At 50.2% G+C, this 57,671-nt stretch carries 57 protein-coding genes (1 of these 57 running past the window's edge); 24 read left to right on the forward strand and 33 right to left on the reverse strand.

Annotation, left to right across the window (positions count from 1 at the left end; all coding sequences use genetic code 11):
- The 3 genes from F7231_RS24790 to F7231_RS24800 form a co-directional block, all read right to left on the reverse strand.
- The coding region (locus F7231_RS24790; RefSeq protein WP_208295689.1) for a YWFCY domain-containing protein at positions 1 to 711 on the reverse strand (711 nt) is incomplete at its 3' end.
- 155 nt (positions 712 to 866) lie between these two features.
- A complete protein-coding gene (locus tag F7231_RS24795; protein ID WP_166693932.1) occupies positions 867 to 2,195 on the reverse strand; it encodes a relaxase/mobilization nuclease domain-containing protein in 1,329 nt (442 codons plus the stop codon).
- Entirely contained in the window at positions 2,177 to 2,581 is a 405-nt protein-coding gene (locus tag F7231_RS24800; protein ID WP_208295690.1) for a hypothetical protein, read from the reverse strand. Before F7231_RS24800 ends, F7231_RS24795 begins: the two co-directional genes overlap by 19 nt.
- Before the next feature lie 697 nt (positions 2,582 to 3,278).
- Here F7231_RS24800 and F7231_RS24805 point away from each other — a divergent pair.
- The 13 genes from F7231_RS24805 (at position 3,279) to traN (ending at position 14,989) form a co-directional block, all read left to right on the forward strand.
- Positions 3,279 to 3,989, forward strand: coding sequence for a ParA family protein (locus F7231_RS24805; protein ID WP_166693933.1), 711 nt, complete (start codon positions 3,279 to 3,281; stop codon positions 3,987 to 3,989).
- Positions 3,990 to 3,992: 3 nt separating this feature from the next.
- A complete protein-coding gene (locus tag F7231_RS24810; protein WP_166693934.1) occupies positions 3,993 to 4,544 on the forward strand; it encodes a DUF3408 domain-containing protein in 552 nt (183 codons plus the stop codon).
- Complete coding sequence (locus F7231_RS24815) at positions 4,541 to 5,218, forward strand: hypothetical protein (protein ID WP_166693935.1); 678 nt, start codon at positions 4,541 to 4,543, stop codon at positions 5,216 to 5,218. The genes F7231_RS24810 and F7231_RS24815 overlap by 4 nt, the downstream gene beginning before the upstream one ends.
- A gap of 66 nt (positions 5,219 to 5,284) precedes the next feature.
- On the forward strand, positions 5,285 to 5,581 hold the full coding sequence (locus F7231_RS24820) for a DUF4134 family protein (protein ID WP_166693936.1): 297 nt from the start codon (positions 5,285 to 5,287) through the stop codon (positions 5,579 to 5,581).
- 19 nt (positions 5,582 to 5,600) lie between these two features.
- Positions 5,601 to 5,936 carry a DUF4134 domain-containing protein gene (locus F7231_RS24825; RefSeq protein WP_166693937.1) on the forward strand — a complete coding sequence of 112 codons (336 nt, stop codon included), beginning with the start codon at positions 5,601 to 5,603 and terminating at the stop codon, positions 5,934 to 5,936.
- 1 nt (position 5,937) lies between these two features.
- On the forward strand, positions 5,938 to 6,264 hold the full coding sequence (locus tag F7231_RS24830) for a DUF4133 domain-containing protein (RefSeq protein WP_166693938.1): 327 nt from the start codon (positions 5,938 to 5,940) through the stop codon (positions 6,262 to 6,264).
- Complete coding sequence (locus tag F7231_RS24835; RefSeq protein ID WP_166693939.1) at positions 6,248 to 8,785, forward strand: TraG family conjugative transposon ATPase; 2,538 nt, start codon at positions 6,248 to 6,250, stop codon at positions 8,783 to 8,785. The genes F7231_RS24830 and F7231_RS24835 overlap by 17 nt, the downstream gene beginning before the upstream one ends.
- Positions 8,786 to 8,811: 26 nt before the next feature.
- Positions 8,812 to 9,687, forward strand: a complete 876-nt coding sequence (locus tag F7231_RS24840; RefSeq protein WP_310589394.1) for a hypothetical protein — start codon at positions 8,812 to 8,814, stop codon at positions 9,685 to 9,687.
- Positions 9,684 to 10,553 (forward strand): hypothetical protein, encoded by an 870-nt coding sequence (locus tag F7231_RS24845; protein ID WP_166693940.1) that lies wholly within the window; start codon positions 9,684 to 9,686, stop codon positions 10,551 to 10,553. The genes F7231_RS24840 and F7231_RS24845 overlap by 4 nt, the downstream gene beginning before the upstream one ends.
- A gap of 11 nt (positions 10,554 to 10,564) precedes the next feature.
- Positions 10,565 to 11,617 carry a TraJ family protein gene (locus F7231_RS24850; RefSeq protein ID WP_166693941.1) on the forward strand — a complete coding sequence of 351 codons (1,053 nt, stop codon included), beginning with the start codon at positions 10,565 to 10,567 and terminating at the stop codon, positions 11,615 to 11,617.
- A 1-nt stretch (position 11,618) separates the two neighbouring features.
- Positions 11,619 to 12,269, forward strand: coding sequence for a conjugative transposon protein TraK (gene traK, locus F7231_RS24855; RefSeq protein ID WP_166693942.1), 651 nt, complete (start codon positions 11,619 to 11,621; stop codon positions 12,267 to 12,269).
- Between the two features lie 252 nt (positions 12,270 to 12,521).
- Positions 12,522 to 13,844 (forward strand): conjugative transposon protein TraM, encoded by a 1,323-nt coding sequence (traM, locus tag F7231_RS24860; protein ID WP_166693943.1) that lies wholly within the window; start codon positions 12,522 to 12,524, stop codon positions 13,842 to 13,844.
- A gap of 26 nt (positions 13,845 to 13,870) precedes the next feature.
- Positions 13,871 to 14,989, forward strand: a complete 1,119-nt coding sequence (gene traN, locus F7231_RS24865; protein ID WP_166693944.1) for a conjugative transposon protein TraN — start codon at positions 13,871 to 13,873, stop codon at positions 14,987 to 14,989.
- Between the two features lie 65 nt (positions 14,990 to 15,054).
- Here traN and F7231_RS24870 read toward each other — a convergent pair whose 3' ends face one another.
- Positions 15,055 to 15,195 carry a hypothetical protein gene (locus F7231_RS24870; protein ID WP_166693945.1) on the reverse strand — a complete coding sequence of 47 codons (141 nt, stop codon included), beginning with the start codon at positions 15,193 to 15,195 and terminating at the stop codon, positions 15,055 to 15,057.
- A gap of 101 nt (positions 15,196 to 15,296) precedes the next feature.
- On the opposite strand from F7231_RS24870, the gene F7231_RS24875 reads away from it, so the two are divergent.
- Entirely contained in the window at positions 15,297 to 15,443 is a 147-nt protein-coding gene (locus F7231_RS24875) for a hypothetical protein (protein WP_166693946.1), read from the forward strand.
- A 90-nt stretch (positions 15,444 to 15,533) separates the two neighbouring features.
- On the opposite strand, the gene F7231_RS24880 is transcribed toward F7231_RS24875, so the two are convergent.
- From F7231_RS24880 to F7231_RS24890, 3 genes are read right to left on the reverse strand one after another with little or no spacing between them, the layout of a single operon-like run.
- Positions 15,534 to 16,808: an outer membrane protein assembly factor BamB family protein gene (locus F7231_RS24880; RefSeq protein WP_166693947.1), complete on the reverse strand. Its 1,275-nt coding sequence runs from the start codon at positions 16,806 to 16,808 to the stop codon at positions 15,534 to 15,536.
- Entirely contained in the window at positions 16,808 to 18,094 is a 1,287-nt protein-coding gene (locus tag F7231_RS24885) for a hypothetical protein (RefSeq protein ID WP_166693948.1), read from the reverse strand. The genes F7231_RS24880 and F7231_RS24885 overlap by 1 nt, the downstream gene beginning before the upstream one ends.
- Positions 18,095 to 18,100: 6 nt before the next feature.
- Entirely contained in the window at positions 18,101 to 18,859 is a 759-nt protein-coding gene (locus tag F7231_RS24890; protein ID WP_166693949.1) for a hypothetical protein, read from the reverse strand.
- Positions 18,860 to 19,212: 353 nt separating this feature from the next.
- On the opposite strand from F7231_RS24890, the gene F7231_RS27870 reads away from it, so the two are divergent.
- Positions 19,213 to 19,467: a helix-turn-helix domain-containing protein gene (locus F7231_RS27870; protein ID WP_166693950.1), complete on the forward strand. Its 255-nt coding sequence runs from the start codon at positions 19,213 to 19,215 to the stop codon at positions 19,465 to 19,467.
- 301 nt (positions 19,468 to 19,768) lie between these two features.
- Here the strand turns inward: F7231_RS27870 and F7231_RS24900 are convergent, their stop codons facing one another.
- The 5 genes from F7231_RS24900 to F7231_RS24920 all read right to left on the reverse strand — a co-directional run bounded on the left by F7231_RS24900 (position 19,769) and on the right by F7231_RS24920 (position 22,521).
- Entirely contained in the window at positions 19,769 to 20,722 is a 954-nt protein-coding gene (locus F7231_RS24900; RefSeq protein ID WP_166693951.1) for an ArdC family protein, read from the reverse strand.
- Between the two features lie 363 nt (positions 20,723 to 21,085).
- Positions 21,086 to 21,499, reverse strand: coding sequence for a KOW domain-containing RNA-binding protein (locus F7231_RS24905; protein WP_166693952.1), 414 nt, complete (start codon positions 21,497 to 21,499; stop codon positions 21,086 to 21,088).
- A gap of 58 nt (positions 21,500 to 21,557) precedes the next feature.
- Positions 21,558 to 21,854, reverse strand: coding sequence for a hypothetical protein (locus F7231_RS24910; protein ID WP_166693953.1), 297 nt, complete (start codon positions 21,852 to 21,854; stop codon positions 21,558 to 21,560).
- 11 nt (positions 21,855 to 21,865) lie between these two features.
- Positions 21,866 to 22,207 carry a hypothetical protein gene (locus F7231_RS24915; RefSeq protein WP_229370336.1) on the reverse strand — a complete coding sequence of 114 codons (342 nt, stop codon included), beginning with the start codon at positions 22,205 to 22,207 and terminating at the stop codon, positions 21,866 to 21,868.
- 35 nt (positions 22,208 to 22,242) lie between these two features.
- Positions 22,243 to 22,521: a hypothetical protein gene (locus F7231_RS24920; protein ID WP_166693955.1), complete on the reverse strand. Its 279-nt coding sequence runs from the start codon at positions 22,519 to 22,521 to the stop codon at positions 22,243 to 22,245.
- 936 nt (positions 22,522 to 23,457) lie between these two features.
- Here F7231_RS24920 and F7231_RS24925 point away from each other — a divergent pair.
- Together F7231_RS24925 and F7231_RS24930 are read left to right on the forward strand one after the other, a co-directional pair.
- Complete coding sequence (locus F7231_RS24925; protein WP_166693956.1) at positions 23,458 to 23,820, forward strand: hypothetical protein; 363 nt, start codon at positions 23,458 to 23,460, stop codon at positions 23,818 to 23,820.
- 243 nt (positions 23,821 to 24,063) lie between these two features.
- Positions 24,064 to 24,399, forward strand: coding sequence for a hypothetical protein (locus F7231_RS24930; RefSeq protein WP_166693957.1), 336 nt, complete (start codon positions 24,064 to 24,066; stop codon positions 24,397 to 24,399).
- An 8-nt stretch (positions 24,400 to 24,407) separates the two neighbouring features.
- Here the strand turns inward: F7231_RS24930 and F7231_RS24935 are convergent, their stop codons facing one another.
- Entirely contained in the window at positions 24,408 to 25,289 is an 882-nt protein-coding gene (locus F7231_RS24935; RefSeq protein ID WP_166693958.1) for a DNA/RNA non-specific endonuclease, read from the reverse strand.
- Positions 25,290 to 25,409: 120 nt separating this feature from the next.
- On the opposite strand from F7231_RS24935, the gene F7231_RS24940 reads away from it, so the two are divergent.
- The 3 genes from F7231_RS24940 to F7231_RS27670 are packed head-to-tail and all read left to right on the forward strand — an operon-like array spanning position 25,410 to position 27,271.
- Positions 25,410 to 25,859 carry a LexA family protein gene (locus F7231_RS24940; protein ID WP_166693959.1) on the forward strand — a complete coding sequence of 150 codons (450 nt, stop codon included), beginning with the start codon at positions 25,410 to 25,412 and terminating at the stop codon, positions 25,857 to 25,859.
- Positions 25,860 to 25,861: 2 nt separating this feature from the next.
- Positions 25,862 to 27,145 (forward strand): Y-family DNA polymerase, encoded by a 1,284-nt coding sequence (locus F7231_RS24945; protein ID WP_166694059.1) that lies wholly within the window; start codon positions 25,862 to 25,864, stop codon positions 27,143 to 27,145.
- Between the two features lie 3 nt (positions 27,146 to 27,148).
- Positions 27,149 to 27,271, forward strand: a complete 123-nt coding sequence (locus tag F7231_RS27670; protein ID WP_262889697.1) for a hypothetical protein — start codon at positions 27,149 to 27,151, stop codon at positions 27,269 to 27,271.
- A gap of 60 nt (positions 27,272 to 27,331) precedes the next feature.
- Here the strand turns inward: F7231_RS27670 and F7231_RS24950 are convergent, their stop codons facing one another.
- The 4 genes from F7231_RS24950 to F7231_RS24960 all read right to left on the reverse strand — a co-directional run bounded on the left by F7231_RS24950 (position 27,332) and on the right by F7231_RS24960 (position 29,871).
- Positions 27,332 to 28,471: an IQM protein middle domain-containing protein gene (locus tag F7231_RS24950; RefSeq protein WP_166693960.1), complete on the reverse strand. Its 1,140-nt coding sequence runs from the start codon at positions 28,469 to 28,471 to the stop codon at positions 27,332 to 27,334.
- A 320-nt stretch (positions 28,472 to 28,791) separates the two neighbouring features.
- A complete protein-coding gene (locus F7231_RS24955) occupies positions 28,792 to 29,181 on the reverse strand; it encodes a hypothetical protein (RefSeq protein ID WP_166693961.1) in 390 nt (129 codons plus the stop codon).
- A 107-nt stretch (positions 29,182 to 29,288) separates the two neighbouring features.
- Positions 29,289 to 29,417: a hypothetical protein gene (locus tag F7231_RS27675; RefSeq protein WP_262889698.1), complete on the reverse strand. Its 129-nt coding sequence runs from the start codon at positions 29,415 to 29,417 to the stop codon at positions 29,289 to 29,291.
- Between the two features lie 28 nt (positions 29,418 to 29,445).
- Positions 29,446 to 29,871, reverse strand: a complete 426-nt coding sequence (locus F7231_RS24960) for a response regulator (RefSeq protein WP_166693962.1) — start codon at positions 29,869 to 29,871, stop codon at positions 29,446 to 29,448.
- 293 nt (positions 29,872 to 30,164) lie between these two features.
- Between F7231_RS24960 and F7231_RS24965 the strand changes: the two genes are divergently transcribed.
- Positions 30,165 to 30,440: a hypothetical protein gene (locus F7231_RS24965; RefSeq protein ID WP_166693963.1), complete on the forward strand. Its 276-nt coding sequence runs from the start codon at positions 30,165 to 30,167 to the stop codon at positions 30,438 to 30,440.
- 154 nt (positions 30,441 to 30,594) lie between these two features.
- On the opposite strand, the gene F7231_RS24970 is transcribed toward F7231_RS24965, so the two are convergent.
- The 3 genes from F7231_RS24970 to F7231_RS24980 all read right to left on the reverse strand — a co-directional run bounded on the left by F7231_RS24970 (position 30,595) and on the right by F7231_RS24980 (position 33,192).
- Positions 30,595 to 31,002 (reverse strand): response regulator, encoded by a 408-nt coding sequence (locus F7231_RS24970; RefSeq protein ID WP_166693964.1) that lies wholly within the window; start codon positions 31,000 to 31,002, stop codon positions 30,595 to 30,597.
- Between the two features lie 80 nt (positions 31,003 to 31,082).
- Positions 31,083 to 31,511 (reverse strand): response regulator, encoded by a 429-nt coding sequence (locus F7231_RS24975; protein ID WP_166693965.1) that lies wholly within the window; start codon positions 31,509 to 31,511, stop codon positions 31,083 to 31,085.
- A 1,147-nt stretch (positions 31,512 to 32,658) separates the two neighbouring features.
- Positions 32,659 to 33,192, reverse strand: a complete 534-nt coding sequence (locus F7231_RS24980; RefSeq protein WP_166693966.1) for a hypothetical protein — start codon at positions 33,190 to 33,192, stop codon at positions 32,659 to 32,661.
- A 468-nt stretch (positions 33,193 to 33,660) separates the two neighbouring features.
- Between F7231_RS24980 and F7231_RS24985 the strand changes: the two genes are divergently transcribed.
- From F7231_RS24985 to F7231_RS24995, 3 genes are all read left to right on the forward strand, one after another.
- A complete protein-coding gene (locus F7231_RS24985; protein WP_166693967.1) occupies positions 33,661 to 34,488 on the forward strand; it encodes a DUF4595 domain-containing protein in 828 nt (275 codons plus the stop codon).
- A 325-nt stretch (positions 34,489 to 34,813) separates the two neighbouring features.
- Positions 34,814 to 35,107 carry a hypothetical protein gene (locus tag F7231_RS24990; protein ID WP_166693968.1) on the forward strand — a complete coding sequence of 98 codons (294 nt, stop codon included), beginning with the start codon at positions 34,814 to 34,816 and terminating at the stop codon, positions 35,105 to 35,107.
- Between the two features lie 182 nt (positions 35,108 to 35,289).
- Complete coding sequence (locus tag F7231_RS24995; RefSeq protein ID WP_166693969.1) at positions 35,290 to 35,991, forward strand: TlpA family protein disulfide reductase; 702 nt, start codon at positions 35,290 to 35,292, stop codon at positions 35,989 to 35,991.
- Positions 35,992 to 36,096: 105 nt separating this feature from the next.
- Here F7231_RS24995 and F7231_RS25000 read toward each other — a convergent pair whose 3' ends face one another.
- The 13 genes from F7231_RS25000 to F7231_RS25060 all read right to left on the reverse strand — a co-directional run.
- On the reverse strand, positions 36,097 to 36,636 hold the full coding sequence (locus F7231_RS25000; RefSeq protein WP_166693970.1) for a hypothetical protein: 540 nt from the start codon (positions 36,634 to 36,636) through the stop codon (positions 36,097 to 36,099).
- 528 nt (positions 36,637 to 37,164) lie between these two features.
- Positions 37,165 to 38,595: a hypothetical protein gene (locus tag F7231_RS25005; RefSeq protein ID WP_166693971.1), complete on the reverse strand. Its 1,431-nt coding sequence runs from the start codon at positions 38,593 to 38,595 to the stop codon at positions 37,165 to 37,167.
- 861 nt (positions 38,596 to 39,456) lie between these two features.
- Positions 39,457 to 39,906 (reverse strand): recombinase family protein, encoded by a 450-nt coding sequence (locus tag F7231_RS27505; protein WP_229370339.1) that lies wholly within the window; start codon positions 39,904 to 39,906, stop codon positions 39,457 to 39,459.
- A gap of 248 nt (positions 39,907 to 40,154) precedes the next feature.
- A complete protein-coding gene (locus F7231_RS25015) occupies positions 40,155 to 41,279 on the reverse strand; it encodes a BT3233 family polysaccharide utilization protein (RefSeq protein ID WP_166693972.1) in 1,125 nt (374 codons plus the stop codon).
- Positions 41,280 to 41,738: 459 nt separating this feature from the next.
- A complete protein-coding gene (locus tag F7231_RS25020; RefSeq protein WP_166693973.1) occupies positions 41,739 to 42,956 on the reverse strand; it encodes a glycoside hydrolase family 88 protein in 1,218 nt (405 codons plus the stop codon).
- A gap of 164 nt (positions 42,957 to 43,120) precedes the next feature.
- Positions 43,121 to 44,392: a glucuronyl esterase domain-containing protein gene (locus tag F7231_RS25025; protein ID WP_166693974.1), complete on the reverse strand. Its 1,272-nt coding sequence runs from the start codon at positions 44,390 to 44,392 to the stop codon at positions 43,121 to 43,123.
- Between the two features lie 17 nt (positions 44,393 to 44,409).
- Positions 44,410 to 46,341 (reverse strand): glycoside hydrolase family 97 protein, encoded by a 1,932-nt coding sequence (locus F7231_RS25030; protein ID WP_229370344.1) that lies wholly within the window; start codon positions 46,339 to 46,341, stop codon positions 44,410 to 44,412.
- A 1-nt stretch (position 46,342) separates the two neighbouring features.
- Entirely contained in the window at positions 46,343 to 48,715 is a 2,373-nt protein-coding gene (locus F7231_RS25035) for a heparinase II/III domain-containing protein (RefSeq protein WP_166693975.1), read from the reverse strand.
- 26 nt (positions 48,716 to 48,741) lie between these two features.
- Positions 48,742 to 50,394 (reverse strand): hypothetical protein, encoded by a 1,653-nt coding sequence (locus F7231_RS25040; protein WP_166693976.1) that lies wholly within the window; start codon positions 50,392 to 50,394, stop codon positions 48,742 to 48,744.
- Between the two features lie 103 nt (positions 50,395 to 50,497).
- Entirely contained in the window at positions 50,498 to 51,907 is a 1,410-nt protein-coding gene (locus F7231_RS25045) for a glycosyl hydrolase family 28 protein (protein WP_208295691.1), read from the reverse strand.
- A gap of 11 nt (positions 51,908 to 51,918) precedes the next feature.
- Positions 51,919 to 53,766: a glycoside hydrolase family 97 protein gene (locus tag F7231_RS25050; RefSeq protein WP_166693977.1), complete on the reverse strand. Its 1,848-nt coding sequence runs from the start codon at positions 53,764 to 53,766 to the stop codon at positions 51,919 to 51,921.
- 30 nt (positions 53,767 to 53,796) lie between these two features.
- A complete protein-coding gene (locus tag F7231_RS25055; RefSeq protein ID WP_166693978.1) occupies positions 53,797 to 55,767 on the reverse strand; it encodes a glycoside hydrolase family 127 protein in 1,971 nt (656 codons plus the stop codon).
- Between the two features lie 177 nt (positions 55,768 to 55,944).
- A protein-coding gene (locus tag F7231_RS25060) for a cellulose binding domain-containing protein (protein WP_166693979.1) crosses the window boundary here: on the reverse strand, positions 55,945 to 57,671 show its final stretch. 3,103 nt of this gene lie beyond the right edge of the window; only the last 1,727 of its 4,830 coding nucleotides appear in the window; the start codon falls outside the window, past its right edge; it ends in the stop codon at positions 55,945 to 55,947.

The following is a 57,671-nucleotide window of genomic DNA, read 5'->3' on the forward strand; positions in this document are numbered from 1 at the left end:
TTTGTAATCGTAGATGTACATGGTAAACCCTTTTTCAAGATGCTGCCGTATGAAGTTATTCACCACGGCAAACGATTTTCCTGACCCAGGCGTACCCATGACCAACGTTGCCCGAAACGGATTAACCACGTTTACCCATCCCTTCCGAAGCTTCTTCTTCACATGGTATTCTGTTGGAATATTGACCGAGTATTCGTTCTGTTTCAACTCTGCCTCCTGCTCGAATGACTCGTTTTCGTCATTGAACGCATCTTCTCCAATCTGCACACCCAGAATCTGATTTGCGTAACTGCCCGCCTTGATCAGCAGCAAATAGCCGATCAGCGTTGTTACTAAGTAGGCTCCGTTACGGGTTTCAGCCGACAGCCACGCCACCCGAAGAAGTTTTCCATTTAACAATAATAATGCCCCGCCAATAACACCGGCCCAGGCAACATGTGTCCAGCTTACGTTTAGCTGCTTACGCGTTTTGTTACCAAACGTCCATATCCCAAGTAGCAACAAGGCGGCTAGCTTGGAATAGATGGGATGAGAAAAAAGGTGAGTTGCCCGGTCTATACTTAGGATGAACCGGTCTAGCAGGGCAAAGCTGAACCCTATCGATTGTATCGTGTCGTAGCAGAAGAAGTATAGATGAAACCCAATCAGAGCTAGCGACATAAAAAGGAGCATATTCAGTATACCCCTATACTCTTTGTCCTGCGTTCCCATTTGACGTTGACGTAGCGATGACTATTGAACAAACTTGTTTCTATCGCTAATATATGGTATATATTATTTTCGTCAACACTATGTCTCCTAGTGCGCACCCAAGCTCCGAAAGGCAATCGACTAATCCCAACCCATATATATAATATATTATTTGTTTAGTAACGGCGCCACTTTCGCAACTGATTTTTTTTCTGTTTTTTATTCACTCGGCCTGGAACATGCTCCTCTCCTGCTGGTTTTTCTGGTAGCCCTCCAGTCTGATCCGGTACTACTGAGCCTTTCGTTTGCTTCTCGGTTTTCTCATCAACCACCTTGTTATAACTTTGGACGATCGTTGATTCCGTGTACCTTGTCGCTTCTCGTTTATATGCCCCTGTTTCTCTCGTATCAACTAGTTTTTGTTTTTGAACGGCAGCATCATGAGAACTTTGGATTACTGGTTTCGACTTTTCAACAGGTTTCCGTTCCCTCTTTTCTGAGAAGCCTTTCACTAGCACTTCCCTGCTGAAGGGCTTTTCTAATTCAGCTTCGTGTATAACGGCTCTGGTCTGTTTGCTTATGTAGAGGTAAGCTCCATTTGCTTCTCGTGTTTCGATGCCGAGTTGGCGTAACGTCTGTTTAAACTCGGTTTCTGTCAAGCTTCGGTAAAGGGCTAATCGCTTTTCAATCAGGCTTTCTAATGCATTGCACTCTTTTTTGTGTTGATTTTCCCGATTTGAGAATAGCTCTGTTAAATTGGCATGTGTTGGCCGGCTTGGCAGACTACTTGCTTTGATTGGTCGATTATCAGCCCCCCCAGGATTAACATGTTGGTAAGTGATCCCTGTTTGGCTACGCCCAGCTTTCGTATTCATTACAATCCCTTCGCAACTCAAGTATTGCTTGAGGCTGTTCACTGATCCAAATGAGTACGTCTCCAATGTCCTTTTTACCTTATCGTCAACTGTCAGCCTGGTAGACTGCTGTTCAATACCTAACTCCTCCCCTACCCTACCTGGCACTTTCGTCGGTAATGGGCGTTCGGCTTGCACCAAACCGTATTTTGTTTCGAGTCGACGACGTACTCTTTGCAACCGGTTCTTGATGAATTTATCCGTGATTTTACGCCCTTCTGCATCCACCGCAACGCTCACCACGTGAATATGCGGGTGTTTCGTATCATGATGCTGGTACATCAGGTAAGGCTGTTTACCAAAGCCTATTTCCCTCATTACCTCACCCCCTATGGTTTGCAGCTGATCGACTCCTACCACTTCTTTGGGATGAAAAGCAACTGCTAAATGCACCGATGGTTTTTGGATGCCAGGATTGAGACGGGCATACTGTTCGAGTAGTTGAAGCCTGAACCGCGCATATTTTTGGGCTTTCTCATTATCGGGGTAGTTGGCAATTTGGATACGCTCGGCCTCTCCCTGCTCCACTTTCTGCTCATTGTACCGTAAGGCTCCAGCTACATCTTTTCCAGTCAAGATTCGTATAACCATGTTGTGATCTGTTCAATGGTTTTCTGAATCCTAAGGAGCTCTTCGTTTAGCTTATTGACAACAGTTGGCTGAGCTTCCTCCTTCTGCTCTTCTTCGATTATCTCATAGATACGTTGCAATTGGCGTCCCCTTTCCTGCAAATTGATGATGATTGTCAGTAGCAATTCATCTGGTTTCGGCCCCCTGCTTTGCTTGTCTGATAACAATATTTCCTTGAGAAAGTGAGCGAACGCGATCTTACTGCCCGCCTTCCGTTGCACGTATTTTGCCTGTATTACACTATTCTCAACGGGAGTTACCCAGCAATTAAGTTTGATGGTCGATCTTTCTGAATCGATTTTAGGAGGTCTGCCCCCGCTACGTTGGCCTATTTTTCTATTTTCCACCTGTGCGTTGTACGCTGCGTACAGTTGATTTTCAACTTATTTTCCATTCTCTTCTAAGTGAGAATGAAAGCAGGGCAGTTTCGCGGGTAGCAAAACACATCTTGCAAATACGTCCTAGTGAGGTGGTGTGTATTCAGATGGCCAGTACAAATATGCTTATGGTCTATCTCTTATCAAAGTGACCTTGTTGTGCTTAACGGTGCATGTCTTTTAAGATTGAATCGACTTACCTTTTCCTTTCTTATCTTATCCTGTTCCAAGAGACGTAGCACATTTCAAGCAAAATAGAGTCCAACTAGCTAGTAGTCAGAACAATGAACTCAAACTTTATAACAATATGGCATTGTTATAATACTATACATTCAATCCTTTACCTAACTATCTAATGTTATCATAAATTCACAATGTAGCATTATAAGTTTATGATAACATTAGATTATGCATAGAGCACAATGCGGCAGTGTAATAATATGTCTTTATTATTTTATAGTTTTATTATTGTTTTACATTACAATATTATATTTTTACATAAATAAAATAATATCTTAAATAGTATATAAATTAGTCTTTTATTGTCTTAGTATTTTTTGTACTTATTAACTATTAATTGTATTTAATAAAGAACTTAACTAATAAGTACATAGGTATTTATATATTTCTCTTAAAATTGCACTAAATCATACAAAGCGCTTCCAAGATGGCAAAACTGATTTCCGTATGTACCCAGAAGGGGGGTGTCGGTAAAACGACACTGACTATGCTGTTGGCCACCTACTACCATACTACCGTAGGGAAACCGGTAACGGTAATTGATGCTGACTTCCCTCAACACTCTTTTGATGCAACGCGCCGATCTGAATTGGCAAGCATCCAGAACGACGAGGAGATACAAAGTCTATATGTGACACTGTACCCGGAGATGAACCGTGAGTTGTATAAGGTCTACAAGGGTTCACTCGAAGAGTTGGCTATGTTCCTGACCGACCTTAAGGGTAGGGGGGAAGATGAACTGGTCTTCATCGATATGCCTGGTACCATGAACGTCAAAGGCTTTGATCGGGTAGCATCGCAGTTGGATTACGTGATACTACCAATGGAAGCAGACAAAATGAGCTTCACGGCCGGACTGCAGACGTTAGACCTCTTCGACCTTTTTCGGGAAGCTAAGGGAGCCGACTACCAACTGTTTATGCTCTGGAACAAGTACAAGAAATCGGAAAATCCGAGCTTGATGCAGGGAATAGAAAACATTGTGCGGGAACGAGGGAATGTGAAGATACTTGAACACCGGGTAAGTGACTCAGTAACCTGGAAACGGGAACGTTCCACGCTGTTTCCGAGCGACAAGGTTAAAAACCTGGTTGGAGAATTAAATCAGTTACTTAATATCACTCAACCAGTAGGATAAGCCATGGCTAAAAACAAGAAAACCTTAGACGACGCATCCCTTCGGGCGATGGCTAACCTGGCAACGGCTTCATCTGACCTCAGCAAGCTACAGGAGAATTACGGGTGGAATGCGGATGAAACCGCGCCAGTCGAACAGCAACCGAAAGTGACTGCAATGGAGGTGTCAGCACCATCAGAACAACCATTAGCAAATGAACCAGTTGATGAATCACCGGTTGTGCCAACAGTGGAGGAGGCAATCCAATCACAAACTGAGGTTTCAAGCAAAGTATCAAAGGAGCCCGCAACGTCAGGTAAAAAGGTGGATAAATACACAAACACGTACTTACAACCTATTAAAGGGTTTGAAAGGCCCACAAAGGTGGCTTACATATCAAAACGCTCACATTCATATATCGCATTTTTACAGCGATACGCTGACCTGACAGGCAGCAAGGTATCAATGCAGGAAATCATGGAGAATATATTCCGACAGCACTTCAGCGACAATAAGGCTGAAATCGAGATGATGAGGACAACAGTACAACAAAAGGAAGCCGAACTACACGAATGATAACACTATGGATCAGTGCATCCCTGCTAGCTCTGACGGGCTGGCAGGGCTACCGGTTAGGAAAAGAGTATGGATGGTGGGGGAGGAGCACAACCCTATCTAAAAAGGGGGAAGTGGCTGAAATACCTTCATCAGAAAACACCATATCAGCTGAGAATGGCTTGGGCCGTTCAAGAACCAACTTTGGGAAGTTACTGGGTGGATTTACAACAACAAACCAACAAGCCCTTGAAACTGATGATAGCAGCATCGATGAAGAGACGGAGGGACCAATTATTGAGCCAGCCACAACCCTGATGCCGAAAGATGGACCTATGAACGAAACGGAGTTTCCAGCCGAAACGGATCAGATACCCGAAACGTGCAGCTGGATGGATGAGGAATCTATTTCATTGGTCGACTTTGAAAACGATGATGAATCAAAAAGTGAACAGCCACTTGTGCCGCTGAACGAATATGTAAAGCGAGTACGTACAGTTCAACGAAAAATGACGCAACTGAACAAAAGACGCAACGCAGATACAAGCTTTGTAAAACAAGAACTAGGGCTATTGATCAATACGTATCAGCTTGAGAATGACCAGGCATTAGATTGGCTTTTCAAACAGCATGAGCAAACGTCTAAACCTGATTATGGCTCGCTCTTCGATCGGATTGAAAGCTTAACAGCCTAAAAAAATTTTGCCCCAATTAAAATACTATATATATTAGCGCCGTATTTTCAATATGTATAATATATAATGAAGGCAATTTTGTTCAATTTAGGCATTGTAGGGATGCTTCTACTAAGTCAACAGATGCTTGCCCAAGATGAATTAAAACAGGCAGTTGAGGGTGCAACGACGCAAATAACGAACGCTAGAGCGGGAGCGATCCGACTTGGACAAGCAGCTGCAGCGATAGTGGGAATTGTGGGGGCCATTGCGGTATACAGTAAATGGTCAAACGGAGAGAGTGACGTACGGAAGGCCAGTGCTTCATGGTTGGGTGGCTTGCTGTTCATAGCCATCGCCTTTATGATTCTAGAGTCCATTTAACTGTAAAAACAACTCAACAATGCAAAATCGCTTTAACCAATCGAAGGGTACTAGCGCGGCCCAACTTATCGCGTTAATTGTGGCAGGCGTACTGGTGGCACATATTGCCCCGGCGCAAGGATTAAGTACTCAAGGGTTGAGCACGGCGGCAACACAGGTCAGAGGAGCGTTCACGATCGTAACGAATTTGATGTACGCCGTTTGTGCCATCATAGGCATTGTTGGTGCCATTTCAGTCTATAGCAAGTGGTCAAACGGAGATCCTGATACCCGGAAAGCAGCAGCCTCCTGGTTTGGCGCGCTCATTTTTGCGGGATTGGTCGTAGTGACACTGTCGGCCGTATTCGGAGCTTAATATGTTTCGAGTTAATAAAGGAGTGGATAGGCCACCTCAGGTACTCGGCATCAGAGGAATGAATTTCCTGATGGTCTTGGGAGGAGCAGCTGTTGGACTGCTGGTTGTAAGTACGTTCATTATGATCGTAACTGGCTGGTCAGGATTGATCTGTTATGGTACGTACCTGGTTGGGCTGATTGTACTCTACGGACAACTGGTACGGATTTCCCGGGTGCATGGGGAACGGGGAATGGCCCGAACACAGGGACGGGGCAGACAGCCTAAATTGATCATGGTTAGAAGTTCGGGGGTATATAAACAACTGAGGCATGAACCTAAAAAGTAAAGCTATTCATGACGTGTTTCCCCTAAGAGCCATTGAGCAGGATTGCCTCATATCGGTTCACGGGGATTTGACTGTTTGCTTCGCCGTTAGCTTACCAGAAATATTTACCCTGAATGCAAGTTTCGATGGGGTAGGGGAGGGGCGCGTTGAGCAGGGAGATTACATCACCCTGTGCAACGTATGGACAAAAGCGTTAGGTGTACTGCCAAGCTATACGATCCTGCACAAACAGGATTGGTTCGTGGAAGAAAACTATCAAACTTCAGGCGAAGGAGCAGGCACAACGCAACGCACATTCCTTGATCGGGCCAGTGATCGCCATTTCAATGAGCGTCCCTACCTCCACCACGAGTGCTACCTGTATTTAACCAAAACCCATCCAGAACGACGGGACGTGAGTGCGGTCAAAACATCGCTGGCGCGTGGTCGACTGGTACCAAAGGAAGTAGGGAATAAGCACAAAGTTGAGGAGTTCTTTAACAGCGTTGAGCAGTTCACTTCGATTCTGGAAAGTAGCCGGTTAATTGGCCTGCGTCGGCTACGATCAGCCGAATTGGCCGGTACGAGCGAAAAAGCGGGCTTGTTAGAGCGATATATGAGTTTATCGCTCCGCGATGAGGTAGTAACGCTGGCGGATTTAGAGATGGATGAGGAGTTACGGGTTGGGGGGAAGTATGCCAAATTCTACACAATCTCGGATATTGACGATCTGCCCGAGTGGGTACACACCAATAACCGGGTTGAAGCACTCTCCACAGAAAGGTCGAATGTGTCGGTAAGCTATGCGGCTCCGATTTCGCTGATGCTTCCCTGTAATCACATTTACAACCAGTACATCTTTATCGAGGATAAGCAGGCGGCATTCCCCAAATTAGAGCAACGGGCTACACAAATGAGGTCACTGGCCAACTTTGGGAAGGATAACGAAGTGAACGCCATGCTACTGAACCAGTATCTAAGCTATGCAGCTGAGACTGGTTTTACGCCGGTACGTTCTCATTTCAACATTCAGGTCTGGACCGAAGACAGAAGCCGTTTACCAGTACTGCGCAATCTGGTTTCTTCAGCCATCGCCAAGCTAGGCGTTCGGCCGCGTGAAAACACGAAGGACGCGTTGGGTCTATTCTGGGCAGGCATACCCGGTAACGCGGCCGATCTGCCCAGTGAAGACAAATACTGGTCTTTTGTACCACAATCAGTGTGTCTGCTCAACCAGGAAACAAACTACTATGATTCAGTCTCCCACTACGGCGTGAAACTGGTTGAGCGAATGAGCGGAAAGCCGTTAGTGGTCGACTTATCCGATTACCCGATGAATAAAGGGTGGGTAACTAACCGGAACAAGTTCATACTGGGTCCATCTGGCAGCGGCAAATCGTTCTTTACCAACCATGCACTGCGAAGTTTTCACGTTCAGGGTAGCCATGCCGTCATTGTTGATGTTGGCCACTCGTACCGCGGACTGTGCGATATGCTGGGTGGGCTGTATCTTACGTATTCAGAAGAAGAACCGATTAACTTCAATCCGTTCTTTATCGAAAACCGCCTGCTCCCCGACGTCGAGAAGAAAGAAGCCATCAAAGTACTGCTGCAGACGCTCTGGAAACGAAGTGACGAGCGGCAAACGATGTCGGAATACACTGCGCTTTCGGATGCCGTGACGCAGTATTTCGAAAGTTACCTGCCCAACAATCCGGATACCTTCCCCTGTTTCAACTCGTTCTACGAGTTTATGCAGTCAGATTTCCCCCGGTACCTGGACGAACACAAAGTACAAATCGGTTATTTCGATTATGATAACTTCATCTATGTACTACGGCCCTTTTACAGGGGTGGCGAATACGAGGAGTTACTCAATAGCCAGGCTAATCTGGATCTGCTGAACATACCCTTTATCGTATTTGAGCTGGACAACATCAAGGATCACCCTATCCTGTTTCCAGTGGTGACCATTATCATCATGGACACTTTCATTTCAAAAATGAGAAAGCTGAATGGGGTTCGGAAGATAATTCTCATTGAAGAGGCCTGGAAAGCCATCATGAAAGATGGGATGGCTGAATACATCAAATACCTCTACAAAACGGTACGTAAGTTTTTCGGGGAAGCCTGGATTGTCACGCAGGAAGTAGACGACATCATTGGCAACAAGATCGTTAAAGACTCGATCATCAACAATGCCGACACCAAGATCCTGCTCGACCAGCGCAAGTACCGCAACAAGTTTTCCCACGTAAAGGATTTGCTGGCCCTGACAGATAAGGAGAAAGATCTTTGCCTGTCATTGAACAGGGACCTCGACCCAAAGCGAAAATACAAAGAGGTCTTTATCTCCTGGGGAGGACAAGAATCAAAAGTATATGGCGTCGAAGTATCGACCGAAGAGTATCTGGCCTATTCAACTGAGCAAACCGAAAAAATGCGGCTCGAAGAAAAGGTGGCATCCTACGGCGGTAATTACGACTTAGCCCTGCGCGACTACGCCGACGAAGTGAAGACCGGCACTCTCGTTAGTCGCTAAATCTGCGAATCTATTTCTATACCGAAGTGAAGCAGTCTATTAACAAACTGCTCTTGACCAGCCTTTGCCTTTTTGGTTGGATGTACCCCATTCAGGCCGGTGTTAGGAGCGTACCAAATGGCTTACACGTTAAGTTGGCGATGGCTGAAGTGGACACCACAAATCCGGGTCAGCCTCCACAACAAAGGCCACCAGGACAGACGTTGCTTGGTGGTTTAGGCGATGAGTTATCCGGAGAAATCGAGAGTATCATCGGCGAAACAGAGAATTCCATAATGCAGGGTATTCAGGATGAACTTACCGGATTGCTTGGTAACGCCCTGGGCCAACTATTTGACGTCTCGCCTATCTCGGCGGTTAAATCCCTCCAGTCGATGGTGAAGGACGGTTTATCCAAGCAGCAAAAGATCGAGTATCAAAACTATAAGGTAGACTACGCTTGGAAAAAAGCACACATGGAGCTCTCGCCTGCCTTTGCTACATACTATCGGGAGCTAAATCTGAACCAGCTTACCGGTGCCATTGGGGCCAGTAAGAAAGCGGCCGACAAATTTCTGAATACGTCAGCATTTACGGCTAAAGAAGCGGCAGCAATGCGACAGGTTTTACAGGGGGTTGCTGAGACGAGCGATTTGGAAGCTGAGGTTAAAACGATTATTAACCTTGGCGGTAAACCGGTGTGGATGTCAGAAGGAGAACGGTTATCGGCCCTAAACGCCGTGCGAACGGACCTTTACGACCGAATTAAGCGGACCAATCAGACATTAACCCTAATCCGAGCGACCTATCAATTCCGATCTCGGGAAATAGCTAAAAACGCTTATAGGCAGGGATTGTACAAACAAAACTCAACGCTCAACCGGACAGTAAGCACCCGCTCTACTACCTACCAAACCAGATGAAAAAGCGAACACTATACTGGGTCTGGCTCAGCTGCGTAGCTGGTACTGCCAACGCACAGATGCCCTCCGCCAATGCAATACCAACTGGAAACAGGGGTAGCAACGTCATTCAATCCGAGATAGACCAACTATTAAGCGTGTCAGAAAGCGACATAATGGCGGGTTTAAAAGATGCTGGACTCGACTATGGTGAGCTCATAAAAGAAAAGGTCATGGACGAGGTAGTCAAAGGGATTGCTAATGCTACTGTACTGGCTCCTATTGCTACCGAGATCATGGAGCAATACCAGAAACAGAAGAATAAGGACCTCGCCAAAGCCATCGAGAAGTTAAAGAGAACGTGGAAAGATGGCCAGGAACGGATCAACAAAGTTCGTTATCAGGATTTCAAAGTCAAATACACCTATCAGCAGGCAATGAATAAAGCCCCGTTAGACGTGATGCAAGGCACCCGTCGCCAGGCCATTGACGAGTCAGTAAAGGCATTGTGGACAGATGGGCTGCCTGTCGCTATAACAATCACAGATCCCACCAATGCTCGGCTGATGAAAGAGGACATTGATGCGCACTATCCAAACGAGGACATTGGCTGGACAGTGTTAGCCTCAGCTCGCTCGTCGTTGCTAGCCGATGACAAAACATTGAAGGCAAAAATGGCCCTCGTTGAGAAGCAGGGTCAAACGGCGTACCTATCACCAGCGGACCGGCTTCGGCTGCTTCGCGAAATTGATAAGGAAAGCAAGGCCCGTCGCACAACGCTACTGGCGATGGACAAAATCACTTCGCAGGGGCTGGACTACTACAAATACCAACGTAATCGGAAAGCTTACCAAACTAAATACCTACGAACCCAATCGTATCGCTAAACCTCAACTGTATGCAGGCAATTCTGTTGGTTTCGCCCGTCCTGGAAACATCGATCGACGAAGTGTTCACCCAGTTTTCAGATGGATTTGGGGCATTGGTTGCCTTTGGTCAGGCTATTGGCTTCATCGGTGCACTTTGCTATGTGTTTTACCGGATCTGGGGGCACATGTCCCGGGCCGAGCCCATCGACGTGTATCCGCTGCTCCGCCCCTTCGCCCTAGCCCTTTGCCTGCTTAGCTATCCGCTGTTGGTCAAAGGTATGGTGGGCATCGGGCGATTGCTTGATAAAGGAACCGGCTCCATGGTGGCCAGTCAAAAAGCGGAAGTAGAGCGCTTGAACCAGGTCAAAAGAGCAAAAGTCAAAGAGAATTGGGATAAGATTCTCATTCCGCCCGGCGAAGATGGCGAGATCGGCACCTGGGATGTTGTCAAGACTGTATTCGGCCCCACAGGTAGCGGTAACAGTTTGGTGGGAAATGCCGTGAGCGGGGTCATGCAGTATTACTTTGATCAGTTTCTAAGTTGGCTGGGGGAAATCTTCTACGATCTGGCGGCTATTTACATCAAACTGATCAGCACATTCTTTTTGATCGTACTGGCGCTCACCGGCCCAATCACCTTTGGCCTAGCCACCTTCGAATGGTTTTACTCCGGTCTAGCGGCCTGGTTCTCGCGCCTGATCCATATCCTGCTATACATTCCGCTGGTCAATATTCTGGGTTCGATTCTGGAGACAATCCATATCTCCATGCTGAATCAGGATCTGGCCGTTTTTGATGAGCAGCTGCGATCGGGAAATACCGGCATGGGTTCGTCCGATTGGGGGCTAATCATTTTCTATTTCATTGGGGCAGGAGCGTACCTGTCAATACCCAAAGTAGCTTCCTACATCATTGAATCTACCGGGGTGGGCGATGCCATCAGTTCTGCCATGCAACCAACGGCAATGGTAGCCGGGGCCAGCACAGGCCAGGCAGCCGGGGCTGGAGCAGCCTCACTAGGCCGAAGTGTTGCCAGTGCGTTCTCATCGTCAAAATCGCAGCCGACCTCAAACAGCATCTAACATGAACGGACAATTTCGTTACCTGACCAATTTAGAAACATCCTTCAAAATGGTGCGCTGGATGGCCATCATTGCAGTAGTTGGCAGTCTCGCGTTCGCGCTGGGTGTAGCCTACTGGGCGTTCGCCGAGGTATCGGCCAGTCGCCAAAAAGTGTACGTACTCGACAATGGAAAGTCCATTATGGTAGCCCTGGCTCAGGAGCAGAACATCAACCGGCCAGCTGAAGCAAAAGACCACATCAAGACATTTCATCGACTCTTTTTCACGCTTGAGCCCGACGAGAAACAGGTCGAAGGTAATATCCGGGAAGCAACGTACCTGGGCGATCGCTCGGTTGTCAGGTTGTATCAGGATTTGCAGGAAGCGGGATATTATGGACAGTTGATTCAGGGTAACGTACACCAGAAGGTAGAGATTGATAAAGTCGAGGTCAATTTCAGCCAATCACCCTATCGCGTGGTGACCAGCGGACGGCAACTGCTGATCCGGGCCAACAATATCACCATCCGAAAATTAGTGACGGAGTGCTACCTCATTGATGTGGCCAGGACGGACAATAACCCGCATGGCTTCATGATTGAGCGGTTTAAGGTGGTCCAGAATCAGGACATCGAAACGGTTCAGCGGTCCAACCAGACTTCGAATCTATGAACAGGTCACATCATACGTACTGGCGGTTATGGCGCAGACTTGTTGTCCGAAGACTACGAGGGTGGGAAAGTCGGCCTTTATCTCAGCGAAAATGGCACGTGCTGACCGCATTTTTTACCCTGTTGTTACTGGGTGGGTGGTCCGTGAGTATGAATTTGTCGAACCAGCCACCTGTCCTGCCTTACTCTTTTTCCAAGGGTCAACCATTAATCCCGAAGGTATCTACTCATTCAGAAACCCAACGTGTAACTCATGAACCTTACCGATCCGACTCAACCAGAAAATTACACCGATAATCCGTCACCTGCGGATATTCCTGATCCGGCCGTGGCACCAACGGCACGCAAATCGTTTCAGGACGTCTTGAAAGACAAACGGTTTTGGATGACAGCACCCGTGCTATTACTTGCTCTTGGATCAACCGGGTACTTCCTGATTGCGGGGACTGAGAACAAACAAATACCGCTCATCAACAATGTGAACGCAACGATCCCGAACGCACAAACCGACAGCGTGCCCAAGTCTAAGTTGGAGTTACAGGCAGCCGAGCAGCGGCAGGGAGTAAACAGTCAGCCAACCGTCAACGGTATGCAAACAGGTATTGTCCCTGCACTTCCTGAAGCAGAGCCATCCAGGGGTTTGCCGGCTACACTCGCCCCCTACGTATACAAGCAAAAACAGATGCCCGAAGCAATCGATCCGGAATTTGCCGCAATGGACTCGTTGTATAACCCTTCGCCCCCTCCGCGTCAAAACAGGGTAGGAGGGAGGACCCGTTCATCTAATCGGATTCGGGCGGTCTCAACAGGTTATGCCCAAACGGCACTTCCTGATGAATTTGAGGAGGAGGCACTGCCCAGACGGGATGTGCAGAAACAAGTAGACGACAGACAGCGACTACTGGCTTTGTTGACAGAGTACAAGCGGGACAAAGAAGCCAAAGCGGCTATTGCCCGCGAAGGGGAGCGGCCGCGTAAAGCAGAATCAGGGGTTGTCGTCTCTACATTGGGGGAAATTATCAATCGACGATTGAATGGTTTCTATGGGCTATACACCCAGGAACAGAAAGGGGGTCAGGAATCGGCTTCAACGGAAGAGCTGGGCACCATCCGGGCGGTCATTCATCAAGATCAGCAAATTACCGATGGAGGACGGGTGCAGCTTCGCCTACTGGAGCCAGTGACTGTACGTGGTATTCTCATTCCGGCCAATACACTAGTTTTCGGTACTGGCAGTTTTGGAACAGAACGCGTGGGTATCACGCTGAGTAATCTTCAGTACGAAGGACACATATTCCCCATTAAGCTTACTGTGCACGATATGGACGGTATGCCTGGTGTGTTCGTGCCGAACGTGCTGGCTGCGCAAGAAGGAAAGCAACTGCTGGGACAGACCATTGGCGGGGCCAACTACAATCTGAATGGTACCTCAGCCAATAGCGCCAAAGCAGCTGCAACAATGGCCGGCATATCAGCTGCACAGTCAGGTCTGTCTGGTGCTAGAAGCATCCTTCAACGTAAGATTGTCCAACAGAAGGCTACGCTGAAAGGAAACTATTATGTACTGCTCAAATGAGCTTAGCCAAGTAATTACTGAATTGTATGAAACGACTTATTTTTTCTGTTAGCGCGCTCCTCATCCTGTCGGGTCAGTCTATGGCGCAACGCAAACCGACGTATATCAAGCGTACGCACGCAAAATTGATAAACAAGCGGGACGTACCGGCCCAGTCTCCCACCCCTGAAAGCCCTGTGCTGTTAGTTCAGCAACAAACGGTTGGTAAGCCAGACAGCACGTTTCGTGCTGAAAGTAAGTTTGCCGTGAACCTACCCGGGAATAAGCCCCTATCGGCTTCAGGAGCTCCACGCACTTCTCCAGAAGCGCTTATACAGCCCCAGCACATAATCCGTTCTTACTACGTCGATTTGGCGTACAACAAAACCGTATCAATCATTTTCCCAACGGCCGTGCGTTCAGTAGACCTGGGAAGCCGCAGCATCATGGCCGACAAAGCAGCTGACGTAGAGAACGTGCTGAAAGTAAAAGCGTCGCAAATCGGCTTCAACGAAACTAATTTTTCGGTAATGACCACCGACGGCAAATTCTACAGCTTCGTGGTAAACTATAATGAAACGCCATCGGTCCTGGCCCTCAACCTGGCAGGGTCTGGAAATACGAAGCAGGAAAGCCAGGGCAGTCAGATTAACTTAAACGATCGCACCCAATCCGTAAATGGTATCGATGGTCAGGAAGGAAACATCCATTTCGCAGGGGTGAAAGCATCGCAGTCAGACATCGTTTATGCCAGTGATCGTATACTACGGAATCGTAGCCGAGGAAAGCGGGGAACTGAGGCCAACAAGATGGAGGCTCGTTTGCGTGGTCTATATGTGAAAGATAACGTACTTTACTACCGGCTAGCCATTGAAAACGAATCGAATCTCAACTACGACATCGATTACGTGCGGTACTTCATTGTAGACGGCAAAACGGCAAAACTGACCTCTCGACAGGAAATTGAATTACGGCCAATTTATGTGCATAACGAAGCAATTACGACAGTGTATGGGCATCAAAAGATCGAGCGCGTATATGCTTTTCAGCGGTTTACTATCCCGGGCAACAAGCAGTTGCTAATTGTGATTGGCGAACAGAACGGCGGTCGGGAACTGGCATTTCAGGTGCAGAACAAGGACATCATGAAAGCCCGGCCATTATAATGGCCACTGTCTTTCAAACAGAAAAGCTCCGTCACAAGCGGAGCTTTCTGCATTTATACGATTCCCTACCGACGTTCTTGCTGGCGCAACCGCCGACTCATCTGGTCAATATCGCGTTGCAGTTTGTCAATGCGCTGCCGTTGCCGCTGCTGCACAAAGCCCCGAATTAAGAAAAACAGGAAGAAAATCACGAATCCTATTACCATCGCTCACACTCCTTTCTATCCGTCAACCGGATTTAAGTCTATTTAGTCGAAAGGTATAGTAAAGTGTATTATTTATCAAGTGTTGGCATGGCACCGGCAACATGAAACTCCAGCTAGACAGCCGCCTTGCTAACAAATGTGTGTACCCCGCCATTGGCGAGATGGCCTCAGCCTCAGGCAGCGGGAAAGAAGACCGGATGCGCGGCACCCGCAACAACGAAGAATTCCTAATCTCCATAAACCGGTAACGTACCTAGCGAGCCAGTTTTCTAATATCAGCTTCTCACAAAATCCCCGCCAGTAATAGCTGGGATTTTGTGTTCAGGTACGTTGTCTGCTTATCTGATCGCTTCATAACCGTATGCGTTTAACCCTGTGGTGGCCACAATCCGCCCTTTGCTGCCGCCCTGACCCGGTACCGCTACACAGGTGCCGTAGAAATATGCCCCCGAATTCTTGTCCACATCGGGCGAGCGCAACTTCCACAGGTGCTTGCCCGTGGCCGCGTCGATGGCGTGCAGACGACCGTCGCCCCCGCCCATGAAGTAGAGCACCCCATTGAGGTAGCTGATGGGCGAGGCCGAGCCTGAACTCTCCTCTTTCCAAAGCTGACGCCCTGTAGCCGGGTCTAAGCAGTAGGTGAAGCGGTTGTCGTTGTTGCCGAAGATCTTGCCATCCTGAATGATGAAGCCCGACGAACCAAAACCCTGATCGAAGTTAACCGTCCAGATTTCTTTGCCTGTCATCACATCATGACATTGCATAGACCGGGTAGACGTGTGATACACCTTGCCATCGTAGAGTTTCGCCCAAGACACGTTCGAATCCGGATATGAGCCATTGAGAGTAGCACGCTCGTACACCCATTTCTTCTGACTAAGATTGTATAATCCCATATTAGTAGGATAGCGTCTGCCCGTTTTAGCTGGGTCACTAAATAGGATTGCTAACATAACATCACTATCCTGCTCGAGTGAAAGCACTTGCCAGATACGACCTTTTGCGCTACTATTTGCATCCACCTCATTAAAATCGTAAGTAGGCGTAACTAATTTTTCCTCAACAGTATTGCCAACCACTTGAGCTCCGAAAAGGCTTTCATCAGCTTGGCTGTCATAAACCTTTCCAGAATTAAAATACAGGTTGTTAAAGCCCCCGGCTTGAGGAAATCGGGTTAGATTGACTTTATGCTTCCAGAAAGTGGATCCTTCGTTTAAATCAATACAGTATGTGCTAGTGCTTTCGTGAAAAACTAGCTTGCCTTGATATAGATAGTAGTCATCTTCATCAAGAGAAATTGGATCAAGGTAGTTGGGATTATTAAGCAGTCCCATCAAATCACTCCACTCCCATTCCACCTTGCCTGTTTCACTATTAAGACTAACCAAGAAACGTTTATTGTCTCGATTGGCTCCAGCCAAAATATACTTAGTGTTATACACAATCTGCGCTTCCGTAACTACTTCAGCTAGTTCTCCGTTATTAGAAATTGATGTTCCCCACAAATGGGGTAGCTTAGTAGCTACCCCATTTGTGTCAATAACCACGTCTTCATTTGACCGGCACCCAAACCAGCATACCGCAGTTATTAATACAAATAATACCTTTTTCATCACCTTGGGCTTGTCGCGAATGAAGTACCATAGCCACCGGAGAGAGCAAATCTATAAATTTCTCCCATTCTAGGATGTTTTCGCATCTGTAGGTGGTTCACCCCCACTGCCTCCACACGTACAGCGTTGTTGGCCCAGGCCGAGTTGAAGCCCGATTGCGAGGGAGCCTTCACAAACGCGTCGCTTTGTCCGTTGGTGTAGGCGTAGTAGGTATACGACGCGGTGTAAGTGTGTTGCTGCTGACACCCGTAATAAGCGTCGGCGCTCTGTTCAACCCTTGGGTCGTTGTAGCCTAAATCATTGATACACTGAGTCACCCCGTTCCAGTCTACGTCCTGATAGTACACCGTAAAGCTGGAAGGTATACCAGCCCCGATCAGGTAGTTCCAGATACGCTCTGAGTCGTAGCGAATCCAATTCATGCCTTTGTTCCATTGGATGGCAACGTATACTAGAGGAATAGCACCAAGACCAAACGTAAACGCACCAGCAACGGCGGCAGCAGCATAGTTGGTCCACATAGCAACCTCATAAACATCACTCGCCTGTTGAGCCCAGCCTACCATTCGTTCGTCACTATATGCCTGCTCTGAAGCAATCCGCCAATGAACTGGGCTTTCTTCGTTGCCGTAGATGAGTAGCTTGGCAGTAGTTGTCTGGGTGTTTCGCGGACTGCCATTTAAATACCCACTTCCTTCACTTAGATCCAGAGCGCTCTGATTCAAAAGATTATTGGTCAAGTAACCCTGTGCAGGTCCCTTCAGCAAATTAGCTGCTACTGAAACACTTATGCCAGCTATAGCAAATAAACCACCTGTCACTAAATTAAGGGTAGGGTCACTACCGGGCCCTGCGGCCAGTGTCTGAACACCATCTGCTACGGCATTGACAAGTTCTCCATTGCCGCCAGAATTGGCAATGCGCGCCCCATCGTGTGCGCTACCCGCCGTAATGATGGCCCCAAACGTGTTTTGACTATTGGGATCAGTATCAATATGCCGACCAACAACCCCACCCAGGCTATGGCCAAAATAGATGCTCTGCGAATTCGACGCGTACGAACTACGTACCTGATTAGCCATTGTTACTACTCCTTGTTGCGATGTAAAATCGTTTCGACTTAACGTATTTAATTGACGTTCCGCCGTGAACAAAGCGTCCCATTGAGCCCATTCAGTTTGGTCTGAACCCAATCCATGTACCCAAACGGCACCCCGACTCTGCGCCTGCGCCACTGTAGCCAGTGCCCAACAGGCAATAGCAATCATAAGTTGTTTCGTTTTCATGGCGAATTATCCCTGATTGTTTTTGATGACTATATTGTCAAACTGCGTATTATTAATGGTTTCCACACGTAGGTTGGTACGTGAGTTTGTATCCCATTGCTTTGTATGAATAACCTGCGGAATCAGCTTGTTTTTGTCATCATTTAGCTTGTAACGATAGAATGTCTGGCAGACCAGTTCGTTGGCTTCGTTGTATAGACTAGATCCGAGTACTATACCAAGTTTAGTATTCAATATATCGACTTGCGCATAGTTAGCGAAACCACCCCGTGCATTTCGGTTAGCCGAACGCACTGTGCTTCTTACGCTCATTACATTGTTTCCTAAATACTGAACAATACTTCCTTGTTGCTTAGCTGTAGCAACCAGGGCCATGACCTCCTGCGTCGATTTCACACCAATTACGGCGTTAGCGGCCGTTGGATCTTTCTTCATCCGGCTGAGTACAGGCATAAACGATTGAATAGGCACGGGGTTGGTATGTAGCAGTTTGCCCTGCCCATCATAGAAATACCCGGTGCCATCACGAAGAACACGGGTTTTCTGAGTTTGTGGCATTGGGTTGGGTGGCGTCAGGTCTTTCATCAACGTATTGCGCTTTGGCGTCAGCTTTTCCATCGTCCAATCTGATGTTCCATCCTCATAAATCTGAACGCTCATTCGGGTACGTGCCGACTTGGCCATAGCCCCTATTCTGTCGATCGTTGGCGCTTTCTTATCACTTCCAATTGGTTGATAAGTTAGCACTTCGGCCTCGTAACTCATAGAAATTACCCCCGTTTCAGGGGTCTTTCTACCAGGGTCGCTTTCCAGAAAATCTGGGGTACATCCATGCAGTAACCATATGCTACTAACCGCAATGGTTACTTGCAACAACCGATTCATACGTAGTAAACTAGTTTTCATTAACGTGCTTTTTTGTTACACATCAAAGGAAAATTATCCAAAGTAGTATACCAATACAGCATATGCATTAAACAATACAGATAACGAAACCAGTGGGTACTTATATATTAATAAGCGTTTAGTAATTAAATGGTAACATCAAGAACTTCTATTCGTACTACCTTGCTACACAGCCATAGTATTCATCGTTATAGCAATCAGCATTTACGCAAATGGAAACGTTACCTGCCAAACTCTGTCTGCTTAGGCAGGCAGTAGGCCTTTCGCAGTATCAGATCGCGTTTTTCCTTAACGTTAGCCAACCCACTTATTGCCGGTGGGAAATGGGAGAAACCCAGCCTCGCTGGCGAAATCTACAGACTATCGCTTCATTTTATCAGCTTTCATTACCAGCCTTTCTTGCAGCTGAAAGCAACGAATTAGCCTTTCAGGTTTTCTACAATAAATCAAATAAGTCATTAGCCTAAACAGCAAGGAGAAACAAGAGCTATAGCGAGTAGGGCCAACTGAAAGCCAGGGACTGTGGCCCTCTTTCACTTCCTGATCTATGGGATTACATAACGCTCATTTCGGGATATGAAACAGGAGTATCACAACGCGCTTTGAGCAATCAGGTTAAAACTAGTATGATTAAATATGATCTGGCCGCCGTGACGGTCTTTATACTTTTAGGCGAATGCAATTTTCCGTAATGAATCACAGTATTTCGAAGTTATGTGGCCGGGCAAAAGCCCGGCCATGTTCGTGTTAAGCCGAAACCATAACCGACTAAACATCCTCCACTACATCATTTAGCACATAATTGACCGCTTTATGAGCTTGACCCGATGCCCGAAAAATTAACGTTTTGTCGCCTTTTAAAGCCGACAACCAATTATGCAGGTAGGCGGCTGCATTGGTCAAAAGACGGTGGTCTGTCAGGTCAAGGCCGCAACTGCTGGCCAGATAACAGGCTCCGATTTCGGCTGTCAATTCTTCTTTGGCGTACAATTCCCCACCAAACCCGTCAGAATGAACTAACTCCTCCCGGTTCATTCGGTCGCGGTGGCCCGTTGAGTGAATCAGTTCATGAAACAAAACGCAGTAATAAGCTTCCAGGCAATCGAAAGCAGTAGGGCGGGGCATATTGACAATATCGAGCAACGGGCTGTAATAGGCACGAGCGGGATCATTATGCACGATTTCAGGTGCATTTGAATAACTTGAATATACAGCATCACATGCATTGTAACTGTACACCTCGTCAAGAGCATCGGGGGTTTTCAACTCTGGCAAATCAATAGTTACCCCTTCGACGTCGGCCACATTGAAAACGAAATAATGCTTAAGGAGCGGAATACCCACCTTTTTGGTTTTGGCTTCACCTTTGGTGTTTGTTACTTCCTTTTCTTTCTCCAGCACACTCCAGAAAACGACTAAATTACCCCGCGCACCTTTGCGAATATTACCACCTAATTCTGTTGCCTGTTTGAACGTCAGAAAATACGGGCGTTCATAACTAGCACATCCCAAAAGGACACTATTTATACCCGTATAGGGGCGTTTGCTGATGTAATTTTGAGCCACCTCAACCTGCCCATCTTTCAGGATACCCCACCGTTTACGCCATGGGATACGGCCTTTTTCAAGCTCGTCGACGACAAGATCTGTAACGCGGGCGTATAAGTCGGACGCGACCCCGGTCTTACTGCCCCGCTGTGCGGAAGCCTTTGCATTTTGCATTATAGTCGCCCGATGTAACACGTCGATGCAGCGCAATTGGAACACTATAAAGATACGGCACTTTCGGCATCTCTACAATATATATAGCTGACATACAGAAGTTTACACCTAACCCTTCTCCCCCTTTCGTCTTTAAGCTTTGTGTAAAAGATGTGTATCTCTAGTGGCAAAAGGTGTGCGTGCTTTAGTGTTAGCGTGCATCGTGAACGGAGGGCCACTCTTCAGTTGCTATCCGGGATGTAGAATTAGGTCATACGGCTCCGCTGCCCGCAAGGAGTGGTATGACCCGTGAAACGCGTGTGCAACCTGCAAAAAGTTAAAACACCTGAGTCAGATGCAAACTGGCTCAGGCTTTTTTGATGCCTATATCTTTTCAAGATACTCAACGCTAACTTCTGCTTCGCGTTGCTCCTGGTCGATACTGACTATAACATTGAACCGACTATAGCCGGTCACGATCCCGGTGGCTCCAGTACTGGTTAACCGCACTCGGTCACCAACGGCTGGTTTTAGTGGCAGTGGTTTGTAGAACCGTTTAAAATGTTTGCAGTAAGTCAAACCAAGTTGCCCGGCACGGTTGAACAAATAGCGCCAAGCCAGGCGGTACTCTTCACCGGCAAATTTCCAGTCGTGGCCCTTCACTAAGTCTTTACCCGCTACGGTTAGTTGGTTGTCTTTGGTCATGCCTGCAACCCAAATTCTAAATTCCTCCAGCCTTCTGGCGGGTGGGGTAAGAGCAGAATAGGCAGCCCCTTGAGAGTTTTTTGTGTTGACCATTGCTTAGTTGCCCGACTCCGAAACGGACGACCGATCCGTAGTTAGGCGTTAAATGGTTTTAGTGATCATTCATGGTAACTGTATCAAAATAGCCCTGAATCATGGGGACCAAGTATAGGTCGATTGTTTGACTGTCTATACCCGTATACTGACTAACCTGCTCAATCCATGCTTGTCCGATCTGCGCATCAACCCGACAAGCGGCCAAACGAATCAGCTTTTCATTTCCTGCTACCAAGCATATCAGGTCAGCAGGGGTAATGGCAAAAACTGGGACTATTCGGGCCATATGAAAGGCCACGTAAGTAGGATCTGCCGTTAGTCTATTCCATAAATTTGCTTGTGCTGTTTCCATAGGCTTGAGCGTTACTCTTTAAGGGTGAAGTTCTCATCAACATCATGCGCGAGGTCGGTAGGTACGTATGATAGGACTAAACCTGTTATTTGCTCAATCGTAGAAATCAGTTCCTGTGCCTCTACCTGCTCTATGACTATTTCGGTAAACTGCTGATGGTTGATAATGAAAAAGCTAACCTGATATCCGACTCCGTTCTGCTGGCTTTCCACCCGAATCGATGTAAACCGGGTGCATTTTATTTTCCATTGCAACGCATTCTTGCGGTTATCTGGCTTCAACGTTGTTGCCTTCATTCGGGAGAAAGCAACCTGACCAATTTGATTATAAATTGCCTTGACACATGGTTTCATTGTATGTCTCGATTGGCAAATAGAATAGTTACCGTTCATAGCTGGGAGCATTGGCCGCCAACTCGACGGGTTTGTTGGTAAATGAAAAACAAGGTGGCTTCGATGGCCTTACAGAGTAGCCAATTCGCTTCGTTTGGATCACATTGGTGAGCCGGGTTTTCAATGTCGGCAGCTTCTAGTCCCCGCCACATATCAGCATCAGCAAAAGGGTCAGAGAACACAAACCCCTGCTCACGCGCCTGGGCAATTAGGTCGCGGTTCAGGCGGTTGTCAATACCCTGCCTTATTGGGCAGGTCGCAACTGAATATATCATGGATTCGCCCGATGTAACACGTCGGTGCCGCGCAATAGGAACACTATAAAAATACCGCTTATCAGGCGTTATGGCAAGGTTTCAGGAATATACAGTCGGAGCCGTCGCTCCCTTTCGTTATCCGATTCGTTAACGTGCATTAAAGCATTACGAACGTCGGTTTTTCCTAAAAAGTAGATTAAGTACGTTGGAACTTACTTCCTTTTCATGAAACAAATCATCTTTTTTAAAAACCACATTACAGAACTGGACTAGGTCAATAACTGACCCAGCAAGCTGATTTGTGTACTTCATAGTTAATAGAGCGCCATTTTGGGGTTTAATCATTGTGTTGGTAAGTAATACATCACGGTTTACACGGGGGTATTCTGTACGAAATAATAGCCATCGGGTAATTATAGCTTCAACTGAAGCATTAAGTCGGGCGAAAACCTACTTCTATCTTGCTTTTAGATCTGGATAGAGCATCAGCAATAATTGACAGTTGCTAAACTCCGTGGTTTGACTCGTCTATTTGACAACCAGAATCCCCTCCCATGTACACTCCGCGTTTGGGTACGCTCGTGAAGCAGATGATATACTGGATACTGTATCTAAAATCGATAGCGGAAACAACGCCTACTTTAAAGCAAGACAGAAGTAGGTTTTCGCTATCGGCAACTGCCAGGAAGCTTTCTAGATTATGGTTTTAAGCCTATCGACCCCTGGTTTTGTCCTTAACTGGTACGGCCGTTTTGCAACAATCTTATGCAACCAGCCTCATATATCGCTAGATTCTATGATTTTCATGGTTGGTAGCCCTCATTTTGTCCATTTCGCTACTGTAGCGACTTACTGCCCAAGTCGCTAAAACTCAATTTTGGGCTGTACATCTATAGAAACCGACTTTTAACTTGCTTTAGGGGTTCTTCTTCCAACGGGGCAGGCGGATTTAAAGTGCTCGCTCAGTTGGAGGGAAACCACTGGCATAAAACTAGTCTGGGACCCAAAGCCATCAGCGCTTTCCTGCTTCAGCCTACCGCTGCCTGGCTGTACTTTGAAGGCCTGCCCGATTTTGGCAGCTTTCTGACGCTGGATCGCCCGCCTACCGGAACGTTCAATTATCTAGTGCTCAATGGGACGGGAATGACGGCCAAAGCGATCGCCTTTTTAGAGACCCTGCCCGTTGGCTCCCTGATCGTCTGTTCTCAGGCAGGGGAGGGGGCAGCCACCGTCAAAGCGGCACTGCTTGCCTGGGCTGCCCGACAGGGTTGGCAGCATGGCGATATTGATCATAAGTGGCGGAGCTTTGGGACTTGAATGAAAAGCTCATGCACCAGCAAAGCCTAAATCGGGTTGCTCAGCCCGTTTCAGGGCGCTCAGTCTTGAAGAACACCCCTAAGCTGGATCAGTAAACGAGTCAGCTGTCGCTGACTAAGTCCTTTTAGTAGGCTATCATGGGGTTAAGGACGCAATTTCATCTAAGGGAATTAGGAGGGCATCTTGGAATAGTTCATTCACATAAGATGGCATCTATAACACGCTGCGTCTCCCTGAAATAGCTTGACAGTTCACCTGGGGCTATCAGGTCAGCTTGTCGACCAGTTGACTTTTTTACTGAAGGCCTCCTACAGCCGCAATGCGGGTACGTATCAGGAGCCGTTTTCGCCTCTGGCAGATCAGGCCTCAGCCCTGTTTGCCCTGGACTGGCGACTCCCCAGAAAAGGGCTACGGCTAACGGGCTCGGTGGCCCTTGACCGGGGGGAGCTGTATACAACCAACACGGGCTTTTCGCTGGGGTTGGTGCAGACGGGAAGCCTCTGGTCGCAGGCTGGACCGGCAGCCGGACCCCGCTCCTGGCCAACCCCTGCTCGACCAGCGACGCTGCCCACCAAGTAGCCGGGCGTTCACTGCGCCATCGGCAGCATATACATCGACTGAATTACCGCCTTATCCGTGTCCGCCTCAAGGCTGTTTTGCACCGTTTCCGGCAGGTTCGACAGCAGGTTGTAGTTCGTGCGCCGCTCGATCTCATCGACGCTGGTTCGGTAACTGGCCCACTTCTCATCCCCCACCGCGTTCGTATTGGGCATCAGCACGGCAATCACGCGGGTCTGGGCGTTGATGCGCCGCACGTCGTTGTTACCAACCGGTAACACGACGATCACCTTCCACAGTACAGCCGGTACGGTCAGCTTTCCCCCCGCCAGCGTCTCAATGGCCCCGTTATTCCCCGTTCCTCCTTTACCGTAGGCGCCAGCCATCACGTAGCACTCGTTGCCCTCGGCCAGCAGTGAGCGCGTATAGTCCTCCAGCAGCCGCCATGCCTGCTGGTTGTGCCGGGGGGCTTGAGGTACGATGTTCGACAGGGTAAAGGTGATCCGGTTCTCCTCGGCCGTACTGTCCCGATCATCCGATGGGCACAGATGCCCCCGGTCAAAGCCGCTGTTGGTATAATCCGCATGCCTGACCTGATAGGCACCCGTGGGCAGGGCCGTCTCGGGGATAAAGTTGCCGCTGTAGCGCGAGGCTGACCCCTTCCACGCCGTTGACAGATGCCAGCTCACCCAGTTGGGCGTGCCCCGGTCGGCGTTATAGCTCAGTACGTACATCCCCTTATCGAGCAGGTAGTTGGCCGGGTCTGACGAAGATGCCCCCGAGGGATTACCCATAGCCAGGTTATTGTCACGGGTGGACAGATCAGTGTCCGGATTCACCGAAGACTGTTTACACTGGCTCGTATTAAAAGCCAGCAGAACGGCGGTCAGCCAGGTGCGTAATGATCTCATCGTGCTGAAGGATTATACCCGCAAAGGTCTGCAATCACCGACACTCTTCAGGCTAAATTTTGATAAGCTATATAAAACTTATAGTATAGGGGCGATTTTTATGTTCTTTTTGTACTACATATGCGCTATTCCGACCACGCTGCTTACGATCAACGATTCACTAAGGCTACTGTTACCAGCTGGTTACGTATCCCGTTTTTTGCCTCACCCATCAAAGCAGGCTTCCCCTCTCCGGCCGAGAACTACGTCGAGCGGGTCTGTGACCTCAATGACTTGTGCGTGAGTAATGCCGAGGCAACCTACTTCGTACGGGTGGTGGGAGACAGCATGACGGGGGATCGGATCGTGGAAGGCGACGTGCTGGTCGTGGATTGTTCGCGTGAAGCTCTGGAAGGGAAAATCGTGGTGGCCTGGTTTAATGGTGAGCACACCGTCAAGCGCATTCACTACGCCGATCCGCTGGTGGTGCTGATGGCGTCTAACCCCAAGTACGACCCCATCTACGTGCAGCCCGATGATGATTTTCGGGTGTTCGGCGTGGTCACGTTCATCATTGCCAAGCCCCTGTGACGATGATAGCCTTGGTCGATTGTAATAACTTTTACGCCAGCTGTGAGCGAAGTTTTAATCCTACGCTCATCGGTAAACCCCTCGTGGTGCTTTCCAATAATGACGGGTGCATTGTGGCCCGCTCGAACGAGGCCAAAGCGCTGGGCATCAAAATGGGCGTGCCCCTCTTCCAGCTCGAGGAGGTGAGAAAGGCGCATGATATCCGGGTGTTCTCCTCCAACTACACCCTCTACGGGGATATGTCAGCCCGCATTATGTCGATACTGAGTCGGTACGTGGAGGAGGTGGAGGTCTACAGCATCGACGAGGCGTTTATGAACCTGACCGGATACGAAACTATTTATCCGGATCTGGTGACTTTCGCGCAGGGGCTTCGTCAAACAGCTAGTCAGTGGACCCGCATCCCCGTATCGATCGGTCTAGCACCCACCAAGACGCTGGCCAAAGTGGCCAACTGGTACGCCAAACGAACCGAGGGGGCTGGCGGTGTCTGCCTGCTAGACAGTCCCGCCCGCATCGAAGAAGCCTTGCGGGGCTTTACCATCTCCGAGCTGTGGGGCGTGGGCTGGCGCTATGAAGGCATGCTCAGGCGTCATGGCATCCGCACGGCGGCGCAGCTGCGGGATATGCCTGATGACTGGCTGGCCGCCAACATGACCGTCAACGGCCTGCGGCTGGCTCATGAGCTGCGGGGCCTAAAGTGCCACCTGATCGAGACCATTGCCCCGGCCAAAAAAGCCATCTGTACCGCCCCTTCCTTTGGGCAGATGATTCCTGACCTGCCCCTGATCCGGCAGGCGCTGACCACCCATGTGGGGCGGGTGGCCGAGAAGCTGCGGCGGCAGGATAGTGCCGCCGCAGCCGTTACCGTGTTTCTGCACACCAACCGCCACCGTAAAACGCCGGGTAATGGCCTTGCCGCCAAACAGTACTATGGCAGCCGGACGGTGGAGCTGCCGCATCCCACGGCCAGCACGGCTGAACTGGCCAGCTACGCGCAGGCCGCCCTAACGGCCATCTTCCGAACGGGCTATCACTACCAGAAAGTGGGCGTGATGCTGACGGGACTGGTACCAGCTGACTTTCGACAGGCGAATCTGTTCAACGATGGCCCCGATGACCGGCAGAGTAAGCTGGCCCGCGTCGTTGATAAGCTCAATTATCGGTATGGTCGAGATAAGATTCGGCTAGCCGCAGCGGGGTATGATCCGAGCTGGCGTCATAAACAGCAGTGGATGTCAAAGCGCTATACAACCCAGTGGCAGGATATTTTAACCGTCAAGTGAGCCATGAACTTATCCTTGGAGATAAAGCCGGGTAACCGAGTCAAGGTAGCCCTTACCAACAAATACGGGCAAGCCATTTCGTACCACGCCTCCGTCTCTGCTTCAATGAACGGGCAGTTAACTTAGCCTCACCACCCGGTAGTGGACCATCTTCCGGCGGGGCCGGGGTGGCTGATTGGCTAAAGCTTACCGGCTGACCAAATCGGGGCGGGCCTGTTTGTTCTGCAGGAAAGTGGTCGCCTTATACTCATCCGACATCAAATTTTCGCCCACTTTGTAGGCGACCGACACTGCAGCCTGACTCAGGTCTACTCCTTCCTGCTGGAGAACTTCCACGCAGTTGTGCAGGTTGTCCCGGCTGGGCTGGTAATGGCCGCTGCGGTTGTCTATCTCTTTCAAAACGCCAGCGGCAATCCTGATCCCTCCCGCACAGATGACGTCGTTGCCTGCGTTGAACGAAGAATGGTTATAGATGACGCCCCGCTTCATTGTTTTGTCTTTCTCGTAGAACAGATTACCGTAGCGATCCATCGCATACAGCACTGACCCAGTGGTTGAGATCAGCCCATTGTTGACATCGCACAGGCGCCCCTGCCCGTCAACGAAAACCATCAGCTTATCTCGGTCCTCCCGTCTGGTATACACCACATCTAAATGCATATCGCCCTTGGGCGCCTTGCGGGCATACTCATCGAGTGCTCTAAAATCAGCGTCCGTCAACAGATTCACATTTTTACGTAGCGCCTGCCGCACGGCGTCGCTCTGCTTGGCCGGATACTGGTTCATAACGACACTCCCCGAGTTCATATCGCTATGCACCGCGTGCACTCCGGTACCCGATACGGCTTTTTCTTTTTTGGAAGCCAGATAGGTTGACCGCTCTGGCTGGTAGCTCTGCTCCATGGGCTTCGTGGGCGTCGGTGCCTGCGTGAGGGCGTTATTCAGCGTGTTGAATTTATGTTTATGGAACTGAATCGCAAACTTTTGCTGTGGTGTGATCGTATTCGCACTGGCCTCCTTCAGGGCCGTGTTCAGCTCGGCCAGGGCGGTCTTACCCAGATCTTCAATCACCAGCTTTCGCCGTATAAACAAATCGCTGCCCCCTCCCAGAGACGTAGTATCCGATTTGCCCTGTTTTCGTTTGAACCAAGTGGCACAGGCCTTAAGAACATTGATCAGGTGAATCACCTGCTGGGGCGACCCCCTTTTAACATCTTTCCAATAGGCCTGAAGGGCCTCATCTACTTCCTTCAGGTTAGAGCCTCTGAACTGAAAAAAGTTTTCCCTGGCAGTGCGCGCTCGAAAGTCATCGTAGGTTAGGAGCATAAAGCGGCTTTTTTTTTAAGTCCAAGGTAGTGACCAACGCCCAGTAGACTGCCCGAAAAACAGGATATCAGCCAGACGGTAGCCTAGTTTCTGGCGGTCAGCTGGTTGAGTGACTAGTCTAGCGCCTTCTTGACTAGATGCAGATAGTCACCATAAAGCCGCCCAAGCAATCGGGCGGCTTTTTTTATGCCTCACAAATTGACAAATACGTAAGTACATAGTATAGCTATCAATATTGATGTAATTAAGTGTCAATGTTTTTTTTGCCGTCACCATTCGCTTACTGGCCGTTGCTCCCCGTGTGGCAAACCGTATACCGGTTAGCTACTTACTTTTTCCAGCCGCTCCTGCAGCAGTGGGATTACCTTTTCAAGCCAGGAGTCAGCATGCACCATTCCGCTGCTCATGCCGCCAAAGCTGTACCGGGCCACGGACACGTACCGGCCGGGTGTCAATTCCTCGCCAATCAGATTCTGAATCAGTAGCCGAAGCAGCTGCTCTACCTCCTGAGTTGTCTTAGGCAACAGCAGCGTCAGGCTCACTTGCTTGAGCTCATCCCACAGAAAGGGATCACCACGCAGGCTCCATTGCGCTGGTCGCTCCTGAAACAGGACGGCTAACCATTGGTTGGTCGTCAGCGCCTCGTACAGCAATTGGCGGTATTGATTTAGTTGCTCGGTCGACAAGGCACGCTCTCCTGCGCGGCTCAATTCTTGTCCAACGACTCACTGGGGCTGAATCAGTTGGGGCCACTCCGGTCGGCGTTATCGCTGAGCACGTACACGCCTTTGTCAAGCAGGTAATTGGCCGGACCTGATCAGGCTACCCCGGCGGGGTTAACCTGGGCCAGATGGGGATCATGGGTAAGCAGCGACGACTCAGCGGGCAGCGCATCCTGTTTGCAGCGAGTCAGCCCAATGACCAGCAGGGCGGCGCTGAAAAACAAGCGATTCTTGCGGCTTACGAAGTCCGTATTAGTTCAACTTACTTGGCGTCAGACTCGCTGTCCAGTAGCTGACGATCAAGGCCATCATTCGCTCTAATTCATCGATTGACGCGGGCTTGACGAAAAATCCCTGGGGCGATAGCCTGCAGGCCTGCTCCACTTCGTTTTGGGTGCTTCCGGTCGTGAAAAACAGCAAGGGAGTGCACCTTGATCGGAGCCTGGCATCCTGCTGAATTTGCTGACCCAGCTCCAGGCCGTTCACCCCAGGCATGTTCATGTCTGAGAGGATCAATAAGGGCAATTCATCGGTCTGTCGTAAGAAGTCAAGTGCCGCCTGTCCATGAGCGAAAAACAGGAGCTTATTGGGGTAGGCCAGTTTGTTGAAAACAAGCTGGAGTAGTACCTGATCGTCTTCATCATCGTCCACGATGAGTATGGGACCTGTCTTGTTCATAGCGAGGGCAGCGTAAGGAGCCCGCAATCTAAGGGACTTAGGTCGTTCAGCGCAGCGAATCAATTCAATGGGCCAGCTGCGCTGCGGATCAAGAGGGTCTGGTTGACCGGGCCCGGGGTATTTAGTGGTTAAAAGCCGGGCTGTAACGACCCGACGGTGCTTGGCTCGGTGTTCCTTTTTTACTGGTGTCGCCCAGTAGGCTAACTGCGACAACCAGAGACCTACTCGCCTAAAGTAATCCCTGTTTAGGAACCCAGCTTAAGCGAAAGAGTCAATCTGAAGGTTATACTAGTATGGCAACAGATATTCAGGCGCCCAGCGACCCGGCCACGCAGTCAGCTGGCCCCAGCCAGCAGCAGTGGCTGGCCCAGCTGGCCTACGAAACCAGAACCCGGCTTGCCTTACAGCTCCAGCAACAGGAAGAACAGGCCCAGTCCTATTTGTACGAGATTAACCTGACTGATCGGGCCTTGCTGGTGGCGCGCCACCAGCAACAACGCGCTGCGCAGTTGCGCGAGCACCGGGCCAGGCGCATTGCCCTGCGTAAAGGTACGGCCCGGGACGGCTAACTGGCTATCGCGCGGTACGCCTCTCGAAGCACAGGCTCCCCCCCCGCTGTCCACTTCCAGCCCCACAGTAGGCATTGCGCCCCCTTTGCCAAGCCTAAAGGTCGGCGGTAATCGGGTATCGGCGAGGCGGGGCCAGGGGCCTTTGCCCTGGTCCTTATAGCCAGTGGTGGGTGATGGCCGAAACCAGCTGGTCCGCCTGGCGGTACGTAGCTGGCTTGATTAGGTAGTCCGCTGCCTGAAGTGCCAGCGCCTGCTGCCGGTCCTGATCACTCTCTGAGGTGGTCAAGATAACAATGGGCAGCGCGTCGTAGATTCGGTTGGCCCGGATGCAGCTCAGGGCTTCCAGGCCACTCATGCGGGGCATGTTCAAATCCAGCAGCACCAGCGCCGGAAGCGCCTGGGCGCAGGCCAATGCCTGGATGAGCACTTCTCCGTCACCCAGCACTTCAACGGTGGCAGCTGGCCTGTGTTGGCGAATCAGCCGCTGAACCAGGAACTGGTCATCTTCGTCATCGTCTACCAGGTAGATATGGGGTCTGTTTTGGTCTGTCGTAGCCTGCACAGTTGACTAACGATGTCGCGCAAGACCGGGTTCGCAAACGGCCATCAGGGGTGAAATAAATCCTGGACCAGCTCCCCGATTTAGGCCCTGTTGAATTGTTTGGGGTGGTGGCAGCTTGACCAGTACGCCAGGATTTCCCGTAGCTGAACGACCCACTCCTGGTAACGCACTTTCTTCTCAAACAGCCCCTGAATGGTGTATTCGTAGGCTTGCTCAACCAGGTCTTCGTGGACGGGGTAGGTGAAAAAGATAAAGGGAATCGATTTTTTGCGCAGCGCCGGGCTTTTCTCGATCTGCTCCCGCAGCTGCAGCCCCCCTAGTCTATCCAGCACAATATCGGAGAGGATAATAAAGGGTACTATTTCACTGGATGTGATGTAGTCCAAGGCTGCCTGGCCGTCACTGAAGACCAGGGGCGGGTGTGGTGAGTTTAGCTCGGCCAGGGCCCGGATAAAGGTTTGCTGATCATCTTCGTCGGAGTCGATGAAGATGATGGGGGATTCAGTCATGAAGTAGTGAGTTGAGTCGCTGACAATCCTGTCTAAACCCGGCTCGAAGCGAAGTGTTTGACCAGGCCGGCAATTTGTAGCTTTACCCCGCCTGCGCCCGTCCGACGGGGCAGCCAGCCTGGTTACGAGCCCTTGCTGGCCTTGGAAAATAGCTTGAGTCTGGACGACAAGAGGGCCTGCACCCGCTCGTAGGGTAAGCCCTGCTGGTGAGCCAGCCTGATGAGCCCTGACAGTACGTAGAGGTCACAACCGGCAGGTTGGCCAGCAGTATGATTCCCCACAGCTTTGGGGCAAAGGTCTGGCAAAAGGCTTCAAAAGCGGGCTGGTCCGCCGCCGAGCCAGGCGGCTGGAGCCCTGCTGCCGCTGAGGGCCTGTCTGGTAAGTTGGCAAGTCGCTTGCCCCGCGTTGAGCTGTCGAACGTTGACATGACTGCATAGGTTTCGTCCGCTGCCCGCTGGCGGGGCGGCTTTCGACTGTTGATGAAGGGAGGCCTGGGCCTGTATTTGATAACTGGCCATGGGTAGGCCGGGTCGGTTGCGCTGCCCTATGTCTACTGAGCGGCCCGCGTCGGCAGCCCAGGCTTTAATCCCTTGTACGGGTGAGGCGGCAACGCGGAGCCTGGCCCCCGGGCAACGAGTGTCAACTAGGCTTATAGTCCCGTATCCCGGTGCTATTCTGCCCAGGAGCCGCTCCGCCGGGCAGGGCCGGCACCGGGGATACGGCTTGGCTATGTAACCACATGTAACCACTTTAGTGCGGGTATGACCGGACACTCAGCGCCCGCATGATGGTAGCTAGCTCCTCACCCCGCCTGAGGCCTGACGGGAGATTGTAAGTGCCTTGGCTAGCTGGCCTGATAGCCGCCGTTAGCGCCCCTGCTAAAGGGCTTTTCGGTTACCCCTTACCAGTGTATCAATTTGCCATTGCGCGGCGGCTACCCGCTACCCGGCGGCGGGTAAAGCAACATCGGCAAGTTGAGACACTAGTTGTTGCCGGGTAGGGGGTACCGGATCCTGACCAGAGATCATCTAGACCGGGCTTTTGGGGGCCACCAGGGAGATAAACAGCTCAGGTAACTAGAAAGAAGGCTTGATGCTCCCCCTTAAACGACTCTCATTCAGGAAAGCCAGCGACTGGCCTGCGCTGGTCAATCGATGACGACCCCAGCACTTAGCCCAACCCAGGGGCTGAGCTGTCCCGTCACTAAAGGCGTCAGTTGGACTTTCCAGAAACCTGTAGCCCGACTGTTATAGGGAAAATAATGCCGTACCCCCAACAGGGGACTCCAGCGGTAAGCACTCCCCAGTTCTTTGTCCGTGTACAGGGGATACACCCCGCCCATGCCAACTTCAAGCAGCGTAGGGTTTCTCAGGCGGGTCGGTGGACACCCCCTTGTTTGCCCGTTGAGCACCAGATTCCAGCTCACCGAAGCGGGCAGGCTGCACAGCAGCGAACGGCTGAAGGTATGACCCACGCCGCCCCGCAGAACGAAAAAGCTCGTTTTTGTTTGCAGGGGTGCATACTCGGCATTAAGGGAGGCAAATGGACCAAACCCGCCTAGTTCAGCGGTAACCGCCCACCGGGTGGGCTTACCGTAGGCCTTTTTAAGCTGGGCCGTAGCCACGAAAGGCAACCCCAGCAGTAACCAGCAGTAAACCACACGGAGCCAAAGCCGTTGCATAGATCGATCTGTTGGGATAGCGTAGTAGCCCCGCTACCTAGCGGATCTGGGCTTCCTCCGGTGGTAGACGAAAGCTTGGCTCGGAGCGAATATAATGCCGGTGGCGATGATCAGTTAGCCAGGCGGCTGTTTCACAATCAATTAAACTAAATACGCAATAGGAGTGAAATCCTGTTTATACCATCTCAAGAACGGTCGCTAAAGACCCGTAGAACTAATAATTTCTGCCGGGCAGTTTTTTTATTTACCGCAGGCTATGCTCCCTTCAGGTTACCCTCAACACCTTTAATTAGCGCTGATGATGGCAAAATTGACATTCAGAGCAAACTTCATGGTTGATTAGGGCAAGAGTTGGAGTATGGACTATCTGTCTCTTACGTATATTATGTTCAGAGAACCTAATGGAGATTGTAAAACAGTTTTTTGAGTACAAAATGAAGCCGTAAGCATTTTTCAACAACCTCTCAGATGAAACGAATGCTAGTGCCAACAATCTTGGTGCTGCTCATTGGCGCAAGCTGCCAAAAGAAGACCCTCGAACCAGCGGGCTGTCAGCTGACTACCACCATCGACAACCAGACCTATACCTACCAGTTCGACTTGGTGGGGCGGGTAACGCATATTGCCCGGCATACGGTCAGTACTGATTTAGATTATGTCTATGCCTACCAGGGCAAACAGGCTACGGTTGATATAACCTATCCCGATTCAAAAACTAACCCGCTGCGCTTTCACTATGAGCTGACCTTGAATGAGCAGGGGTATGTACTGACCGCCAAGGAAACAAGGTACAACCTGCTGGCCAATGGAACCCAGAACGCCTTGCTGACCGCCAGCCACTCCTGCACTTACAACCAACAAGGCTACCTCATCACCCACCATGTCGACCGCTACACCTACCCACCGGGCCTACCCACTCAGCAACTCACCAAGACCACAGATGCCCAGTTAACCTATCAGGACGGCAATCCAGTAACGATCACTTACTTGGACAGGGAAGCCAATCAGACGATGTCGTCCACGATCACGACCAATCGGTATGGTACGCAGTCAAACCCAGTAAACCTGTCGTTTTTGCTCGAAGCGAATCCCTTTAGTTACTCGCCCGATCAGGTGCTGCAGCCATTTCTGGGCAAGCCCCCTCGCAGCTTAATCACGAGCGCTGAGTTAAAAGGAACCAGTAACATGACCACAACTTACACCTACCGAACCAACGCTAGCGGGCAACTGGTGCAAGCGGAGCGGGCTGGCAATTCAGCTCCTTTCAGTATTTCTTTTGCTACTACGTGTCCTTAACTCTTGTGCGTGATAGCACAGCTGCTTCACTGCTAACCAAACTTTCAGAAAAGCACTTGTTTATCGAATAGGATCCTGTTTAAATTTAGTTTTTAGGGAACTGGCGTGTTTTACTATTCTGACGCAGGAAGACTTTTCAGCAACAGCCAGAAAGTGCCCGCTAGGTGAAGATGCCTCCTGCATTGCAATAGCGAAACCGTCAGTCAAAAAGCACTAATAGCGTTCATATTGGACAGTCTACATAGGTTCTTATTACAAGCTTTACGAGTTAGATTAATTGTTGATGAGTTAACAGATCACCACTTATACAACAGATCTTAGACAAATGAAGAAGCTTATTCTTATTGGCTTATTGCTTTCTTTCAGTGCTTGCAAAAAAGAGGAATCGGTTGTTCTATTTGCTCAACAAGCAACTGGTCAGATTCAAGCAGCTATTCAGAAAGTAAGTATTGTAAGAACTAGGGTTTACACCAATAATTTGGAAGTAGACTTTAGTACTGACCCTGTTTCTTTTGAAGGGGATTTTATAATTGTAGGCCAGAGTCGGTATAATCTGAATCGGCTGATAAGATATGCCGTATTCAATTCCCAAGGGCAAACGCTTTTTCTGTATTTCTAAAAATAATCTCTTTACATAAAGCTAGTTATAGAATAAGTACAGGAATAGTGCTAACTTACTGTGGGGCAAGAAGTTGTACTTTACCTAGACCTGTTGCATAATTAACTCTATATTATGAGAAAGACTTGCGGAACAACAGCCTATATTGCATTGACATGCACCCCAAATTGTTCAAATCGACTATGCTAAACTTGCTGCGTCATACCTTACTGGTTGTTTCCTTATTTCTAATTAGTTTGATAGGATGGGCTCAATCGGTAAAACCGAAAGTATACATTGATCCACGGGGTACTCGATATACTCCACAACAATTCGATAGCATTCAAACAGCGAGTAGAGGTAAGCCCATTGCTCAGATGGATGTAATCCACAAAGAGAATGAAACTCAGATTATCTTCGAAGTACTGGCTGACAATCCAGTAGATCAATTTAAAGCAAAATGGATTGGTAAGCAGCTACCAACCTTCTCGTTGAAAGACATTCAGGGTAACGTATATAGCAACACCTCTTTGAAAGGAAAATCAATCGTTATTAATTTCTGGTCAACAACTTGTGGGCCCTGTATCGAGGAGATGCCCCTTTTAAGTGATTTAATGGCCAAGTACACAGGTAAAAATATTGTCTTTATTGCTCCTGCCCCTGAGTCAGCTGGCCGAATTCAGAAGATTCTATCAAAACGTCGGTTCACCTACACTGTTTTGCCTCAAGCTCAAGGGCTTATTTCTGCTTTAGCTGTTGAGGGCTATCCCAGTCATTTCGTTATTTCTTCAACGGGTGTTATTGAGGATATTTACACAGGTTTATCGTCGAATTCCCAAACAAATAAAGCCATGCTCGATAATCGACTCATAACTGCTATTGATAAGGTCTTGGAAAGCAACTGAACCTGTTATATAAGTGGCACTATGTTAAGCGATAAGTGAATCATCTTTAAAACCTTAAGAGAGTGCTTATTCCTTTTTAATATCTAGGATTGAGAAATCAATAAATTAATTACCCTTACTTGCGTTTTTCTTTAGTTGTTCAATCTGTTCGGCTATTTTACCTGAATACTTCTTTTCAATCTCTATCAGTCGCAATTCAAATGTTTCGAGCGAGGTACTCAAAGATTTCTCTAAATCGACCACAATTTTTTGAAAATTAGAAAGATTTTGTCTGATCTCAATTTTATCTTTCTTGTGATCAGTGATTTCATTATTAACAATGTCTAGTTTGACATTGTGTTCTGCAATGGATCTAATAAATTCTTTAGAGCTGTGATTAATTGAATCTATACCAATCAAAGAACGTTTGACATCTTGCTCTAAATTTGAAAATTTTGTAGAAACAATTTGTATTTCTTGTTTAGTTTTTTCTAGATTTATTAGAATTTCATTTGAACTACTTTTTATTTCAGACCGGAGTAGGTCTCTCACATCTTCAACTCTTTTATTATGTTGCCACATACTCCATAGCACTGTAACTAGTGCAGGTATGCTTGCTAGTGCGATCGCTAAAGCTGTCTGTAAGTCTACTATTCCCTTTATCATGTTACTTGAAATATTGCTTTATGCTTTTGTCCTCGCTATACTACCTTTAGATGTAACAGACCAAAATTCGCAAAATCTTTAAATAAAGGAAATTTATTGGTTTAAAAAAGGCAATGTACGTGTAAACTATGTGAGTGGTACAACATTTTCTTATAGTGTAACGATTGGTTAATTATTAAGTGGTTACAAGAAGATTTCATTTCAACGGTCGATTGATTGTAAAAGGGAAGGTGCTGTAAAACTTTCGTTTCTAAGGCCTTCATAATCGTTTCAGATTGCCGACAACCATCTGCTGCTCCACAAGAGTTGTGATTATCTTACACCTGCTGTAGCTCACCTGACGGATCGGCCCTGAGGAAACACTGCAAGCCGAAAGTCTACAAAAAGGGTAAAGCTCTTGCTACCATAGAAACTAATATAGCGTTGAACCATAATTCCTCATCCAAAAACGGATAACCTAATTTCAGGATCAGACTTAGTGCAAATCTATTTAAGGACGAAATCGTGAGACTAAGATTGACGAATTAATTACTTCCTACTTTTCAGATATTCTACAATTCGTCGGTATTCATCTGTATCAATGTAAGTAACTGCACTATCTAATATACGATCAATATCTATATTATTAAGTTTCTCTGAGTCGCCAATATGAATGTAAGTTGCAATATCAATAAGTGTTTTATTTAAATAGTTGACTAATAAATAAAGTTGTGCAAATTTTCCGTCAGTTTCATGCGGCTCATACTTGGATGAATCCCATGAAGAAATATTATAAACGCGTCTATTAATAAGATCAAACTCGATAATATGTACCTTTGCTGCTACATTCCCTTTAGTTGATGCAGCTTGTAAAGCTATTAATTTGGCTTCCGCTGAGGATGATTTTAGGTCAGATTTATTTACGACTACAAATTGATCATATTCTCTATCCTTTTTACTTATTAAATCTGATAACTCAACAATACTTTTTAGTTGATATCCTTTATAAATTGCAACTATTTTCGGCTTAGCCGCTGGCCTAGATGATATATCAATGACCGCTAATTTATATAATTTATCAAGTCTTTCTCTTTTTTCTCTGCTTTCAGCTTCTGTTTTTTTTGCAATCTCTGCGTCTATGTTTGCTTTTTTGTCTGATTTTAATTTATCCTCTGCTTTGTCAGGTGTTAACATATTAGGTATAGCTATCTCATTCTCAAACCATTTATACATTAGTGCACCGTTACGATAACGAGGTGAAGCGTAATTCTCTATCAATAGATTCATAGTAAGGTTACCCTGGTTATCTGAACTTAAATCGATGAAACCTTTCCAGCCACCCTGCGTCTGAGCAGCCATATTTTGACAGGGTGCGTCGGGATCATCCATCGATCGTTCTTGTACTTTTCTAAAATTTATTAATTTCAATCGCAATGGAATTTTAGATAGTGTCAATTTTTCAATGGGAAGATCAAAATTAGCTACGCAATTACATCTAATCGCCTTGAAATTTAACACCGTTTTACCCTGATAATCAATTAGGCCCACTAAAATTTCGTCTTTACCTGTGCCACCGGTATTTGACGCATATGACTCAAAATTTGTGCTCAATTTTTGGGGATTTCCTACTAAACGCCATTCAGGTTTATAGCCGTCAGGGTATTTACCATTGATATCTACGTAAAGTTGATTCGTAATAGGATAGCCGCCGTTAAAAGTGAGTAGGCGTGATGGGCCAGAACTATATTCTGTACCGTTAGCTGAACTGCCTTTTGAGATATTTGGACTAGATGGATTGGCTGGTTTGTTAAATTCCTTCCCGGTTCTTTTGATAGTTCTGTTTAAATTGTCTACAGATCTTAAAGTTCTGTCTGCATCTCTTGTTACTTTGTCAATTTCTCTGAATAATTGAGCAAAGGTTTGATTTGAGCTAATAATCAACACAAGAAAGATAAGAATAGTAAAATTTAGGTTTTTCATGTCAGATATAATTAGAAAAATTAGTTGTTAAACATTTATTGATCAGATGAAATCCAAACCATAGTCTGATGAAGCCGAGAGAGGCCGAAACTGTTGAGACAAAGCTGTCAGTGTTGGCACTCAGGTACGTTCCCCTGTCAGCCGGAAAGCTTCTGTTGACGTTCTGTCGCCTGATGCCTGGTTATTGACCTGTCCAACCAGACTTGATACGCTAAAAAACGCGCTGTTCACCAGATGTTGACCTGTTGCCAGGCACGAGGCAAACCCACAAAAAACGCTCACTATCAATTTGCTATCTTACCGCCAGTAATGTGAAATTCCCACTTTCATGAACAAGCCAATCAACATAGTGAAGAACGCAAGAGCTCTAAACTATAAATAACTAATGATTAATATACTGCCATTTATTATAAGGTTTAATGTTCTGATTTTTAAATAATTAGCTATGCGTTATATTATAATGCTGCAAGCTTGTTCCTGTGTAATAGCATCTGTAAACTGACAACTGGCTGCTACTTTTTGAGTGATTATGTTTATCAACTGATGGGTATAAGTATATAAATTTATAGAATTGTAAGCCTATACCCATCAACTTCGCTTTAGCAAGCGAATGATTTGAGTAGCTTGAAAGTCGCTGCCCCTAGCGGTATGAAAACCAGCCCAGTTAAGCTCATGGGCGATCTGCACCAGGTTGTTGCCCACGGATCGGTAAGCCAGCGCCATCGATAAGGTCCGGCGGTTGTTTTCGTTGGCCCGTGCCTGAGCTACATTGGCAGTCGCTCCTTTGGCCTGAGCCGCCGGGGTTATGTTCTGGGGCTTGCCTAGGACGGATCCTTGGGTCTTCTTGGCCTGCAGAGCGGTTTATGTGCGACTGCTAATTAACTCGCGCTCATGCTGAGCCAGGGTGGCGAAGATACCAATGGTCAGCGTGTTGGCGTCGGTCAGATCCACACACTGAAAGTTGACGCCCGAGTCTCGCAGGGTCAGGATGAAGGAGGCGTTGCGACTCAACCGGTCGAGTTTGGCAATGACCAGAACCGCTCCTTCTCTCTTGGCCCGCTCGATGGCCTGAGCCAACTGCACCCGCCCGTTGTTCTTGCCCAACTCGACTACGGTGAACTCGGCCACGATGGGACCGCGGACAAAGCTGGCCACGGCCGTCTGCTGGGCGGCCAGGCCCAGTCCTGAGTCGCCCTGTTGTTTGGTGGAGACCCGGTAGTAGGCCACGTACCGGATCAGGTGGTAGATAGCAAAAGAGGGGCGGGAAGGGGTAAACTCATGAAGTAGGATTGAGGAGCTAATCAGTGACAAAGTACCTAGTTTATTTCAAAGGTAGGTGTTCCACGGGTTGTTTTACGGGTCTTGAACGTCCCCCGTTTAAGACCTGTAAAACCAACCGTGGAACATTCAGTGACCTCCAATTGCCCGGTTGATTGCTATGGGCAAACTAGTTAAATTTTAAGGACCAGCTTCGTTCCTGACATAAACGACCTAGCTGTTGTGATATAATAACTTGGCTTTAATTATAGGATATTGTAAGTCGTAACACCCTGAAACAATCATTTCAGAATCCTGATAACGGGAGGTTGTTTCTGTTTCAGGGTAAACTGACGCAGGTAGGCAAACCAGGCTTCGGCTGAGGTAATCTGCCCCGCTTTGTCCCAGACACCACCCGTGTAATAAATCAGATCGTCGGCGGAAGGCGCATCGAGTCTGGCCAGCAGATGATCGTATTTCGTCAGCATCCGAACAGGCGTAACCGGAAACACACAGCCGATACCTAACGTACCGTCGTTTCCGTGCTTGGGTTCCCAATACCCCAGCACGCCAGATTTTTCGTCCAGTACGACCGGACTTGGTTCTTTGCGCTGACTAATTCCAACCACCATGGGCAGCGCTTTCCCGGAATTTTGCTCGATGTGTACCTGCACCTTGTTCAGCTGCGACCCCGCATCCAGCGACACTGTCCGCGTTTCATGTACCGTAACCCCATTAAACGTGTAGGGATCGAATTTCACGCGGAAGGTGGTTCGGAGGGGGCCGTTGTCCAGGATTTCCCAACTCCGGTAATTGTGAATAAACTGTAGCGAGTCATTCAGGAAAACAGCGATATCTCCAGCGCCCAGGGTCAGACCGACGTGGTAATAATCAAGTCCTTCGCCATGATCATTGTGGTAATTATTCTGCTTGTACCACTTATTCAGAATTAGCTGATCGGTGCGTTTGGTCCAGATGTCGGTGCCATAGGCGTTGTCTGACCGGCCGTTCAGGGCTGCACCGTACATCCGAAACGCGACCCGGTCGTTTTCCCAGGCAAAATCATCGAAGCGTTCGGGTACGTACCGACCATAGGTTTTAGGAGCTACCTGGGCTGGTTTTCCCTTGCGCAGCATCAGACTAATTGACTGCCTGGGGCCAATAGAGACCTGCACCAGCAAGTTCTGCACGTCTTTTTTGCCCCGGCGTTCGAGTTGATAAGCAACTGGCTGCTGGCTTCCTGTCAGTAGTACCTGAAAGTTTGTGGTATCGATACCAGGATAAGCCTTCAAAACTGTAGCCCAGGGAATGTCAATAACTTCTTGAGTCAGGAGTACTGTAGCCGGGTTATTGATTCGGATCGGCGACTGTGCACTAACGTAATGACTAAACAGACAGAGCGAAACGAGGGTAGTAAAGAGGTTCATGGTGCTGTAAGATCGTTGGTTAATCATAAAGGTCGCGCCAAACACACCGGCACTGTCACCTGGTAAAGGTATTTAGCCGCCTTTCTTTTATCGGCTATGGGCTAAGTAGCACACAGTAGTTTATTAACGTGAGTTATGGATAAGGTAGGACTATTATAGCCCCATCGGGGCGAAATGTACTGCCTGGCCCAAGCACATATCGCCCCGATGGGGCTAGCCTTGCCTACGCCTGCTCAATACTATTGACATACCACCCCTATGGGGTTCTCTTGTCCATAAGTCACGTAATCGTTAAGCTAACGTACCTGAGTGGATTGTCACCGTGAGCCTGTCGGGGACCGCACCGATTCGGCGAGCGGCGGACCGGCCTAGTCGAAGGGCCACGCGTCAGCAATAGTATTTCAATCTTATCCATAACGCACGCTAGACTACCTGCACGAGAAGCGGGTATAATCGCCTTCACAAGTTTGCCAGAACCGGTTTGCCCTGCTGCAGTTTTTTTAACCGTAGTAACGCTTCGATGTAGTAGTAGTCAGCGTAGTTGATTGAGGCATCCACCTCGCTGTTGTTTGGCTTGTGGCCGGTGCTGTGCAGCAGGAACGCATCGTTAACCTGACGGCTCTGGTAATTCGCCGACGATAATGATGCCAGCATCTGTTCGGCTTTGGTACGATACAGACTGGCTTTCGCTTTGTCTTTTACCAGCGTCGAAAGTTCCAGCAGAGCCGACGCCGTAACGGCAGCCGCCGAGGCATCTTTTGGTGCGTTTGGAATATCAGGCGCGCTGAAATCCCAGTACGGAATCAGGTCTTTGGGTAAGCGTTGCAGGTATACGTCCGACACTTTTTGGGCAAAATCCAGAAACTTGGGGTCTTTCGTTTCCCGGTAGGTCATCGTGTAGCCGTAGATCGCCCAGCTCTGCCCGCGCGCCCACATCGAATTGTCAGCGTAGCCCTGATGCGTGACTCCTTTGATTTTTTTGCCCGTTTCGCGGTCATACACGACTGCGTGGTACGAGGTATAGTCGGGCCGAAAATGGTTTTTCATGGTGGTCGTCGCGTGCGAAACGGCCATGTCGTACAGGCGTTTACCACCCCCGTTTTTCGAGGCCCAGAATAGCAGTTCCAGGTTGATCATGTTGTCCATGATCGTATTATGCTGCGGCCATTCCATGTTAGGGACCGATCGCGGCCACGACAGAATGGTGCCTACCTTGGGATTAAAGAGCGTGGCCAGGGTATCGGCCGTAGCCAGCAGGATTTTTTTGTAGTCAGGATTACCCGTCAGCCGCAGACCGTTCCCGAAGCTGCAATACATCTGAAAGCCCAAATCGTGGTCGATCGCTTTTTGATACGCCAGTGGAGTCAGTTCCCGCGAAAAGGAATCGGCTTTGGCTTTCCATTTGGGATCTTTCGTGTATTCATAGACGTACCACAACGTACCTGGCCAGAACCCGCTGGTCCAGTCTTTATAGCTGATGTACTTCCAGGACGTCTTGCCATTCAGAATGGTACGAGGCAAATTCGGTTGTGTAGCGGGAAGCGACGCAGCGGTTTTAGCGGCCTGTTGCACGCAATACGTCAGGGCTGGGTCGACGCGTATCCGGTCCTGATTGAGGGTAAAGCCGAAAAGGACAACAAGCAGAACGAGTACGAAACTGAATCTGGATAAGGGCATAACACGCGGAGAAAGTAGATTAATGGTAAATAGAATCAGGCGGTTGAACCGTACCCTTTTTACCATACATAATTTTTACTCGCCACTTGTAATGTATTAATAATCAATAGAATGTAAGCGATTTGAATATTTGGTTAACCGGCCATCCAGACCCAAAACACAGCTTATTTTTTTACAAGATGCTTATCCAGAAACTGAAGGAAGTACCGCCAGTCCAGAGCCGTAACGTCGTGCTCACCAGTTCGCATATGGTAGCCAATGCTGCCCTGCACGGACGAGTTGAGGGGTGGTAGCGTCGTGGCGGGTAGTCCCTCACGCCCAAACAGTCGGTACACAGCACTGGCCGCTTTAGCCGATTCAAATTCGCCGATCGGGTCGGCTCCCTTATCCTGCTCGGCGCTGGCGATGTACACGGGTCTTGGTGCCAACAAGGCAATCACTTCGTGCTGATCGAATGGCAACTGGGCTTCCTTGTCCATATACTGCCGGAAACTGGTGCTGTACCAATGGGGGAAAACGGTGCAGAGCCGCCGAATGAATTCGCCCTGTCCCCGCCGGAACAACGTAGCTCCACCCGCGCCCGACTCGTTGCTGAGCACGGCAGCAAAGCGTTCATCGGTAGCGCCCGCCCACAAGGCGGCTTTGCCCAGCCGCGACCAGCCAAACACGGCTACCCGTTTCACGTCGATAGCCCGATCGGTTTGCAGGTAATCCATGAGTCGGCTCAACCCCCATGCCCAAGCGGCAATGGTGCCAAAGTTATCGGGCCGGTTTTGCCAGTCGGGGTACGCCGTATGCACGCCCGTAGAAAAGCGGGTTGCCGGTACGTCGGAGGCAATATCTTCCCGATAAGCTGTTACCAGCGCGTAACCGTGCCCTAAAATGCTGTCCAGCGGCCACTGGCGGGCATTAATGCCCCGGCAGGCTTCCGTTGCCCGGTTGTCGACGACGCAATCCAGGTTGACGTAGGGGTTGTTTCGGCTCTTTTCCAGGTAGCTGGTGGCGATGCGGATACCGGGGTCGGCATTGATGCTGTGGTTCCCCCAGAAGTTTAGCCCCACGATGGCCGGAACGGGTCCACGCACATGATTCGGGATGTAGAGTAACACGTCGATTCGCGGGCCGTCGGTCTTCCCGTTGATGTAAATGGCAACCTGCCTGCGCGTCGCTTTTCCTCCCAGCGCCTTCTTGTCTGTGTCGAAAACACGGAACGTCATAGCGGCTGGTTTACCCGGCGAGCGACCGTATACCTGACTGGTAAACAACTCGATCAGCTCTGGCCGACGTACCTGTTGCCACTCCGCAACGGTCGTAACTCGCCCGCCGCTTGCGCGTTGTAACGGATCAGGCAAGCCAGGCACTGGCTGCGCCAGCACGTGACCCACCAGTCCGAAGAAGCTGAGCCCACTCATTAATAAAAAGCGACCGATTGCCATATCATTCCAGGGTCTAGTTACTTCACCGGCGTCAACCAAAGGGCCTGACCACCCCGCGGTACCAACTTCATCTCCATCGACTGCCCACCTTTCACGGTTTTGGTCGACACACGTACCTGCGTCTTGGTCGGCACCGTCGGGTCGTCGGTGTAGAGGTGAGCCACGTAACTTTTCCCCTTCGGCAGGAAATCGAGCGGGAGCGACAGCGTGCGGCCGTCATTATTGGTGATCGTGCCTACAAACCAGTCGTCTCCGCTTCGGCGGGCGATGGTGACGTACTCGCCGATGGCGTCATGAATCACTCTGGTGTCGTCCCAGACGGTGGGCACCTTATCGAAAAACTCGATTTCGGGCTCGCCCCCGTACTGCGCCGGTTTGTCGTACCAGAACACGGATTGGAGCGGACTGTAGGAAATGACGTTCATCGCCAGTTGGTGAGCGTGGGTGTTTTTGAGCCGTTTGTCGTAGTAGCAGATGGTGTAGTCGCCCGCCCCGGCCAGGTAACGCGTGAAGGGTAGCACGGTGTTGTGGGTTGCATCGGGGAATTCCTCGTTGCCCCGGATGCCTTCCTGCGTCATCACGTTGGGGTACGTTCGGCTGGTCCCCGTTGGGCGGTATTCGTCGTGAATATTCACCATCAGCCCATTTTCCAGCGCTTTCTGTTTGGCTTCGGTGAGCCAGGTCATCCAGCGGTGCGACCCCACTTCCACAAAGCCGAATTTGACGCCCTTGACGCCCCACTTTTTGTAGAGCGGAAAAATATCATCCATCTGTTTGTACAAGGCCTGCAGGTTTACGTACAGGATCACGCCCACGTTTTTCGACTTACCGTAGGCAATCACCTGGGGCATATCGATGGGGGCCACGACCTGCCGGGCATCCGAATTGAAGGTAAACGCTGGGCCGTACCATTTCCAGTCGAAGAGGATATATTGCAGGTTGTGGGCAGCCGCAAAGTCGATGCACGACAGGGCCCCCTGCGTGGTCAGCGTCACTTCCCGCATCATCTTACCCGGCTTGATCCAGTCGGTGTTGGTGACTGTGGCGGGTGGGTTTAGATTGAGCATGATGTCGTTGTTTTCAAGCAGCTTACCCGGCCGGTTCGCCACCATCACCACCCGCCAGGGCGTACCCACATCCGACATCAGATCGACGCTTTCGTAGAGTGAGGTAACGACCGTATTGGGCTTGTCGGGGGAGAGTTTGAATTTGGTCATGGCGTAGTCGGTCAGCTGGGCCTCGGCCAGCGAAGCGTACAGGCCATTGGGCAACGACAGGGTCAGCGGTCGTTCCGCGTTCTCGGGCCAGCCAGACAGAGGCAGCGCCTGATAAGCCCCCTGCGCCCAGGCGGTATACCAGGCTTTGGTATCGGCGGGCAGGGTGAACTCACTGTTTTCGGCCATCAGGCGGTAATACAGGCCGTTGGGCTGTTCGGGGAAGAAGTACCGAAACGCGATGCCCGAATCGTAGGCCCGGAAAATAACGTGCAGGGCATAATCCGGCGCGTCCGGTTTCTGAAGCTGAATCTCTAGCTGGTTGTAGTGATCCCGGATCAGACTGCGTTCGCCGTACACGGGTTTCCAGGTGGTGTCCTTTGCCGTTTTGACCACATTTTTGATCACCAGATTATCGCACCAGTTGGCCCCCAGGGTACCGGGAGGGGTGGTCACTTTATGCGCCATGGCGTGCTCGAACACGTGGTTGTCGATCTGCACGCCCAGCCCGGATGACAGAATAACGGGTTTCCCTTCGTAGTTGACACGGTAGGTCATCTGTTTACGACCAGGGCCGATTTCCTGCTGCGTAAACATCACCTCCAGCTTACCATCGGGCGACAACAGGCGGGTTTCGGGCGTCTGAGCCAGCGTGAACTGTAGCGGCAACAGCCAGCTGAGGAGCGCACAAATCAATAAAAATCGGCAGGGCATAGTAAGTCGAATGGTAGACATATTAGTTTGGTTCTTCCACGGTAATTACCAGCATCTTGCCCGCATCATAGGCGGGGGAAACGGCTTTACCGTTTACGTTGAGCTTATTTATTTTTTCGAATCCCAGCGTGGCCTCGATCAGCGGTTGACCCTGGAGTTGCACCTCCAACTGGTTTCCCTTTCTGTCCGCGTGCAGGAACACTTTCGATAGCGAGCTGAGCAGCGGCTTTCCATTTTTACGCAGGTAGCTGCCGTTGCCAACGAAGAAAGACGTCAGTTGCGAAGGGTCCTGCCGGTCGGCCCCCTCGGGGAACGTAAGGGCCGATAGGTACGCGTCCGTTTCCCAGCCCCGGCCCGCTCCATCACCAATGGTCAGGTTAGCGTTGCGGTGCATCAGTCGACCGTCGGCCAGCAGGTTCATGTATAGCTCGGTTACCTGTCCGTTCTGGGTGATGCGCAGGCCCAGGTAGTTGGTGCCCTCAAACTTCTCGATGATAGGCAGATTGCTACGACCAGCGGCCCCGTTCGCTCCCGATGAACCCGTTGCCGTCTGAATCGACTGGTTGGTTTCATCAAGCAGCAGGATGGCGTTGACCAGTTTGGTCCGGTCGGTCTTCTCGGGGGGCGACAGCACGTAATACGGAATCTTGACGTTCGTGGTGCGGTCCTGCAGGCCGTATTCGGTCCGGTATTTAAGCTTTTCGGGGAAATCGTGCGGGTAGCCGAGCGGCAGCGTTTCAGGGTAGAGGGGCCGGAACAGAATGGCTGCTTTGTCTTTGGTTATCTCCAGGTCAGGCCCGCGCTTGACGGCTTTATCGGCGTAGTGCAGCAGAAAATCGAACTGGCCACTTTCGTATGTTTTCAGATCGTCGATGACCAGAATCACGTTGCCAATCCAGAGGAAGTTACGGTAGTTGCGCAGAAAGTTGCGCGACGTGGGGCCGGTGGCATCGGCCAGTACGTACTTCAGCGAACCGCCATCGAGCAGGTTATAGAGGTGCCCGGGGTTCTTCACGGCGTTGTACTGATCGCGGGCATCCTGAGCCTCACCATTGACCATCACCACATTATGCGCCTGGCTCTTCACAAAATAGCTGCTGTATTCCGGATTGCCGTACCCCACGTCGCCCCCGTCGATGAGCAGGTTCTCGCCCTTGTGGTACAGCACAAATGAGCCCGCGTCGGCGTGAGCGTGGTTCCAGGTGTAGCCGCTTTTTACGCCCAGCATGGTAGCATCGGGCTTCCAGGACGAGCGGAGCGTACCCCAGCCCATCGAACCATACATAGCCGAAGGAGATAAGGTCGGCGTTGTGGGAACCGGTTTGTTTTCGGGTTGGTATAACAGGCCCATTGGCGTATTAACGTTCAGATCTTCCCGAAACGGGGTCTTCCCGGTTTGCTGAATGTACCAGTAGTAATTGTCGTTGCCCATCCCCAGGGCCATCATCAGTTTGGCCGGGCGTTCGCCATTGGCAAAGTCGTTGCTGTCGCCGAAATTCAGTGAGAGCAGGGGTTTATCGCCACTACGCGGGTAGGCTGTATGCATAAACCAGTCGACGGTCTTTTTCAGCAGGTTATCGTAAGGCATTGTCAACGTACCCAGCGCGTTGGTGTAAGCCAATCGAAACTGAAGGTATTCACTCACGCCATAATTGGCGTAGCTGACACTTTCGTAAAAGCCACCCGATGGGTCAAAATTGGCCGGTTTGTTTTCCAGCAAACTACCCGAAAAAGCGAACCACTGGCGGCTGTCATGCATGATGTCATTGGCCCACTGGCGGGCCTGCGGCTGCTCGTTCATGACGGCCAACGACGCGATTCCCGCTTCGAACACAACAGCGGCCCACCAGTTGTGACCCATGTTGTCGAGCGATTGAATGCGCTTGTCTTTCGATACCCAGTCGCCAATCGACGGCTCGATGCCCAGTTTAACAATCTGATTGGCGATACTAAGGCGTTCGTCTTTGGTCAGGGCGTTGTAGATGGCATCGAACGTAACCGAAGCCGTCCAGTTACTATGGCTGGTGCCCAGACCCGCATTCCAGCGGGGTGTCCGGTCGTCCATTCCATCCCAAAAAGCGCGGCCAGTCAGGTCGGCAAGCAGCGTTTTGGCCCGGTCGGCGTAGCGTTTGTCGCCGGTCATGGTGTAGGCCAGCGCCAGCTGTTCCATGTTCCCGCCTTTGGGGTCGTTTAGCCAGCCCTCACACCGCTTCTGCATAGCGTTCCAACGATTGGCCAGCAGCGTGTCGGTTTTGATGCGTTCTTTCAGCCGCTCGGTGCGCTGCGGGGTGTAGAATAGATAGGGGTGCGGTTTTGATTTGGTCGACTGGGCCTGTCCGGCATAACTGGTCACCAGCAGGCTGAACAGAACAAGGGTATAAACTAGTCTTCGCATCTTCAACATATGGATCATTGACCGGGCTATCGGCGCGGCTGGATTAGAAATGTTTGCTCAACGGGCGTCGCTGACTGTACCTTATCGCCCACACTGGTACCATATTGCCAGGCGACTACCGTAACAGCCACCGGCCTGCGGCTGCGCGGAGGAATAGGGGTGAACACAAGCTGGTTGCCCTCCACAGTGGCTGGCCCCGCTTTGACGTAATACTGAACCGGTAAACCAGCACTGGACACCGCCCGTAGTGTCAGTGATTTGGTACTTACCCCCTGATCAGGTACGTCGGGAAATGTGATGGTCTGTGGCTTACCTTCTTTGTTCGCTATCGGAAACCGTAGATCAGCCTGTTGTACGATACTCTTATAGGTAGCATCGCCGTCATTGGACGCCAGCAGCCAGATGTCGTTCGAGCGTTTGGGGTTGTTGAATCCCATTCGGTAAAAGCTAAGCTGAAAGGTCGTGTCATCGAGTTTGCGGACAGGCCCGCAGATACGGTCGATGCGAATGGGGGTTCGGGCATGGGCGGAAGTTGCCCGCACGCGGGACGTGTCGGTGAACGCACTGCTCAGGTGAAACGTGATACCATCGGCGTTGGGCAAAAATGACACCTGGTAATTGGCGTGGCCTTTGGTCGGTTTGAGGAACTGCCCATTCTGCCGGAAACCCAGATACTGCGGTTTTTTTGCCCTTGCCTGACGGTAGATAGCCTCGGTTGCCTGGGCCATCTCCTTGTCGAAGCACCAGCTTGCGACTTTTCTGTCGCCTTTGTAATCCAGGTAAGGGGCCGGTGCTGCGGTGGGTAGACTATCCTTCCGCCAGCGGTCCATCAGCCAGCCCTTTTGTGGGTCGATGGGCGTCAACACCACCGTATCGGCCTGATTTGATGGGTTGGACAGCCGATACTGAGCGGCTTTCCAGATGTATAGCGCCAGGTAGCGAACCATCGCGTCGGAGAAATCGAAGTGGCCACGCCCGGCATCGGCCAGCAGGCTGAACGGTGTCTTCGGGTGCTTGTCGACGTACGCAAAGGCCGGAGCCAGCCGGTCTTCCCACCATTCGTACTCCCCCATCACCATCAGGCCCGGTACACCATCGATGGTGCGCCCCCCGTGCGACGGTCCGACCCAATCTGGATTGGGTCGACCGCTGCCGGTGAGCTTCGTTTGCGGGGCATCGCCGTGGACTGAGATGATGGCCAGCGTACGGCCGGGATTCCAGGCCGCAAAATTCCACGGATAACTCGCCAGCGCTGAATGCCCCAGTGGTACAACGGGCGCAATGGACAGCTCCGAATAGCCCGACACATCGGCCAGCCGATTCATCATATCCGTAAACTCGATACCCGCGCCTTTGGTGGTAGCGGTCGGACTCCAGTCGAACGTCTGGTTAATCATGGGCGTGACCCAGACGATGGCAAATCCCAGCTCACGCATGGTTTTGCGAAAATCAGGATGTTCGAAGATGCCCTCTTCCAGCATGTTATGCTGACCAACGACCACCCCCCTAACGTAGCGGCAGTTGTCGGGAATCCATAAAAAGGCCTGCGGATGGTCCTTCGTTTCGGACGAAACAACGGTTGACACGGGGGCTACCCACTGCCATACCTGCGCGTAGGTCGGCCACGCCACGCAAAGCCCAACCAGTAACCAACCTATTCTAAGCGCACGGCTAAACATACGAAGCTTCCCCAGGAATGTAGCGACTATCAAGTATCAGGAAATAGACCACGGCGACCTGGCTATACCCTGCATTTGCACAGAAATGTGAAATGTGCTGCACTCAGTCCGGCTTGACCTGAATGGCCTGCGTAAATGCACCGACGCGGATGTCGCCCGATTGGTTGTTGCGAAGTAGCTTACCATTGATGCGTACGTTTTCGAACGTCACCCCGCGCACCATACCCTGTTCGCTAAGGCCCTCAATAACTGACGGATTAGCCATTGATCCCGAGTAGGTGATGTTTCGAAACGTAATGTTCTCGATGTTCCGTCCGGGACCGGTATTGTACTTTTTGTTGTAGAACACGCGGAGGCTCAGCAGCTTTCCCTCTTCAAAATCCTCAACCCGAATGTTCTCGTAGGTCACGTTACGAACCAGATTGAGATCTCCGCAGCTGATGGCCATACACCCCTGGTAATCCGGATCATCTTCGTCGTGTTCCAGAATATCCAGATTACTGAAGGTTATATTTTCCAGCGTATCGCCAACGGATCGGGTGTCCCCGTGCAGGCCCAGGTTGGTCGGGTGCGCTACGTCGGCCCATAGCGTTGAATTTTTGACCACGACGTTGCGAGACCCGCCATAATAATCCCAGCGATGCCCGTAGAGGGCGATGCAGTCATCGGAGTTGCGCATGAACACATCGTCGACCACTACATCCGAGCAACTCATCAGATCGATGCCATCACTCCAGCCCTTGCAGCTGAACGACTTCAGGTTCCGAATTGTGATCCCTTTCGACTGGCCACCATACACCGTGTAATGCTGCGGATTTTTGACGATGATACCCTCGACCAGCACATTCTCGGAATGGGTTATCTCGATGCCCCGTTGCGGCTGGTCGATGATGCCCCGCCCGATAATCCGTACGTTTTTGACTTTGTCGCAGACGAGTTTCCCCCGAATAACAGCCCCGTCATCGATGTACACCGTTTTGTTGCTGGGAATCCTGAACACGTCACCCGGCTTGTCGTCCGGTGTATGAATACCGGGGCCGAAGTAGATGACGTTGGGATCGGCCGGATCGGGTTTGCTGGTTTCGATCGGGTTGGCAAACAGGTGCAGGTTCTGAAGTTTATCGCCGTTGAACTCGATGGACAGTTTGCGAGGCTGCGTGAGCGTGAAGTACAGGGTGTTCCCTTCCTGCTTTGACGGAATCTGGTTCGACAATGGACGAATACGGGCCGACTGAACAAGGCCGTTGTTTTTACGGACAGCTACTTCGACAGTACCCGAAAAGTCGAAGAATACCATGGAGGCATCCCGTACTTTATCCTGGTCGACCTGCACGGTATATTCGAACAGATCCTGCCACGGTTCACCTGGCTTACGTACCCGGACCGTGTAATCGTCGTTATGCTGACTGTAAAGCACCCCTGCCGGTACGGGGTAAATGACAAGCTGCTGGGCGTAGAGCTGGAGCGATAGGAGCCAAAGCAGCAGACCAATCCCCAAGTGTTTATGAATCATTCGTTGTGGTTCTATGGCTTCTCGTCCAGAATTAAGGCCTGTCCGCCTTTGGCTTTCAGGCTGACCGGCAAGGAGTCGTCTGCCCCAACCTCGGCAACTCGTTTCTGAATGCTGCCCGCCCCGTCGTCCTCGTAACTGGTTGCCAGGTACCGCTTCCCGGGTGCGAGAAAGGAAAGGGAGAGCTTTCCTGTCCAGTCCATCAGGCCCGCTGCCGAGCCAACGTACCAGGTGGTACCCTGCCGACGGGCCACGCTAATGAATTTGCCGGGTTCACCCGCCAGATAGTGGCTTTCATTCCAGACGGTTGGTACGCGTTTGAAGAATTCGATCTCCCCTTCGTCGTTATAATCCGTGGGATTGCCGTACCAGAAGATAGCCTGCAATGGGCTGAAATACACCACCGACAGCGCCAGTTGCTGCCCTTTGCTCACCTGCAACTTGCTCTTGTACAGATTATCGGTGAAATACCGGTTCGTGTTGGGGTAGCAAAACGTATAGTCGGCGGCACCGGCCAGAAAACGGGTGAAAGGCAGCACCGTGTTGTGAAAGGCATCGGGGTTATTTTCGTTGCCGCGAATACCCTCCTGCGTCAGCAGATTTGGGTACGTTCGGCTTAGCCCCGTGGGCTTGTAGTTGTCGTGAATATCCAGGATAAAGCCATGGTCGTATGCTTTTTTGATGGCACCGGGCAGCCAGCTGATGCCCTCCTGCTTTAGTCCGTCTACGAAACCAAACTTCAGGCCCGCCACGCCCCATTTCTTGTACAGCGGCAGAATATCATCCAGCCGGGTGCGCAAGGCTACCCGGTTGACATACAGGATCACGCCGATGTTTTTCTCTTTGCCGTATTGAATCACCTTCGGCAGGTCGATGGCCGGAATGACCTGCGTGGGGTCAGAGGTGGTTCGAAATTCAGCCCCGTACCAGCCTGCATCGAAGAGAACGTACTGTAGATTATGAGTAGCCGCAAAGTCGATGCCGTTCAAGCCACCCTGCGTCGTCAGCGACGAGCGGATGAGTTTACCCGGTTTGATCCAATCAGGAACTGGTTGCGACGATGGGGGGCAAAGCCGTAGGGGCAGGTCGCTGAAGGCGTGCAGCCCGATCGCCGATGTAGCCACGCTAACGGTTCGCCAGGGCGTTTGAAACGTGTCATTCGTCTGCACTGAGTCTTTCCCAAACCCAACCGCCAGGGTATTCGGTGTTGTGCCTTTGGTCAATACGGCTTTGGTGTAGCTGCTGTTATCCGCTTCGCCGATCGACAGAAACAAACGGCCATTGGTCAGCGTAGCCGGGAAATCGCAGGTTTTTTGCAGGTCGGCCAGGGCGGTGGGCGTAAACACGGTTTCTTCATTGTACTGGTAGATCGTGAAGTCGCCGGGAAGCGCAAACGTCGTTTTCTCCTGCCGAATTGTACCGGGCGTACTCCCGGCTTGTTTCGGTATCACGTACCTGAACGCCACACTCCCGTTGAAGACCCGCGCAATGAGCCGGTACGACACCGACCCCGAGACGCAATCCAGCGTGAGCTCCGTGTAGTTATTGTGAATGACGTCGTTTTCGCCCAACCGCCACGCGAATGATTCGGTATGCGTGTCTGTCCGCTGCTGTTTAACGACAGTGTTCGAACCGACGGCTACGTCGTTCAGCCCAAACCCCAGCGCCGACCAGGTCAATACCGGTTCATTGGCGAACAACATACGATACACCAGCGCTTTCTGATCATCAACGGTGATCTCGATGCGGGTGGTTTTATCGGGCGAAGAGGCCTGATACGTTTTGGGTTTGGGAGCGGCAACGATCGACGATATTAAGCACAAGCCAATCAACCAGCCATACAATGCAGACCTGCCGGACATACGTTCTTGAGTAAGAAGAGTGAAGACGATTTATTTCAGGTCCCAGTAAACGACATAGCGCTGCCGATGAGTCCGGTAATACGGCACCAGTTCAACGGGTTTGCCCCCAGGCATGGCTACCGTTTGGAACGTCAGCGGCTTTCCGGAAACGGGTTTTAACCAATCGGTAATGGGTTTGCCACCGGTGGTCAGCGTGTGGTCAATTGAATCGGGAATGGTGTAATCATAGCCGTAATACTGGTAGGGGTTGGCAGGATCATGAAACGGGGCCGTTCCTTTCAGATTAGCCGTTCCCAGTTGTCCCGCCAGCACAATCGGTCCATAGGCAATTGCTGCCACGGTTGGATCATCGTTGGTGGGCACCAGCCGGAGCGCCATCGGGTAAGTAAGCTCGATCCGATCGCCCTCTTTCCAGCTACGTTCGACGGTGATATAACTACCCGGCGACTGCTTGACGGCGACTGCTTTTCCATTTACCTTCAGCGTGACGCCTGCCGTTGCCCAGGCCGGATACCGCAGGTACAACGGCATCTGTACCGGCGTTTTTGTCTGCACCGTCAGGCGAGTGGTTGCCTCCTCGGGGTAATTGGTTTCCTGTACGAGGGTGACGCCTTTCTGCTTCCAGCTTACTTCCGACGGAATAAACAGGTTGATGTACACGCCTTTATCGTCATGGTAATAGATCGCTTCGCCGTATTTCGACTGGCTTTCAAACCCTGAGCCCACGCAGCACCAGAACGATTGATCGGGTGTGCTGTAGAGTCGGTAGGCCCCCGCTTTCATGGGCGTGAAATAGCAGACCATGCCTGATTCCGGGTCCTGCTGACCCAGAATGTGGTTGTAGAGCGCCTGTTCGTAATAGTCCGCAACCGTCGCGTCGGCCGACCAGGTGAACAGGTGCCGGGTCAGTTTGAGCATGTTATACGTGTTGCAGGTTTCGCTCGTATTACCCGTCAGGTGTTTGGAGAGTTGGTCTGGCTCGAAGAAATGTTCTTTGTCGCTGTTGCCCCCATGCGCGTAGGTGTGATGCTGCACAACCGTTTTCCAGAAGAACAGGGCGGCAGTTTTAGCTTTCTCGTTACCCGTCAACTCATAATCTCGCGCTTCACCGACCAGCTTGGGGATGAACGTATTAGCGTGAGCCTTATCCAGATTGTCCTGCCCATTTTCGAGCGGTTCCAGAGCCGCTTTATGGTAGAAAAACTGAGCCAGTTTTAGGTGCTCCGGATTACCCGTTACGGCATACAGATTGAAGAAGGCATCATTCATGCCACCGAACTCATTTCGAAGCATTTTCTGGCGCTGCTCGGGTGTCAGTGGCGACAGTTTCGCACTAGCCCACGACGCCATTTTTGTGACGATGTCGAGCGCCTGCTGGTTACCCGCGTAGGTGAATTGATCAGTTAACCCGGCAAAGAGTTTGTGCAACGTATACCAGGGTGCCCAGACCGCCGTGCCGGCTATGTTGCGGTCGATGTACTGCTGTGGATACGCACTCAGGTAGCCGTTCTGGTTCAGCACCCGCTGCACGTCAGCCAATGCCGTTACCAGGCTATCGCCTTTTTTACGAAAGGCATCACGACCCGTAGAGGCATATTGTAGCGCCAGACCCGACAGCATGTGGCCAATGCTGTGGCCACGGAGTTCCATATCCAGTCCTTCCCAGCCACCCAGGGGTTTGGGCATTTTGGTTGGGCTACCCGGCTTTGGCGTATTCATGCCCGCATTGACCCGAAAGCTATGCATTAACCGGTCCACAGGTAATGACAGTAGCCACTTGCCTTCACGCTCGATGTTATCGTGGAACAAGCCGTGCGTAATCCGGACATCCTGCAAATCGAAGCTTTGGGCTTTGATGGGTACGTTCACCGGCACCTTCATTTTGTCGGCCGACTGACCGGGGTACTGCGCCAAGCCCAGGACCGACTGGCCAATCAAACCAACCGTGAGAAGGCCACGCAGGAGGCTGTAGGTTCGGGAAATGCGAAGGGTTTTTGTCATAGAAAGGCTAAGGCATACACTAAACTGCCTCTATTCTGAAATAGACCGTGCCTGGTTTCGCATACCCTTTTCAAATGGCTTAAAAAGCAGGAAAGATTTCGCTAATTCTCCCCTTCAACGGCAATAGGAAGCCATATGGCTTCCTATTGCTTGTCAATCAAAACATAATCGCTGGTACTAAGGCTTGATTAGTTTAATCGTTACCCGTTCAGTATTGGTAGATGCCTGCAGCAAATAGATACCCGCCTGACGGCTCATCGGAATGGCCTGCTGCTGACCAGGTGTAACAGACTCGATCTGATGCTCGAACAGTGCATGACCAGTTATATCCGTTAGCGTCAGTTTAAGAGGCTGGCCGGTAGCGCCCCGAATTTCTACGAGTGCCTGATCGTTTGCCACCGGGTTGCCCAGCGCAGTCAGGATAAGCGGATTATCTGTGTGTTCAGCAGCCATACGAGCACCCGAAGCAGGCTCAGTGCCGTAGATAAGTTGCCCTTTGTAATAAATCGTTACGCGATCATTCTCCGCCATCGACCCCGCGACCTTATACGAATAGTCATTGGTTTCATTGAAATTCGACCAGTCAGCTTTGGCGATCCGGTACTGAATGTTGTCTGTTGTGCCTGATGGATACAACGTACCTACGCTCGGATTTATCTTCAGTTCGAAATACGTATCCGCGTTGGAACGCCCCACATTTCTAACAAATTGTCCCGTCACGTTTGAATTACCCAGTTTCGCGTAGTCGATCCAGTAGTTGAGGCTCTGCGTTCCTTCGGCGGTGAACCAGTAACGTACCGACAGGTCACCATAAGCCACGGGAACATTACCTTCGTTCGTCACTTTCAGGTACGTACTGATCGAATTACTCCCTGTGTTGCGATTCCTGTTTTCGGTATAGACCTTCAGCTTGACTACCGGAGTAACCAGAGCGGGCTCAGTTCCCCAGATCAGGTAGCCATTTTGATAAACGGTGGTGTGTTCGTTCGTACCGTAACTCGACTGAGGGGTGAAGGAATAATCATTGCTTTCATTCAGATCGGCCCAGTCTGTATTGGCGAACCGGGACTGAATAGGCCCAGAATTGCCCCCAGCTACCAAAGTGCCAGCTCCAGCCGTAAAGCTGTATTCAATATACCCCAGTGCGCCGTTACGCGGCTGATCCAGCATCACGTATTTCAGTTTGACATTGCTGTTGCCCAGCTGCGCATAATCAATCCAGGTGTTGATACCTGCATAGTTCTCAGCGGTAAACCAGTAACGGGCGGTCAGCTCACTATAGGCCACAGCTGTTGTACCTTCATTAATCAGCGTCAGGTAAGGCCGAATGACATTATTTGTCGTTTTATTATTATCCCCATCCAGCGATTTCACTTTTACCAGTGTTGCCAGTGTCACCACGAGAACCTGATCAACTGGAGTGGCTGCTGTGTAGGTGGCATCCCCAGCCTGCGAAGCTGTAATCGTTGTTGATCCCGGACCAACCAGATGAATTTTGTTATCGATAATTGTCGCAACAGAAACGTTCAAGCTGGCATAGGAAATTGGTAAGCCAGAACTAACGGTAGCCGCTGGGTCGAAATCAGCATCACCCACTTTTTTAGACGGTAAGGGGGCAAATGTGATGGTCTGACTACGTTTTGAAACGGACAGCGTTTGACTAACCTGGTTTGCGGCTGTATATGTTGCATCCCCGGCTTGTGTAGCCGTAATCGTGGTTGAGCCTGGACCAACCAAGTGAATGTTGCCATCGACAATCGTTGCTACGTCGGTGTTCGAACTAGTATAGCTTACGGATAAACCCGATGTGGCTGTGGCACCTGGAGCAAAATCGGCATCACCCGCAGATTTGGATGGTAACGGGTTAAACGTAATCGTCTGAGATAGTTTCGATACTACTAACG

The organism is Fibrivirga algicola (assembly GCF_011742925.1).
Taxonomy (GTDB): domain Bacteria; phylum Bacteroidota; class Bacteroidia; order Cytophagales; family Spirosomataceae; genus Fibrella; species Fibrella algicola.

Bases quoted from the DNA above. Each gene is read 5' to 3' on its own strand.
- F7231_RS25040 (WP_166693976.1), bottom strand. From the start codon at position 50,394: ATGTTTAGCCGTGCGCTTAGAATAGGTTGGTTACTGGTTGGGCTTTGC.
- F7231_RS24885 (WP_166693948.1), bottom strand. From the start codon at position 18,094: ATGAAAACGAAACAACTTATGATTGCTATTGCCTGTTGGGCACTGGCT.
- F7231_RS24845 (WP_166693940.1), top strand. From the start codon at position 9,684: ATGAAAAAGCGAACACTATACTGGGTCTGGCTCAGCTGCGTAGCTGGT.
- F7231_RS24935 (WP_166693958.1), bottom strand. From the start codon at position 25,289: ATGAGATCATTACGCACCTGGCTGACCGCCGTTCTGCTGGCTTTTAAT.
- F7231_RS24965 (WP_166693963.1), top strand. From the start codon at position 30,165: ATGGCAACAGATATTCAGGCGCCCAGCGACCCGGCCACGCAGTCAGCT.
- F7231_RS25055 (WP_166693978.1), bottom strand. From the start codon at position 55,767: ATGACAAAAACCCTTCGCATTTCCCGAACCTACAGCCTCCTGCGTGGC.
- F7231_RS25030 (WP_229370344.1), bottom strand. From the start codon at position 46,341: ATGTCTACCATTCGACTTACTATGCCCTGCCGATTTTTATTGATTTGT.
- F7231_RS24940 (WP_166693959.1), top strand. From the start codon at position 25,410: ATGCGCTATTCCGACCACGCTGCTTACGATCAACGATTCACTAAGGCT.
- F7231_RS24985 (WP_166693967.1), top strand. From the start codon at position 33,661: ATGAAACGAATGCTAGTGCCAACAATCTTGGTGCTGCTCATTGGCGCA.
- F7231_RS24915 (WP_229370336.1), bottom strand. From the start codon at position 22,207: ATGAAACCATGTGTCAAGGCAATTTATAATCAAATTGGTCAGGTTGCT.
- F7231_RS24960 (WP_166693962.1), bottom strand. From the start codon at position 29,871: ATGAACAAGACAGGTCCCATACTCATCGTGGACGATGATGAAGACGAT.
- F7231_RS24880 (WP_166693947.1), bottom strand. From the start codon at position 16,808: ATGAAAAAGGTATTATTTGTATTAATAACTGCGGTATGCTGGTTTGGG.
- F7231_RS24995 (WP_166693969.1), top strand. From the start codon at position 35,290: ATGCTAAACTTGCTGCGTCATACCTTACTGGTTGTTTCCTTATTTCTA.
- F7231_RS24910 (WP_166693953.1), bottom strand. From the start codon at position 21,854: ATGGAAACAGCACAAGCAAATTTATGGAATAGACTAACGGCAGATCCT.
- F7231_RS24975 (WP_166693965.1), bottom strand. From the start codon at position 31,511: ATGACTGAATCCCCCATCATCTTCATCGACTCCGACGAAGATGATCAG.
- F7231_RS25050 (WP_166693977.1), bottom strand. From the start codon at position 53,766: ATGTCCGGCAGGTCTGCATTGTATGGCTGGTTGATTGGCTTGTGCTTA.
- F7231_RS24850 (WP_166693941.1), top strand. From the start codon at position 10,565: ATGCAGGCAATTCTGTTGGTTTCGCCCGTCCTGGAAACATCGATCGAC.
- F7231_RS24990 (WP_166693968.1), top strand. From the start codon at position 34,814: ATGAAGAAGCTTATTCTTATTGGCTTATTGCTTTCTTTCAGTGCTTGC.
- F7231_RS24905 (WP_166693952.1), bottom strand. From the start codon at position 21,499: ATGGTCAACACAAAAAACTCTCAAGGGGCTGCCTATTCTGCTCTTACC.
- F7231_RS24825 (WP_166693937.1), top strand. From the start codon at position 5,601: ATGCAAAATCGCTTTAACCAATCGAAGGGTACTAGCGCGGCCCAACTT.
- F7231_RS25035 (WP_166693975.1), bottom strand. From the start codon at position 48,715: ATGCGAAGACTAGTTTATACCCTTGTTCTGTTCAGCCTGCTGGTGACC.
- F7231_RS27670 (WP_262889697.1), top strand. From the start codon at position 27,149: ATGAACTTATCCTTGGAGATAAAGCCGGGTAACCGAGTCAAGGTAGCC.
- F7231_RS25005 (WP_166693971.1), bottom strand. From the start codon at position 38,595: ATGAAAAACCTAAATTTTACTATTCTTATCTTTCTTGTGTTGATTATT.
- traM (WP_166693943.1), top strand. From the start codon at position 12,522: ATGAACCTTACCGATCCGACTCAACCAGAAAATTACACCGATAATCCG.
- F7231_RS24805 (WP_166693933.1), top strand. From the start codon at position 3,279: ATGGCAAAACTGATTTCCGTATGTACCCAGAAGGGGGGTGTCGGTAAA.
- F7231_RS24820 (WP_166693936.1), top strand. From the start codon at position 5,285: ATGAAGGCAATTTTGTTCAATTTAGGCATTGTAGGGATGCTTCTACTA.
- traN (WP_166693944.1), top strand. From the start codon at position 13,871: ATGAAACGACTTATTTTTTCTGTTAGCGCGCTCCTCATCCTGTCGGGT.
- F7231_RS24980 (WP_166693966.1), bottom strand. From the start codon at position 33,192: ATGCAACGGCTTTGGCTCCGTGTGGTTTACTGCTGGTTACTGCTGGGG.
- F7231_RS25045 (WP_208295691.1), bottom strand. From the start codon at position 51,907: ATGATTCATAAACACTTGGGGATTGGTCTGCTGCTTTGGCTCCTATCG.
- F7231_RS27870 (WP_166693950.1), top strand. From the start codon at position 19,213: ATGGAAACGTTACCTGCCAAACTCTGTCTGCTTAGGCAGGCAGTAGGC.
- F7231_RS24815 (WP_166693935.1), top strand. From the start codon at position 4,541: ATGATAACACTATGGATCAGTGCATCCCTGCTAGCTCTGACGGGCTGG.
- F7231_RS25015 (WP_166693972.1), bottom strand. From the start codon at position 41,279: ATGAACCTCTTTACTACCCTCGTTTCGCTCTGTCTGTTTAGTCATTAC.
- F7231_RS24835 (WP_166693939.1), top strand. From the start codon at position 6,248: ATGAACCTAAAAAGTAAAGCTATTCATGACGTGTTTCCCCTAAGAGCC.
- F7231_RS24890 (WP_166693949.1), bottom strand. From the start codon at position 18,859: ATGAGTTACGAGGCCGAAGTGCTAACTTATCAACCAATTGGAAGTGAT.
- F7231_RS24810 (WP_166693934.1), top strand. From the start codon at position 3,993: ATGGCTAAAAACAAGAAAACCTTAGACGACGCATCCCTTCGGGCGATG.
- F7231_RS24900 (WP_166693951.1), bottom strand. From the start codon at position 20,722: ATGCAAAATGCAAAGGCTTCCGCACAGCGGGGCAGTAAGACCGGGGTC.
- F7231_RS24795 (WP_166693932.1), bottom strand. From the start codon at position 2,195: ATGGTTATACGAATCTTGACTGGAAAAGATGTAGCTGGAGCCTTACGG.
- F7231_RS24920 (WP_166693955.1), bottom strand. From the start codon at position 22,521: ATGATATATTCAGTTGCGACCTGCCCAATAAGGCAGGGTATTGACAAC.
- traK (WP_166693942.1), top strand. From the start codon at position 11,619: ATGAACGGACAATTTCGTTACCTGACCAATTTAGAAACATCCTTCAAA.
- F7231_RS24830 (WP_166693938.1), top strand. From the start codon at position 5,938: ATGTTTCGAGTTAATAAAGGAGTGGATAGGCCACCTCAGGTACTCGGC.
- F7231_RS25025 (WP_166693974.1), bottom strand. From the start codon at position 44,392: ATGGCAATCGGTCGCTTTTTATTAATGAGTGGGCTCAGCTTCTTCGGA.
- F7231_RS24875 (WP_166693946.1), top strand. From the start codon at position 15,297: ATGAAACTCCAGCTAGACAGCCGCCTTGCTAACAAATGTGTGTACCCC.
- F7231_RS25000 (WP_166693970.1), bottom strand. From the start codon at position 36,636: ATGATAAAGGGAATAGTAGACTTACAGACAGCTTTAGCGATCGCACTA.
- F7231_RS24945 (WP_166694059.1), top strand. From the start codon at position 25,862: ATGATAGCCTTGGTCGATTGTAATAACTTTTACGCCAGCTGTGAGCGA.
- F7231_RS24950 (WP_166693960.1), bottom strand. From the start codon at position 28,471: ATGCTCCTAACCTACGATGACTTTCGAGCGCGCACTGCCAGGGAAAAC.
- F7231_RS24870 (WP_166693945.1), bottom strand. From the start codon at position 15,195: ATGGTAATAGGATTCGTGATTTTCTTCCTGTTTTTCTTAATTCGGGGC.
- F7231_RS25020 (WP_166693973.1), bottom strand. From the start codon at position 42,956: ATGCCCTTATCCAGATTCAGTTTCGTACTCGTTCTGCTTGTTGTCCTT.